The sequence below is a fragment of the Pseudomonas sp. BF-B-30 genome, from assembly GCF_019956305.1.
Taxonomy (GTDB): Bacteria; Pseudomonadota; Gammaproteobacteria; order Pseudomonadales; family Pseudomonadaceae; genus Aquipseudomonas; species Aquipseudomonas jessenii.
In genome coordinates this window covers 1-57,671 of the sequence record NZ_JAHBDG010000002.1, presented here as the reverse complement: position 1 = coordinate 57,671, position 57,671 = coordinate 1, and the positions used below count along the sequence as shown (strand labels likewise).

Here is a 57,671-nt window from a genome sequence, read left to right as displayed (position 1 = left end):
CCAGCCGGAAGGTGTAGGCCTGCTCATGCTGCGCGTGAAAGCGCTCGAGTATTGACGGCAACTGCAGCTCATCAAGGGCTACTTTTACGGTGTGTTCCTGGCCGGTATAACGCGCATCGATGTGCCACTCGAAACGGAGCTTCTCGCGCGACATACCGTCGTCGGCAAATTGTGCTTCGGCAGTGCTCTGAAGGCTGGCAAAAGCCCCGGTCAGGCCAGGCAACCCTTCGTCATTGAGCAGTTGCAAGTGCGTCTGTATGTAATCGCGACGGGAATCGAGCATCAGCATGCCCCACGCCGAAAAAACACCGGCGAATGGCGGGATGATGACTTTTGGAATTCCCAGCTCAGCGGCAAGGGCTGTGGCATGCAATGCCCCGCCACCGCCGAAGGCCATGAGCGCGAAGTCACGAGGATCATGACCACGGTTGACCGAAATCAACTTGAGCGCATTGACCATGTTGGCATTGGCGATTTGCAATACGCCATGGGCCAGCAGTTTGGCCGATACGCCAATCTGCTCTCCCAGTTTCGCAAAAGCCTTTTCCACCCCTGCGACATCCGGTTTGATTTCGCCACCGGCGAAGTCATCCGGATTGATCCGGCCCGTATAGAGGTTGGCATCGGTGGTTGTCGGTGCCATGCCGCCTCGACCATAAGCGACCGGGCCTGGCGTAGAGCCTGCACTTTGCGGTCCTACACGCAGGCTACCCGCCGCGTCGACCCATGCCAGACTGCCACCGCCATTCCCGATTTCAACGATGTCCACGACAGGCGTCATGATCGGATAACCGGCACTGATTGCGGTTTTCTCGATGACGTAATCGTTGCTGATGTCCACCTTTCCGTCATGGATCAAGGAGCACTTGGCCGTTGTGCCGCCGATATCCAACGCCAGCAACTGGTTTTCCCCGATCAACTGGCCGTAGGCCTGCGCCCCAAGGATGCCACCTACCGGCCCGGACTCCACCAGACTGATCGGATCCTGCTTGGCCGCATTAACCGGGGAAATGCCGCCATTGGACTTCATGATGAAGGGCGCCGATTGCAGCCCTTTAGCTGTCAGGTGCGTGGACAGATTATCCAGATAGTCTCGCGTAGCAGGCATCACATAAGCCGACAACACCGTGGTATTGGTGCGTTCATATTCACGCAGTGCACGACTGACCTGATGCGAAGCGATGACCGCCACTTGTGGCCACAACTCGTTCACGGCAGCCATTAATTGCTGTTCATGCGCGGGGTTGCAATAAGCATGCAGCAGGCAGATCGCGATCGCTTCAACGCCCTCCCCGCGCAAGGGGTCGAGTATGGCTGGAAGGGCTTCAAGGTTCAGAGGGGTTACTACTTCACCGCGATAATTCAAGCGTTCACAGATTTCCAGACGCAGATGACGCGGCACGAAAGGCGGCGGCTTGCGGTAGTAGGTATTGAAAATATCCGGTGTATTGCCCCGGGCAATCTCCAGCACATCGCGAAATCCACGGGTGGTCAGCAAGGCGGTTTTGACACCCTTGCGTTCGGTCAGGGTGTTGATCACCACGGTCGAGCCATGGGCGAAAAACTCGATGTCGGCATAACTGACGCCACTTTTCGCGACCGCATTGAGCAGTCCCTGTTCAAAGTTCGGCGGTGTAGTGTCGGCCTTGACCGCGTTGATCACGCCGTTTTCCAGGTAAACCAGGTCAGTAAAAGTGCCACCGATATCGGTAGCCACACGGATTGTCATAAGTCCTCCGGCAATCACGCAAAAGCCGGCCAGCCGCAGGGCCGCCGGCTGTTATTTCAAAAAGTGTGGGAAACGGTAAAGATCAAGCGTCCGTCGTTACGCAGGTACTCGCCACTGTTGTGGTAGCGACCCGACAAGTCGGTGTCGACCCAGCTCAGTTTTGTATTGACCGGGCCGAAGCTGCGTTTGAGTGCAACTTCCCAGTTCGAGTATTCATGGGCGCCTGTCAGATCCGGTTGGCGAAAGTACTCGCCAAAGGAGTGCCCGGCCAGGAACGTCAGATCTACATCCAACGGCAGATTGAAGGTGTAGTCGGCCGCCACGTACTGTGACGACTGAGACGTACTGATCATGTCGTTGGAATAGTAGAAATACGTATTGAAGTTGCCGTAACCGAGACTGAATCCAATCTCCGGATAGTTGATGTTGTAGTTGGTCCCAGGGAACGTGTAGTAATAACCGATCACGCCATAACGCAAGCCGTTTTCCAGTTGGCCGTTATAGCCACCGTAAAAGTCGATCTCGATGTTCGCGCCATCGTCATAGGGGTCGCCACTTTCGAAGCTGTCGGTGTTTGTCGCCCAGGCGCCGACAAATAACCCGCTCTCCCCGGCCCAGTCCAGGCTCATGCTCAATGCCGGATCGTTGCCGGAGTAACCGATACCACGAACCTGGTACTCAGAGGTTAATGCCAGTGTGCTGGAGACTTGGGCATGGGCTGCGCAACTGAATCCGAACGCGGCCATCACGATGAGTCGGATGATGTTCATTGAAACTGCTCCTGAACTTCTAAAGCTTTTTATGGGCGTTGCGGTTGGCAAAAAAAAGACGAGCCAGACCCGTCGAACACACGCTTGTAGTGTTCGTTTTTCTAAAAGCGGGCATGGCTTCGCCCTTCGGGTAAAAACCCGGGTCAACGCATTGGGTGGGGAGTTATCGGTTTTACGAGTGCGACGGCACTACTGTAGAAACAGGGGTCAATCGACTGAGAACCAGGTATGCGACGAGGGCGACCAATAGTGAGTCCAATGTAGGTTGCGACGTCATTGTCCAACCTTCAAAGGACGTCATCCAGGCGACTGCGCTGGCCAATGCCCAACTGACCAGCGCCGGCCAGCCAAATGCGGAGGCCTGCTTCAGTGCGTCGATGTCATAGCGTTGTTGACGTACCAAAAAGAAGTCCGTGACATAGATACTCGCCAATGGCGGGATCACGATGCTCAAGGCCATGATGAAATCAAGGAAATGCGTCATGAACCCACCCACGGCCAGGCCGGTTGCCAGTACGCTCCCCCCCACTGTCAGCTTCCAGCTCGCGGTGCGGCTGACGGTCGCCAGCGTGAGCGTCGCGGAATACAAATTCGCGGTGTTGGTGATCCAGGTGGAGAACACGAGTACGGCCAAGGCCGGCAGCAGCACGCCCAGGCTAGCCATGATCAACATGATTTCGCTCTGGCCGGTAATGATCGACAACAAGCCACCGACGATAAGTACAAACGGAAAACCGGCGGCCATTCCAAGAATGGCAATCAAGGCATCTTTTTCAGTGCGTGCATAACGGGTGAAATCAGGCATCAATACCGGTGTCAAAATCACCATGCCAATGGTGCTGGCGATGGCCAGTGCCAGGCTGTCACCCGAGCCCGCGAACCCGCCCAGTTGACCGGGCGCTGCGCGCTGGAAGCCGAGGTACAATGCAAACAGCATGAACAGCGCCATAAGCGGCACCGAATAAATCGACAGCCGATCGAGCCCGCGCAATCCATAAATGGCCATCAATGTCATCAGGATGCTCCCCCATACACAGTGAACCCATGCCGGCGTGACAAAGCCCCAGGAACTTTGCAACGCGCTGGCCACTGTGCTGCCGAAGATATCCGCCGTGGCGGCATAGAACCCCAGCAAGGTCACCGCCATGGTCAGGTTGATCAGCTTGGCCCCATGCCGGCCAAAGGAAAACTGCAGAACCATGTAGGTACTCAGTCGTGTCCGCACACCGACCATCGCGGTCAATGCACACAGCAATCCGAGCACAACACATACCCCGACGAAGATCAGCGAGGCAGTCGAGAATCCGACTTTCCAGGTCACGTCTGCACCCAGCCAGAACACCGGCAAGGTCATCCCTATCCCAAAGGTAATCAGCGCCAGCCCGGTTCCGGAAACCGTTTCGGACTGGGGTACGGGCCTGCGATCGTACCCATCGGGAATCACGTTTTCTGTACTGTTCATGCTCGCCTCTATACTGGCAACGCTTGCTCTCCCACTAAGAAGCAGGAGGCAAACCGACTATTAGAATTGTTTTGAGGCGCTCGCGAACGCTGGAAACATGTTGCCAGCCTCACTGAAATCTAACTGCGCTTTTGCAGGGGCCAGGAAAAACAATCAACTGTTATTCAGCACGAAACTGCATGTTGTTCGGTAGCGTTTGCCGTAGCAACCATGCTGCGACGTCTGGTTCCAGAGATGCCGCCAATGCCCCCCGAACAGTCCAATGATACTCATCGAGCCACTGAGTTTCGGTCGGACTCAGCAGCCCACGGTCTATCAGTTCAATCGCAAACGGCGCCAGGGTAAGGACTTGGAACTTGAGGAACCCCGGATGCGCCTCGACTTCAACCACCTCATAGAGGTTCTCGATGCGAATCCCCAGCTCACCGGACAGGTAAACGCCCGGCTCGATCGAGGTCACCATTCCCGCTTGCAGTGGCACCGCGCTGGCGTGGGGGGCAATTCTGTGGGGCCCCTCGTGCACATGCAGGTAGCTGCCAACCCCGTGCCCGGTGCCATGTGCATAGTCCAGCCCCTCTCGCCACATCACCTGCCGCGCAACGCTGTCCAGTTGCTGACCACTGGTGCCGACGGGGAACAAACAGCTGGCCAGCGCAATATGGGCACGCAGCACGGTGGTGTAGAGGTAACGCTGGCGGGCGGTAGCGGGACTGCAGGCCAGCACTCGGGTCACGTCGGTTGTGCCCTGGGGGTATTGGCCACCGGAATCGATCAGCAGCAACTCGCCGTGCTTGAGCTTTGCCGCCCGCCCTGGCTTGGGCAAGTAATGGGGTTGGGCTCCATTGGCACCGGTGGCCGCGATGGTCTCGAAACTCGCGCCTTGGTAATCGGGATGCCGCGTACGCCAGCCCTCCAGAGATTCGACGATAGACAACTCGCTTTGCCCGAGAAACCGGTCGCAGCGATCGTGGAACTCATACAGAAACCGGCAAAGAGCCAGACCATCGATACGATGTGCTTCACGGCTGCCGGACAACTCGGCGGGCTGCTTGCAGGCACGCTGCAATAGCAGAGGATTTTGCGCCTCATAAAAGGCACAACCGGCGGACTCGAACTGACGATAAACAGCCGCCGTGCACATTCGGCGATCGATCCATACTCGCTGGCCATAAAGTTCTGCGATGGCCTGGTCGAGCCACTGGGGTGAACGCACAGACACCGCTGCGGGCAGCCAGCCCTGGGGCAGTTGCAGGCGGTTGGCATCGATGAACCAGTCAAGCCGGCCGTCCGCGTACAGCAGGGCGTTGCTGAACGGCAATGGTGCGATATCGATATCCTGGCCGCGCACATTCAACAGCCACGCCACCATATCCGGCGCCGGCAGCCACAGGGCATCGCACTGCGACGCGCCCAAGCTGGCGGTGAGGTTTTCGAGTTTGTCTTGCGCAGCCATACCTGCATATTGCAACCCCCAGGCAAGCACTGGGCTGTTCGGCGCCTCTGGACGATTGCGCCAGCACTCAAGCACGGGATTGTCCAGGGACTCGTGCCAGTTGAAGCCCGACTGTGTCGCCATGACCTGCCAGCGCGCGCATTCATCGACACTATGCAGCCTTGAATCGCAGGCAATGGTCGCGCCGGGTTGCAGCTGCCCGCGCAGCCAACTGAACAGGCTGCTTTCGTCCAGCATCAAGGTATCGAACTGAGTACATTCCTGACGGGCCTGCTCGGTATAGCGACCATCGACCAACAGCGCCGCCCGCTCTTGTGTCAGCACCGCCAGCCCTACGCTGCCACTGAAACCGGTCAACCAGTGCAAGGCTTCGTCAGCGGGTGCGAGATCTTCATTGAGGTAGGCATCGCTGCGGGGAAGCAAAAATGCATCGTATCGACGCGCTGCCATCGCCACCCTTACATTCGCATAGCGCCCCATCACACACCTCGCGGCTGACGGTAGGCTCGTACGATGGCTATCTCGGCCTCAGGTAACAAATATTCTTGCGCTCCAGCACGACTCCAGATCGCCTCGACCACCTCCATGCCCGCACAGACCTGCCCGAACGCCGCAAAGCCCAGCCCATCAGGATGGCGAGCGCCACCATGATCGAAGTGCGGTTGATCACCGATACAGATGAAAAAATCACCCTCGGCACTGTTGGCCTCGTCACGTCCCAACGACACACTGCCATGTCGATGGCTCAAGCCGGTCTGCAGTGTGCTTTCGAGTTGGATCATGGGCAAATTATCGGCTGCCAGGGGGCGCGTGCCTCCGTGCACGACACTGATGCGCACCGGGTCTTCCGGTTGCTGATTGGACGGATTGACGATGCGAAAAATACTGCTGCCGTCATAGCGACCACTGTCCACGTAGGCCAGAAAGTTCGCGGTGGTCAGCGGTGCCTGTTGGCCAAACAGCTCGAGTGTAAAGGCCCCCAGTGCCGTTTCCAGGGTAACGTACGCAGATGCAGACATGGCTGTTCTCTCCCTCAGGATAAAACCACTATTGTCTGCAAAGACGACGGTGCAAAAGATTGAGATAGCCCGCGTGCATTGCACTTGCTGCGGGATGCACGCGCACTTACCGCAGATTGTGCAGATCGCGCGCCGTCACTCCCGCCAAATCAGATTCTCTAGCGGGTAGCCGGCAAACCACTTGGTTTTGTCGAGAATGATGTTGCTGCTGATTTTCAGGATGTTGGGGTTCTCATCCAGCAGCTGTTCACAGAGCGTGTTGAAATCGGTAACGGTCGAACAGGTGGCCAGGGCAATGTAGTCAAACTCGCCATCGACCTTCAGGCAGTCGACCAGCTCGCGACGCTTGGCAATGAAGCGTTCGAATTGAACACGCAGATGTCCGGCGTGATCACGCAAGCTGAACATGACATAGGCCATGACGTTGATACAGATTGCGTCGATATCGATCGATGCCATGTAGGCACGGATGTAACCGGCATCCTCCAGCGCCTTGGTTCTTTGCAGGCAGGCGCTGGGAGAGAGATTGATTTTCTCGGCCAGCTCCAGATTGCTGATCCGAGCATTGCTTTGCAGATTTTCGAGGATTGCTCGGTTGATACGATCCAACTTCACTTTTTTCATGTTGCCTCTACACGAATCAACGCTAAACCTCAGGAACTAGCGGAAAGAATGTCTGCCACGAGACTGACATGAGACTAGCGATCTGGATAGCCCATATCTTTTGTCCCCAATCGCAATCATTTCTGTTCATTCTGGCATTAACGAATAGCCAATACTGATGTCAGCTTTCGACTGAAGAAAAGAGCTTTGACGAATTGATGATCAGCTTTCCATAGCACTCAACGAAAGCTCAATTGTGGTCGGCGAATGTCTGCAATGGGTCGATTCTGTTGAAAAAGTCGGTACTTCCAGACTGCTCGCATACTGACCGCTGAAAACGCCTTTTCCGCGCGCCGCTACGCGAAATCTGAACCCGGAATCCTCTGTTCAAAGTAAAGATTTCAATCTCAAGCGCGTACTTTTCTGTCGTGGAAACCATGGTCGACTTTTTCAACAGAATCGGCCAAAAGCGGTCGCTCGGCAGGTCCTGATTTTTGGATCGGCAAGTGATACACATCTGGTATTGCCCAACGAACATCGGTAAGCGTACGAGGAATACGCCTTGTGCAGGGTATGCGTGCGGCGAAGGCCGTACTCAAATTAGTGCCGTAGGCCAGTGGCATGGACGTTAGCCCTATGAGACCAATGGCGTGCACTAGAGCTGGAGATTGGTAGATCGCGTTAGCCAGGCGGCTTGCCTTGAAGGGAATGGCGTTCAAGCAGCCACTCGGTGAAGGAATTGAGTGCTGCCGAGAATTTAGCGGCACGCGAACTCTATTTATTCAGTTACCCAATTTAGCTCATGACTTAGGCCCGCCACGGTGGAAGAGCCCCTTCGAAAAGTGAAAAGGCTCGATGCAGGAAACTGTTGAAGCGAGCGGCATCACGCCGCAGCCCTGCCTGTTGACCACCAATCAGGCACAGATGGGCCACCCGACCAATCACTTCTGCTTCGCCTGGCATAGGGACCAAGCGGCGGCACGTCCGTATCGCGAAGTCCAGTCGTCTTGTGTCAACACGCTGCTGAAACTCGCCTACCAACGGATCGTGCAGCGACCAGGCTCGGATGGAAACTTCCCGCCCAGGTTGTTTCTCAGCGGCAATACTCAAGTAGCGTTTCAAGATTTCGCCCGCGCTACGACCCTGCGCCGCATAAGCGAGCATGCGCTCCGTGTAGTCTTCTTCCCAAGCGGCCAGCAAGGTGCGGACAAAGTCTTCGCGATTGCGGAAATGGTGATAGAAGGATCCGCGGGTCACATTCAATCGGCGCGATAGACTCTCGGCCGAAACGCCACTATGTCCTATTTGGTCGAGGGCCTCAAAACCAGCTGCGATCCAATGGTTGCGAGTTAGTTTTCCCACCAGTTATTTCGCTCCATATTTAGCGCCATACAGACTGTGTATGGTGCGCAACCGATTGATACGCTGCGAACACCAGCAAAGATGGCCGTTGCGTTTTGCACGCTAGCACTTTTCATGGAGCTCGCCTTGAAGAAAATCGTTCTGGTTGCTTTTGATCAATTCACTGATATCGACCTATTCCTGATGTGGGACATTTTAGGCCGCAACACTGAGGACTGGCACGTCCGAATATTGGGTGCTAGCGCTATCGTGCGATCGGCGCACGGCCTGCCTGTTCCGGTGCACGGTCCGCTTTCCGAGGCCAATAGTGCCGACGCGGTATTGTTCGTCAGCGGCAAGGAAGGGATACCCGCCGCACTTGCCGCCCCAGATTTCCTGCCGTCGTTTGAACTTGACTCCAGACGCCAGCGAATCGGCTCCATATGCGCCGGAGCTTTCATTCTCGAACGGCTTGGGCTGCTCAGCGGCCAAGCAACTACACACCCGGATGCACGATCGAGCTTGCAAGCTCTGGGACTTGAGCCCGTGGACCAGCCTCTTGTATGCCAAGGGAACGTTGCAACCGCTGGTGGATGCCTTTCGGCGCTCTATCTGGTGGGATGGTTGGTTGAATCCTGGTTCGATGTCGGCAAGCGCCGTGCGACGTTGCTCCCTGTTCTTCCAGCTGGGCAGCAAGAGCTCTATGATGTCTTGATCGGGCTCAGTATCCGACAAGGAGCGTTATACGACAAACCATCGCAACAAGAAACGCGACATGGCATGTCATCTAATTGGTAGTTAGAACTCAGGAGAGATCCCCGATGCCCCGAGAATTTGAGCTCATTATGTCCGTGCCTGTACCCTCGAGGTCCGGCATCACCCACCTTTACAAGTCGATGAACCTAGCAGACGCTTTTGCGATTCGGCTCCCGGCGGGCACCTCCAGCAATCCAGATTTGCTAGCTCGATTCATCCTTTCCCACCAGCCATCCTGGATCGGATGGCTCATGAAAGTCCGAGACACTATCGTTGCCTGTTTTGGTCTCAAGACAGCCAAACATTTGGCAACACTTGCGAATCGGATTCAAATCTTCAAGGTCTACAGCTCGAACCAGACTGAAGTCGTGTTGGGAGAGGACGACAAGCACCTCGACTTCCGGATTTCGATCCTATGTTCTGGAGAGGCAGAGCCAGAAGGCAGTCGCCAACTCGTTTTTTCAACCGTGGTCCAGTGCCACAACCGTCTAGGCCGGGCCTACATATTCGTTATTGCCCCATTTCACCGCTTGGTTGTTAAGGCCAGTCTCCTCCGTGCAGCGCGCATCGGTTGGCCTCTGGCTACCTGCCCCGAAGGCTGAGAGCCGTTGCTGATCCATTAGGCACGAGATCGCGTCACTTTGGCGGTGCCACGCGGGTGCTGGATTTCAACGCAGATACTCGATGAAGGAGTCAGGGGATGCCCTTAAATCTGCCTTATCCTCGCTACATTTTGTCTACCTGCTAACCGCCGCGTGTGCCACAAATAGCGGCCACCGTCGAAAACAAGCAAGCCCACCGCCATCCAGATTGGGACGGACTATCTATATTGGGTCGGTTTCAGCCCGTCGCGACAGGCATAAATCGGCCAGAAGCGGACTTCCGCTACACGAGCTATGGCTCAAGCCTTTCTCTCCGAGCGCCGTCTATCAAGCTCGTCTCGAATGTCTGTCCACTGCCGGGGCCTCCGCCGAATCGAGAGTGCAATCTCGATTTCGGTTCCCCGCGAACAACATAGCCAACTCATTCGCACCCACGAGCAGGGCTGTTGTTTGCATGGCAAATCATTCCGTCCTCCAGCGAGACGTCGGCGAAAGGCTCACCCGACTCCCTTGATCGGCGTGACACACATAAACAATTTTGTGCCATTATGCTTGGCGCACAATTTGATTTTTGTGCCATAACCACCACTGGCGTCACAGAGCCCAACCCCGGGCTGAACCTTCGTCAGTAGCCTTTTCCCAATGACATCACTCCCAAGGAGGCGTCATGAGCAGTGCATTGCTTGGTCCGATCAGTCAGATCGGTTATCTGGTCGAGAGCCTGGAACAAAGCATGGAACGCTGGCGACAGCATCTCGGTGTCGGGCCCTGGACGCTCTTTCGCAACGTCAGCCTCCAAGGCAAGTATCGAGGTGAGCCGGTCACTGTCACGATCGATGTCGGGCTTGCTTATCAAGGGGATATCCAGATCGAGCTGATCCAGGTGACCAACGATGCGAAGTCGCCCTATCGAGATGCTGAAGGCCTTCCAATCCGGGGCATGCACCATGTCGCCTGGGTCGTCGATGACTTCGACCAGACCCTTGTGCAATTGACTGCGACCGGGTTGCAAATTGTTTTTGAAGCCAGCAACCCGACGACCCGCGTGGCCTATCTGGAAAACCATTCGGAGCCTGGAGTGCTTTACGAAATCATCCATGGGATCGGGATGCGCGAGTTGATCCAGCAGGGCATTGAAGCCGCCAGGCACTGGGATGGCACGGATCCGGTTCACATTATTGATGTGGGGGCGTAAGGGACAGCATGTCGAAACGACTTGAAGGTAAAGCGGCATTGGTGCTGGGTGTGGCACCTGGCAACGTCGGCGAAGCCGTGGCTCGACGTTATGTCGAACAAGGGGCGCGCGTGCTGGTTTCAGGGCGCCGCGCCGATGCAGTGGCAGCGGTTGCACAATCACTCGGGGTGCCTTGGCTGGCGTGCGATATCACCTCGCAGGCCGAGGTCGACGATCTGGTGGCGCAGAGCAAGCAGTGCCTGAACGGCCTGGACATCGGCGTCAATGCCACGGGCTGGGGGCTCTTGAAGCCGTTCCTGGAACACAGCCGCGAAGACCTGGAGAAAATGAACGCGGTGCAATTCACCGGCCCGTTCCAGTACTTTCAGGCACTGCTGCGTCATATGCCGACGGGGGGATCAATCATCCAGATCTCGTCGGTCACGGCCAGCATCATGTTCGACAACCACGCCGCGTACATGGGCACCAAGGCCGGCATCGACCACGTCATCCGTTGCATCGCTCACGAATTCGGTCAGCACGGGGTCCGGGCCAACTCCATTGCCCCCGGTGGTGTTGCCGATGCGCCGATGTCGGGTGGCGGGCTGCTGAGCCCGTCTATCGCTGCCCTCTATCACCGCGAAATCCCCCTGGGGCGCAGTGGTGTATCCGCCGACGTGGCCGATGCGGCACTCTGGCTGGCCAGCAACGAGTCCAGCTTCGTGACCGGTCAGGTCATTCATGTCAGCGGTGGACAGACGCTTCGGCGCAATCCCTCCATTTCCGAGATCTATGCGGCGGCCACTGCACCCGCAGGCCCGGCACGGCACCTCTGATAAACAGCACGGCCGGCATTGCCGGCCGTGCGACGGTTCAGGGCTTGATGATGACTTTGGCCGACCGCTGTGGGTCAGCCGCCGTTTTATAAGCCTGCGCGACGTCATCGAGCGAGAAACGGTGGCTGATCATGGATTCCGGGTCGAATGCGCCGGATGCCAGCAGCTCCAGTGCCTGCGCGAACTCCGTCGGATAACACAGGGTGCCGATCAGTTCGAGTTCCTTGACCTGCAGGATCGAGAAGTCAAAAGCCTGCGGTTGCTTGTAGACACTTGCCACGGTGATGCGTGCGGCATCCCGGGCCCTGGCGATGGCCTCGTGCAGCACGCCGCTCCCCCCTGAACACTCGAAGATCACCTGGGTCGCGGGCGCTTGCGTCCCCAGGAAAGTCGGCACGCTGCCATGGGCCCGTGCGAGTTCGCTCCACAGGTCGTCTCGTGTCGGATCGAGCGTCAGGTTCGCCCCCAGCCCGGCAGCAATCTCCAGGCGCCCGGCAGACAGGTCAGCCACAGCGATCTGGCTGATGCCCCGGGCCTTCAGGCACGCGACGATTCCCAGGCCAATGGCTCCGGCGCCAAGGACCAGCACGGACTCACCGGCCGTCACCCGTGAGCGATTGACCGCGTGCAAGGCCACCGCCAGCGGTTCGACGAGGGCGGCCACCTCCAGGGGAAGGTTCGCCGGCAGTTGATGCAGAATCTGGCCACTGTTTACGTTGCGCACCCGGACCAGGTTCGCCAGCGCCCCCTCATCGCTACCCACGCCGATCATCGCGCCGTTGGCCATGGGATTGACCACGACCCGCATGCCGGGCCGGTAGTGGACGACCGCCGTGCCCACCTCGCGGATGACCCCGGAGAACTCATGCCCCAATGGCATCGGTGCCCCATCGCGGCGAATGCCCCCGCTCTCATAGAAGCCCAGGTCACTCCCGCAAACACCGCACGCGGCGACTTCGACCAGCACATCTGTCTCACCCGGGGATGGTAAAGGGACTTCGTCCACCCGCAGGTCTCGAGGGCCGTGGAGTCGTACCTGTTTCATCACATGGTTCATTGTTGAGTCCTGTTGGTGGCTGATGCCGATTCGGCGGCGATGTGATCGGCGGCGATGAAGGCGAAGGTCATCGCCGGGCCAATGGTCGAACCGGGGCCGGGATAGGTCTTGCCCATCAGCGCAGCCGAGGTGTTGCCCACCGCATAGCAGCCGGCAATGGCCGAGCCGTCCGGGCGCAGCACGCGCGCGCAGGCGTCGGTGCGCAGTCCGCCTTTGGTACCCAGCTCGCCCGGATCGATGCGCAAGGCATAGAACGGCGCGCGATCGATCGGGCCAAGGCAGGGGTTGGGTTTGCAGGTGGTGTCACCGTAGTAGCGGTCGAACAGGTTGCCACCCTTGCCGAACTGCGGATCAACGCCAGCGGCGGCGTATTGGTTCATCTGCACGAGGGTGGCTTCGAGCCCGGCGACGTCGACGCCGATCTTGGTTGCCAGCTCGGCCGGTGTTTCGGCGCGGTAGATCACATTGTCGAGCCAGCCGGCGGGGATCTTGCTGTCCGGCTGCACACTGCCCGGCAGCAACACACCGCAGGGATAGCGCTTGCGGTACTCGGCATCGAATACCAGCCAGGCCGGTGCATTGGCCTGGGTGCGTTGATGGTCGGCATACATCGCATAGATGATGTCCGTGTAGGGCGCGGCTTCATTGACGAAGCGCTGGCCCAGTCGATTGACCATCACGCAACGGGGCGCCGCACGCTCAACGAACAGGGCGCGCTGGCTCGACTCCCCAGGCACCTTCACTGTCGGAGCGCCCCAGGTGTGTTCCATCAGCGCCACCGCACCGCCGGCCTCCAGCCCGGCGCGAATGCCGTCGCCATGGTTGATCGGCGGCGCCGCCGTCCATTGGGCCTGTGTAGGCTGGGGCAGATACAGTTCGCGCATCGCCTGGTTCGACTCGAAACCGCCGCAGGCAAGCACCACGCCGTGCCGCGCCCGCAGGCGTTGAGTGCGCCCCTCGCGCAGCACTTCGATGCCGACTACCCGGCCTTCATCCAGTTGCAATGACTGCATGGAGGTTTGCAACCACAAGGGAATGCCTCGCTCGGCCAAGGCTGCGCGCAGGCTCGCTACCAAGGCGTTACCTAGGGTCAGGCGGCGATCTCGCCGGCTGCGGCGACGCCAGCGAAAATCACTCAGGTAGCGCAGCGCCAGCCCTGCGGTCAGCAGCAACCAGCCGCGCTCCTTGGCAAGGATGGTGTGGGCCTCGGCCTGGGTCATGGCGATACGTCCGCCAATCAGGGTCGCCGGCGAAGCCGCCCGCAGCAGCTCGAAGTGTTCACCCAGGCGTGCCCCGTCGAACGGGGCCGGCTCCATGGTGCGGTAGCCGGGCTTGCCACCTTTACGGTCCGGGTAGTAGTCGGGGTAGCGCGGCACTGCGCGAAAATTCGTGCGCGCCTGACGTGCCAGGTACTCAACCATTTTCGGGCCATTTTCGAGATAGGCGTCGATGCGCTGCTGATCAAAATCTTCGCCAACCACCTCGCGCAGATAGCTGATCGCTTCGTCGTATGAATCGCTGCCCCCCAGTGCGGCAATCTGGTCGTTACACGGAATCCAGATCCCTCCCCCGGATACCGCCGTGGTACCGCCATAGACATCGCTCTTTTCAATCGCGAGTACCGACAAGCCGTTGTCGTGCGCTCGCAGTGCTGCAGTCAAGGCCCCGGCGCCCGAACCGACAATCACCACATCAAACTCGTCGTCCCGGTTCGAGTCCTGCTGACTTCTGGTCATGGCTATGCCTCCTGTTAAATGGCTAACTCTATGTCACAATTTTTATTATCTGTGCCAGAGATTGGCACGAAATGGCTTTTTGTGCCATGCCATGTGAAAATCGGGCTCAATTGCTTTTCCAAAGGGCCGGGCACGAATGCCCGCCCCGCCCCCCCCCCGAGCGTGTGAAGGTGCAAATGAGTCGACAATTACGCTGGGGTGATGCCAGCAGGATGGAAAACGCCAGTGATGGCCGGTCGCTGATCCTGCGTGCCGCCCTCGATGCGATGATTGCCGAGGGCGCCGAAGGTTTCTCGATCGATGACGTGGCCCGCGGTGCCAACATCTCGCGACGCACCCTGTACCGGTATTTTGGTTCCAAGAAGGAGCTGATTCAGGCTGTCGTCAGTGCAGAGAACGCTGCCTTTTTTGAGGAAATGCAACGCTCCCTGAATGAGTTCGAAGATGACTTCGAGGTCTATCTCATAGAGTGCGTGTGTTTCTCCGTACGCTACCTGGATCGTCATAACGGCGGCTTCCACCACAGCTATCTGACGAAGAACTCAACCCTGGAGGTGTTCACCTACATCCTCGAAAACATCGCACCGATGTGGCGTGATTTGCTGGAAGAGCCCTATCGTCGTTATGTCGAACGCAGCAACGGGTCTGTCGCGTCGCTTGAGAACATCATCGCGCTGATCAGTCGAATCGGGCTCGCGTACTGTCTTGTTCCTGCCGATGAACATGCAATTCGTGAGCAACTGGCAATGCTTCAGCCGACACTTGTTTGCAGGGCTCTTGAGTAAGCGATTAATCCGGTTTTCTGGCCGAAAATTCAGCGAGTCCTGATTGTCACGATGAAAAAATTCGTGACAGGCAACTATCAGCGGTCACTCAAACACCGTCACCCTCGCCCACCGCCCTATCGATTAACGCAGTCTAAAGAGTTCGCCGATCCGCCTTAGCCAACCCCGATACTTCTTGCGAAGGCCCACGAATTTTTCAGTAAACGGAGTCACCTACATGGACGTCATCAATCAGTTGCAGCCCGAAGAGTGTGCAGGAATGGAGGATATTCGACGTGAAATCGATGCCCTTGATCAGGTTGTTATCAAACTGTTGGGCAAGCGTTTTCACTACGTACTGGCTGCCTCGAAGTACAAGACCTCAGTGACTTCGGTGCGTGCTCCGGAGCGTTTCAAGGCCATGTTGGCGACAAGACGCGAGTGGGCCGAGGCTGAGGGACTGAGCCCGGATGCAATCGAGAGGATGTACAGTGACCTGGTGAACCACTTCATTGCAGAAGAGATGAAACACTGGGCGGCTCATCAATCCAACACCGGACTCTAGTGTCCGGACTGTCCGCCATGGGGTGACAGGACTGGGATACCTTGTTGACCCGGTTACTCACCGCTCAGGGAGAGCACCATGTCTGTAGAAATCCAACTTTCTGAAAATGCTACTGAAGCAGAGCGGCTGGGAATTTTGACTCCGTTGCTGGCCCATAACCAGGTCAACGGTGGAGACGACGCACATGAAACATTTGCTCTGTTGCTACGAGACCCAGACAGTAACGAAGTCATTGGCGGACTGTACGGCAAGGTCTCTTATCGATGGCTGCTCATCGATCTTGTCAGCGTTCCCGAGTCGATGCGTGGCCAGGGTATCGGAGAACGGCTAATGCGCATGGCTGAAGAAGTCGCGCAGAAAAAGCACTGTATTGGTATCTGGCTGGAGACTTTCAGCTTTCAGGCACCCGGGTTTTATCGAAAACTTGGTTACTCCGAATTCGGACGCCTGGCAGATTATCCACCGGGGCATACCCGGTTCTATTACCAGAAGTCGTTGTGCTGATCGCGTTTTGGATCTTGGGCCGATAGCTGCGCCTCGTAGCAGGCAGCAATTGGCCACTAACTGCCCTTCGAATCTATCGCATCCTGCCCGTCGGGCGACCTCTGATCGCGCCTTCGCCAGCTCCTGGCCGGCCGAAAGCAGCCCAAGCAGCTAACTGCAATGGTCATTTTGATGGGGACTGATGCATACCTTCTCAGGCGTTTTTCCTGATCTCAGTCAATAGCCACGGCCAGAGGCGGTGTACAAGAACTACAGAACTTGCCGTTCGATCCTTTTCCTCTCTGCCGGTTAGTGACACCGTCGGACGGAGATAGGAAGCTCTATGATTGCCGCAGTCGGAGTTATTCACCATGCATGAGCGAGCCCTTGAGATACTTGTTAGAAGCTGTTTGGAGGATATTTTCGGAACTGGCTGGGGTCTGCTTGCTCAACAACTTTCGCTGCCCTCTGGACGTTTAGATCTGCTAATTGCGGATGGTGCTGGAAATCGTCACCTCATCGAACTGAAGAAGGGGCGCGCTAAGCCGGACGCGATCACTCAAGCCATACGCTATTCCGAAGAACTGTCTGCCTTGCTGGATGGCGCCACAGTAATGCCATGGGTTGTTGCTCATGAGATACCCATCCAAGTCGCGGGGCAAGCCGAAAACGCAGGAGTCAAGACGCTTGCTATCTCATATTCGAAATGTGAGGCACTAATGTTGGCGCGCGGTCTTGGTGAGAAAGATCTTATTGGCGAACGCAGAGCTGCCGGCGTATTACATGGAGGCACTGGAAAGTCAGGCCTATGGGAAGCAATCGACAATGAGGGGGCGTTCAGTGAAATGCCGCACGCCACGGCCTCGCTATTGCGCGGACTCGAAAGGACAATGCATTTCATTGTGCAGTCGGGAAGGATGCAAACCGCTGTTTACTACCGCGGAGTAAAGCTTGGTGGTGTAAATCGCAAGCATCGTCACTGCTACATTTCGTCCGGTGTTGTCCTCCGAAGTGATTTTACTGAGTTTCTTTCGTGCCACGGGTTTAGGCGGAAATGCAAGACCCAGGCATCAAGCTCCCATGAGCATATTTGGTGGGATGTGCCGTTGCAGAATTCCATAGAGTTCGGTTTGGCATTGCAGCAGGCCAAGCTCGTCGTTGATCGCTCACTTCGCTTGATGTAAGTCTCTTTCGATTGCCACAGGAGCCTATCCAACTAGCTTCTCAAGATTTTTGAAGTACTGGTGCGGAAAGTGGATGGATTTATTTTTTCTGCCCTAGAACTGCATGGGGGCAGGCATGGCTAGGCTAAAGAAAATAAAAACGTCCCAACTTTCGGAGTACTGACCATGTCCAATGGGTATCTATACCTGCTCGTCCACAGTGGCGGCGATGTGTTCAAGGTTGGTATCAGCAAGGTGCCTACCAGCCGTCTCCAAAAGCACACCCGCCAAGACTTCATCGTCGCTGAAGGTACGCTCTACAAGCTGCCAAGTATCGAAGCCGCGCGTCACATCGAGTTGCTAATCCTGCGTTCACTACAAAACGCACGCGGTAAGGGGGCGAGTCGCATCACTGATGGCCATACGGAATGTTTTCGTATTGGCTACCTGCGCCTAGTGAGTAACCTCCTCCACGCCGCGCTGGAGTCGCCGTTGGGTAAGGGCTATGAGGTGTGCGACATCGAAGGCCACAGCAAAGTCCCGACCAGAATGAACGGCTGGGACATTCCGGAGGTGCGGGCAGCACGTCTGGACAGCCCGCAATGCAGGGTCAATGGGGTGATATACAAGAGCTTTCGAAATGCATGGATCGAGCTATTCGGAGAAGCAACTCCTGGCCGCCAAACCGCACGGATAAAGTGGAAGAAGGCAGGTCAGCTGGAGATTCGAGGTCTGTTTTTCGAGAGGATTTAAGGACAGAGGAAATGGAGACAGATTTGCTTTCTCGACTCTAAGCCTCCACTCATGCCGACTGGATCTGACAGGCAGCTTCTGGCCGTTTTCTGCCCCGGCGAAAGGCAGCTTTGGGTCGAAACCACACCTCTTTCTACCTGTAATTTTTTCGTTGGCTGTGGTTTGACCAACTCCGCATTCCTGACGGCAACGAGGAGGCTCGCTAGCTGTCGCTCGAGCCTCCAGCTGAAGCGACCGACCGACGGGTTCAACGATCGAGCTTAGTAATTTTTGAACCCTGCAGTCCCAGCCCGGCCATTAAGCCCTTTTGATCAAAGATGAACGCATAAACATCAGACTGAGCCGTTGAAGTAGTCAGCGACTTAGCCATGCCTGAATCTACGACCACAATGCTTGGGCCCACGCCGACCTCAAAGCCATTAACATTTTTCAGATCGTTCATCGCTGAATAGGTCATGAAGAACATCACGTAACCAAACTTCTGCGCGCCCGCCTGAAGACCGTATGAGGCTGCAGTGGTCGAGTAGTATCCCGTGACTTTGCCGTTCTCGATCAATTCGCCTTCGCCATGCTGTGCACCGACGATGAGACCCGCTTTCAGCACATCCGGGAAAACGAGGATACCCTTGGCTTTCTGCGCTAAGACACGCGCTTCCGGCGTACTGATATATAAACTCTTTAACGCCGCTTTTGCCTCCTGATCCATCTGAGCGTTCGCAGCCTTCGCACCAGAGGCGGAAGTCGATTGATCCGTTTGGCACCCCGCAACGATCGCGAAGATAGAAACCAATGCCATTATTTGAAGGTGTTTGATCATGAGGAATACTCTTTTTCTCCCCCCCGCCACTGATGAACCTGCGTGACGACAGCCGTTGCTGGTTAACGTCTAACAGGTCCGACCTTTATTGCGTCGTGCTCACAAACAACTGGACTTTAGCCCTGCTAAGCGTTTGGTCAAATACGATGCGATGAACGCTTCGGATCGGCCCAGCAAAACCAAAATAGATCGCAGTGGTTTTAGACAGCTTCCACCCTCTCTCCGGCGTCGTGCCAACGGAACACAATCCACCTATCGCAGTAGTGATGCGCTAGTACATCACTGGTAATCTTCGCGCCACGTTCGCCAAACATTAAGGGATGGGGGCGAAAATAGAAGCCCCGGAGCCGCGAACCTTCGGGGCTTTGCTTTTTCTGCCTGGTGCTACGCTCACCTCATAACCGAGGATCCGCGATGCCTAATTTTGACCTGCTCCCCTCCCTGCTTCTCAAAATCAACGAAAACCAACTCGCCCTCGAAGCCGCCATCCTGGAACTATCCAACTGGGTTGAGCAGCGTGGGTCAGCTGAGGTCGCCGACAACGTACGCGGCGCCTTGGAGGCGATCGACCGGTTGAATCCACAGCCAGAAGCGGACAGTGAGCCTAAGACGATTGCGCGGTTTCATGACGAAACTCGCTGAACCTCGCCGCGTTTGGCTCAAGCGGAAGAGCCAGACTATTGGCAATATACGATACCGTTCGATAGAAGCCCGCCAGCATGAGCACTTCAAGAATCTGATTGTCATCGAGGTACTTTCGGGCGGCCTGAAATTCCGCTTCGGTCAATGTAGCGCGATCGTGCAGGGCATCGATCGTAGCCAGCAGCACCGCTTCTTCTTCCTTCCAGTATTCCGCCCGGAGTGGATGGTCCAGCGTGTGGCCGATATCGTCTCTGGTCAGTCCGGCGCTCTCAGCGAAAGCCATAACGTGCACACCCCACTCATATTCGCATCCAGTACGCGCGCAGACCCTGTTGATGATCAGTTCCCGTTGACGAAGCGTCAGCAGGTTTCCATCCAGCAATGAACCGCCCCTGAACTTGCGCCACGCCCTCTCGCTGCTGGCGATGGTCGTGAACAACAACAGTGGTGGGACACCCTCCCCCATTATTTTGTCGAACGTTGCCTGGAGTTCTTCTGTGTAGGGTTTGCTGAGTGCTTGAATTCGAGCCACGGTGTACCCTCCGCTATCAAATATGTAGCACCAGTATTCGCTACACAATAAGTAGCACACAAGGGCCATAATTATGAGTGATGAGCAAAACTTGGATTCACGAATGCTAGACGGGCGTCGTCCGATCATGGCGCTCCTGGATGTGCTCGGACAAAAATGGGCCTTGCGGATTATCTGGGAGCTTCAGCACGGTTCACTGAGTTCCCGTGCATTGAGAAGCGCGTGTGGCGATATCTCGCCCACCGTTTTGCAAAGCAGAGTCAATGAGCTCCGAGAGGCGGGCTTCATCGAGTCAAACGATGGCGGTTATGGACTAACACCACTGGGTAAGGAGCTATCGGACTCGTTCTTACCTCTCTACAGGTTCGCCAATAAATGGGCCAATTCGTAGAGTAAAAATAGCGTTTGATTCTCGGCGAAATGTCCCCTTTGGGTCGGTTTCAGCCCCTCACGACAGGCAGTTATCGGCCAAAAATGGCCGGTGGTCGTTGCATTACGATTGTCGCCGACGTTTGGCTAAGCTTAATAAATCAAGGCGAGCTGAAGCCTTGAGTAATAGCGGCCATCAACGGATCTGGATTGGCATCAAGGCGACACTCCCAAGGGAGACGACTATGTATGCGGTTATAAGAACCTACCTGGGTACTGGAGCAAAGCAGCTTTTCGAGTTGTTGGAAGAGCGCAATGCCGACGTCGAAGCGACCCTGCGGACAGTGCCTGGCCTCGTCAGCTACACACTGTTGAATACGGGTGATGGTGGTACAGCGGTGACTGTTTGCACGGACAAGGCCGGCAGCGATGCGAGCCTGAAAGTCGCGCGTGACTGGATTCAGAAAAATGCATCGAATATCCGCGCGAACCCGCCGATCGTGACGGAAGGTCCGGTCATTGTGCAGATCAGCCAGTGACCGGTCCGCAGGATGGTGAGTGCTATACTTTTTTCAAATTGCACCGGGTGTGCAACGTTCCCCACAGTACAGCTGCCAAGTGCTGCCGGACAGAGGAGGTCTGCAGCAAACCCGAGATGGGAGGTGTGGCATGAACCGACACTATTACATCAGTGACAATCTCAACGATCTTGAAAACGTTGAGTATGAATTGGAAGCCAGCGGCATCAATTCCGAACAGATTCATGTACTCAGTGAAAAAGTTGCTGATGTAGAAGAACATCACCTCCACGAGATCAGCTCGCTGATGGAACAGGATGCTGTTCACTCTGGTGAGATTGGTGCGGTGATCGGCGTGCCACTCGCAGCGCTGGTCCTGGGTGGCGCCTATTGGATGGGCTGGACCGAATCCGCCGCAGGCTGGATGCCCTTTATCTTCCTTGCCATTGTTGTATTGGGCTTCTGCATCTGGGAAGGCGGTTTTTTTGGGTTCCAGGTGCCGAACACTCACTTCCGCAATTTCAAACAGGCAGTAAAAGAAGGCAAACATATCTTCTTCGTGGATGTTGAACCGAATCAGGAATCGGTACTGGACCAGGTCATCAAACAGCATCCGAAGCTGAAGATCGCCGGCACGGGAACCGCAGCCCCCCACTGGACAGTGGCCTGGCAGCACAAATGGCATCAGTTCAAGCGAGTGATATCGGGTTAGCGCCTGGGGACTCAAGGCCATCCGAAAGCTGCTTGCCTACTGGCCAAAGAAAATGCCCCTGCTGAGGAAAATATAGTCTGCCTCGGAGGCCATCAGCCCGATAAGCACCAGTAAACACAACGGTGGCACCAGTATGGCGTAGACCAATGCCAGGCGCTCCCATGCCATATGCATGAAGATGGAGACAATCAAACCTGCCTTCAACAACATGAACGTGATGATCAGGGACCACCGAAGGTAGCCATGGAAGTGGAAATAGTCGACAAGGTACGACAGCGTGCTGAGGACGAATAACAGCCCCCAGATTTTAAGGTACAAACTGATTGGATGTTGCTGACCCTGAGCATGTGCCATCACCCGTGCTCCTCTACCATAAATAGAAGAATGCAAAAATAAATACCCACACCAGATCCACGAAGTGCCAGTAAAGCCCGGCTATCTCGACGTTCTGATAGTTGCCGGAGCGCTCATAATCTCCGCGCCATACCTTCAGCGCCACAATGCTGAGGTAGAGGGCGCCGATTGATACATGCAGTCCGTGAAAACCGGTAATCATGAAAAAGCTGGCGCCAAATTGCGCCGCTCCCATGGGGTTCCCCCAGGGACGCACCCCTTCTGCGATGAGCTTGCTCCATTCAAATGCCTGCATGCTGACGAAAGTCACACCCAAGGCAGCGGTCGCCAGCATCAGGGCCGCGGTTTTCGCGCGATTACGGCGATAGGCGAAATTGACGGCCATGGCCATGGTGCCGCTGCTACTGATCAGCACAAAGGTCATGATGGCGATCAGAATAAGCGGGATTTCCTTGCCGCCGATCGTCAATGCGAACACTTCACTGGGGTTCGGCCAGGCGCTGGTGATGGTCATGCGTACCGACATGTATCCGGTCAGAAAACAGGTGAATATAAACGTGTCGCTGAGCAGGAATATCCACATCATCGCCTTGCCCCAAGGCACCTGCTTGAAGGCCTCTTTATCCGAGGACCAATCGCTGGCGATGCCCTGCCATCCCGGTGCAGGCGGCGACCCTGGTGGATTGGATGAACTGGATTCGACTTGGGCTTGTGGGTGCAATGCCATGACTGTTTACCTCAGGCCGCAGAATCTGGCGATGGCTTCATAGGTTTGCGGCGTGCTGGCCAGCAGCGCGAATAGCACGAACCAAAGGCCCAGCAAGTAATGCCAATAGATGGCACAGAGCTCTACGCTGGCGCCAAGTTGCGCCAGTGGCACATGACGCAGAAATCTGGCGACGATCCAGCACCAGGCGATCAGCCCGCCCAGCAGGTGGAGCCCATGCAGGCCGGTCAACAGGTAGAAGAAACTGTTGGCCGGATTGCTGGCGACAAAGTAGCCCCAGGCGACAAACTGCTGCCAGACCCAGAGTTGCCCCGCCAGAAAGGCAATGGCAAACACACCCCCCAATGCAAAACCAATGACCGTTGCGCCCAACCGAGCCTTTCGGGCGGCCATACGCGACCATTGCAGTGCGATGCAACTCAATACCAGAAAAGCCGAATTCAGCCAGAGCGGCCGGAGATTGTCTAACGGCGCCAAAGGCTCTGTCAGGGGTAGCCAGTCTGCCATTTGAGAGCGGGCAATAAAGGCGATCAGGAAGAGGAAGAATAACGAACTCACCACCACCAGAAACAAGCGCAGGCCTACCCTTGCGGTTTGCCTTCTATCGGCATCCTCGGCGGCCGGAATACCCTCAGGGTCGCGACTCCAGCTGCCGCCGGGATCAGCGCCGTCGGCGTTTCTCAATAGCAGCCTGTTCATGTCTTGATGTCCGCCTTGGTTCCGGCACTGAGTTGCCGCATCTGCTCCAGCTCCTCGGCGGAGACCGTTTGCGGCACGAAATCCTGCTCTATCCCCGGCACACTGTAGTCATAGGCCCAGCGATGCACGACCGGCAACTTCGCGCCCCAGTTACCGTGTTTCGGCGGGGTGTCCGGCGTTTGCCATTCCAGGCTGGCCGCACCCCAGGGATTACTGCCTGCGGGCTTGCCCTTGAATGCACTCCAGGCCAGGTTGAACAGGAACAGCAACTGGGAAACGCCGACAGTCAATGCGATCACCGTAATGAAGGCATTCAAGTCTTGCGCGGACTGCGGGATGAACGCGTAGTTTTCATAGGCGTAGTAGCGACGTGGCATGCCCTGGAAACCCAAGTAGTGCATGGGGAAGAAAATGGCGTAGGTGCCCAGAAAGGTTATCCAGAAGTGCAACTTGCCCAGGGTGTCGTTCAACAGGCGCCCGGTGACTTTCGGGTACCAGTGATAAATGCCGCCGAACACCACCAGTACCGGGGCTACCCCCATGACCATATGAAAATGGGCCACAACGAAATAGGTGTCCGAGAGCGGGATGTCCACGATCACATTGCCGAGAAACAACCCGGTCAGACCGCCGACCAGGAAGGTGACGATAAAGGCCAGGGCAAACAGCATCGGCACGGTCAGGTGGATGTCGCCGCGCCACAGGGTCAGTACCCAGTTATAGACTTTCAGCGCCGTCGGCACCGCAATGATCAAAGTAGTGACGGCGAAGAAAAAGCCAAAGTACGGGTTCATTCCGCTGACATACATATGGTGCGCCCAGACCACAAAACTGAGTACGCCAATCGCAATAATGGCCCACACCATCATTCGGTAGCCGAAGATATTTTTACGCGCATGGGTACTGATCAAGTCGGAGACCAGACCAAACGCAGGGAGAGCGACGATGTAGACCTCCGGGTGACCGAAGAACCAGAACAGGTGCTGGAACAATATCGGGCTGCCACCCTGGTGATCGAGCTGCTGCCCCAGCGAGATCATCGCTGGCATGAAGAAGCTGGTGCCCAACAGCTTGTCGAACAGCATCATGACCGCACTGACAAACAACGCCGGGAAGGCCAACAAGGCCATGATCGAGGCCATGAAGATGCCCCATACCGAGAGCGGCATGCGAAACAAGGTCATGCCGTGCGTGCGCGCCTGCAACACCGTGGTGACGTAGTTCAACCCGCCCATGGTGGCGGCGACAATAAAAATCGCCAGTGAGACGAGCATCAGGACAATGCCCCACTCGACCCCCGGTGTCCCCTGGGTAATGGACTGTGGCGGATAGAGCGTCCAGCCCGAACCTGTGGGGCCGCCAGGGACAAAAAAACTGCTGAGCAACACCAGTACCGCCACCAGGTAGAACCAGTAGCTGAGCATGTTGACATAGGGGAAGACCATGTCGCGGGCGCCCACCATCAGCGGGATCAGATAGTTGCCGAACCCCCCCAGAAACAAGGCTGTGAGCAAGTAAATGACCATGATCATGCCGTGCATGGTCATCGCCTGATAGTAAGTACTGGCGTCCATGAACGCCAAACTGCCGGGGAAACCTATCTGCATGCGCATCAAGCTGGACAACACCAGAGCGATAAGACCCACGAAGATGGCCGTCAAGGAATATTGAATGGCTATGACCTTGTGGTCCTGACTCCAGATATATTTGGTCAGGAAACTCTTGGGCTCGTGCAGTGCTTCTGTCTCGGCTTGCTCCGCATAGGCCATCACGTCATCCTCCTGCCGAAGTTTCAGTGCATTCCTGGCTGTTTTACGGCTACTTCCCTGGCTCCGCCTTGCTCGCATCAGCGTCAGCATTCGCTTTGGATTTGATAAAAGCGATCAGTGTATTGAGCTCCTCGTCACTCGGAGCCAGGGCCGGCATGACGGCTGCATAGCCCTTGACGATTTTGGCATTGGGATGCAGAACCGATTCTTTGATATAGCCCTCGTCGACCTTTACGCTCGTATCGTCGGCAAGGGTTTGCGTCTTGCCATACAGGCCCTGCCAGCTGGGGCCGACGCCCTTGTTGCCATCGACACTGTGGCAGGCCAGACAGCCGAGCGAGCCGGCCAGTCGCTGCCCCTGCGCCACCAGGTCTTCACCCGGGCTCGACGCTTCGCCGGTCGAAGGTTCATCGTCTTGCCCCGCAGCACCCAGTGATTTGATCAGGGCGATGACAGCGCCCAGTTCATCGTCTTTGAGAGTATAGGCCACCATCACCGGCGGGTAGCCCTGTACCAGCCGGGCCTTCGGATCGAGAATCGACTCTTTCAGGTAGGCCTCGTCGACCACCGCACTGGTGCCATCGGCAAACTGTTCAGTGCGGCCGTACAGCCCCTTCCATCCCGGGCCGAGACTGGCACTGCCATCCTGGCTATGGCAGGCCTTGCAGCCGAGCTGTTCGACCAACTGGCGGCCTTTTTCCAGCACGCTGTCGCGACCGGGTTTGGCAGTTGTCGTCAATGTCTGCGCAAAAGTCGGCTGGCCTTTGAGCCATTGATCGAAGACGCCCTGCTCTTCCACGATCATATGGCCGCGCATGTTGTAATGACCTACGCCACAAAATTCAGCGCAAAGGACTTCGTATTTTCCGGTTTTAGTTGGCGTAAACCAAAAGTACGACACCATTCCTGGCACCATATCCATCTTGCTGCGAATTTGCGGTACATAGAAATCGTGCAGGACATCTTTAGCCCGCAACAAGACTTTTACCGGCCGGTCGAGCGGAAGGCGAACTTCATTATTCATTACAAGCACATCGTCCTGCCCTGCAGGATCCTTGGGATCAAGGCCGAAGGGATTGGCGGAATCAATAAACCTGATATCCGATTTGCCCAGCTTTGCGTCCTGGCCGGGAAAACGAAAGGCCCACTGCCACTGCTGGGCGACCACTTCAAGTTCGTAAGCCTCTTTCGGCACCCGGATGAAATCGTTGTAGACAACAAGGCCTGGCGCCAACATCCCGGCAATACCGACCGACGTTATGATAATTAGCCACAGTTCCAGCTTTTTATTTTCTGGCTGGTAGGCCGCCCTGGCACCCTCCTTGTGACGATACCGCATCACCGCTACTGCCATGAATACCGTGATGGCAATGAAAAATATTCCGCTAATGATCAGGGTGATGAACAGGGTGGTGTCTATGGAACCCCAGTTGGAAGCTGCCGGTGTCGCGTGCCAAGGCGCCAGTATGTGGAATAGCACTGATGCAATAACGATTAGTATCAGGACAATTGCTATTGCCATTTCCTCTTCATCCTATTCCTGTTGTTCATTGGTTATGCAAAAGCATCGCCTCTGACGTCCAAGCAGGGCAGACAAATACCACCCATCCGGGCGGCAAAGTCAGTAAGAAGTATAGAGCCCATCGGGTTGTACGTGAGGTTGGCAAGCGAGGCCCGGCGACCGGCTATACTGAATGTCTGATGACGGACAGCAGGGTCGGCCAGAAGCGGCGCCAAAAATCGAACCCTGCCCTTGTGCAGTCATCCAACATAAGTGATGGCATCGAGCAGGAACGATAGCTACAGATTCCAGCAATCCACATGGGAGGTTTCGTCATGAGTGCCCTGACGATCGAAGGTTGGTGCAAAACCAGCGGCGCCCAAAAGTCCACCCCGATGGGGGAAGTTCATTTCTACGTCGACGGCCCTCTGCACCTCCGTCTGGAGCAGGCCGAAGAGCGCTTGCAGAAGACCCACGAGCCGGAAGCCATGGTCGATGTCGATATGGACTCGATGGATCTGATCATGCCCGAGGGATACGCCCCCTTGTCCGACTGTCAGATGCGTGTCTATTTGCACCACGAACGCGGACAGTTCCATCTGGTTGGACACCGGGCGAGTGACGGCAGTTTGATCTACACCAATGCGGTGTTGATAGATCAGCTGCTTGAGTAGCGGTTACGTGATTCTCGGCATCGATGTTTCTCCGCGGGTAATGTGCGGTGCCGAAAACTCACTCGTCTATTAAACAGAATTCAGTGTGTTGCTTCGACCGGTTGAAACCACAGTTAGAAGCGGCCCTTCCGCCCCGTTGAATCCACCTCGCCTCAGGGACAAGTAGCCCCTACCAAAAACGATCGGTGAAACAGGGCCGCTACTCTCTCCAAAAATGGGGTACTACACCCACCCAACCAGGCGTTTACCACCAACTTTGAGGAATATTCCCCCCTCCCCCCTTTCTCTCGCTTGAAACCCCTCGCAAACAGCTTGTTAATTAATTTGAGTTTTTTCTTCGCCCTATTGAAATGGCTCATTAGTTGCACCACCCCTGGTACCCGCAACAGCTGTCGTCCCGGACATCATGGAGACGGCGGGGCTCGCCGGATTCGGCATGACGCGAGGGGTAGGAAATGAAACGCGTGACACCACCATGCGGTTCCATCGCCTTACTACCCAAGTCAAGCCTGTGGTGCGTGTTCCACGCAAAAGTGAGGATGAGTGATGGCTTCCACTGATAGATCAATTGCTCGAATCACGAAACGGCCGATGGCCCTTTATAAGCAGCTGGCCGAGTTGGGCCTGATGTTTATCGCGTTGGTGATGACGCTGGCGTTGTCCGCTGTACTGGCGATGGAATTGACCCTTGGAGTGTTCTGACGAGTTATTGCTCATGCGACGAGCGCCCGTTTTACCAGGCACCCATGCAAAGAAAACGGTTATGGGAGGTGTGTCATGTGGAATCAGCCTCTGATGATTGTGGCGATCTACCTTGCCATCACCCTCTGCATCGGCTGGTTGTGGTCCGTTACTATCCTGTATTGGCTTTGATGCAATGCTGATTTTATGAACACACATGACCGGCAGCCATGTGTCGGTCAGGTGAATCGAAGGTCAGCCGGTCAGATGGTCCATGGGGGCGCGGGCGTAAACTTTGACTCAATCCATTGTTTGAACGCGACGACCTCGGCACCCGGAAACTTGGCTGATGGCCTGACCAGGTAGACCCCACCGGCGGTATCCAATTGCCAGTCAGGAAGGACCTGCAACAGTCCCCCGGCAGCAATATCACGGCTCATCAACCAGTCACCTGCCCCCAGTATTCCCGCATCGGCGCAGGCCGCCGCAAGTAATGATTCGCTGTCATTGGCCGTCAGGTTTCCTTTGGGAGAAACCGTCTGCAGTTCATTGCCGCGATGGAGTCTCCACTGAGGAAAAGACGCAAGGCCACTGAAGCGAAGGCAATTGTGCCTGATCAGGTCCTGTGGCGTTTCGGGCATGCCGTGCTTTGTGATGTAAGCAGGCGAGGCACACAGTATCCGGCGATGGTCACTCAGTTTTTTGGCTATCAGCCGGCTGTCGTCCAACTCTCCGATTCGGATCGCCGCGTCAAAACCTTCATCGATGATGTCGACCAGACGCTCGCTATAGTCAGCGATGATCGAAACATGCGGATGAGCCTTGAGAAACTCCGGCAGCATCGGGCCAAGCCAACGCCTGCCCATGGCTGCCGGCAATGCAAGGCGCAAAGTACCGCGGATTTCGCTGGCGCCTTCGGACGCTTGCTGCTGCGCTTCATTCATCAATTCGATGGCTGAACGAAGGCGTTGCTCCAGCCTGGCACCTGTTTCAGTAATTCGAACCTGGCGGGTGGAGCGCTCCACAAGCCGAACGCCAAGGCGCTTTTCCATTGCGGCGAGTCGTTTCGAAACGACTGTTGGGTGTCGCTGCAATAGCCGGCCTGCCCCGACAAACGAGCCTTGCGAGGCCACGGCCAGAAACGCAGCGATTTCGTCGCTGTGCTGATTGTTCAGAACATCAAGATTCATGGTTTTAGAATGATCGCCCCCGATGAACGCCCCGACTCCAGGTCCGCATGCGCCAATGCTGCGTCCGCCAGCGAGTAACTTGCCCGGACCGAAGGTTTGATAATACCTGCACCTATGGCGGCCAACACATCCTGCGCTCGTTCCTGGTACTCAGAGACACTCGCCGTATGGGCTGCCAACGAAGGACGTGTCAGGAACAGCGAGCCTTTGGTATTGAGTGTCGACAGTTCCACGGCTGACGGCGCACCTGATGAGGCTCCGAACGATACCATCAGGCCTCGTGGTCGCAAGCTATCCAGGGATGCCTGGAAAGAAACACGCCCTATCGGGTCATAGACGACGTCGACCATTTTACCCTTGGTGATACGAGCGACCTGGGAAGCCAGGCTGTGCGCATCGAATACCAGGACTTCATCGCATCCCGACGCCAGAGCTTTCTCGACACTGGCCTGCTTTGAAACCACGCCGATCACGGTGGCACCCAAGTGCTTCGCCCACGGCACCATTATTTCCCCCAGCCCTCCAGCCACACCGTAGAGAAGAATGGTTGTACCGGGCCCCACAGGATAGGTGGCTTTCAACAGGTACTGCGCAGTGATGCCCTTGAACATGACGGCTGCTGCATCGTCAAATGACAGCGAATCCGGAATTCTGACCAACCGCTCTGCCGGATAAAGCCGGGCCGAAGCATAGGAACCCAAGGGGCCGGTGGCATAGGCGACGCGATCCCCTACTCGCACGTTGCTGACACCCGCACCCACAGCGGCGACACGCCCCGCGCCTTCCAGCCCAAGCCCAGATGGCAAAGCAATGGGCACCGCCCCTTTTCGTTGGGTAACGTCGAGAAAGTTGACACCTACAGCCTCTTGCTCAAGCCATACCTCGCCCTGGCCTGGCGCTTGTTCGCTCAGTGTCTCCTGGTTCAGTACTTCAGGGTTGCCGAACTGGTTAAACCGGATCGCAGATACCATGGTCATCTCTCCTTCAGTCAGAAGCCGTTATCAAATGAGTGACCTCAGTGTGATAACTGACCTGCTGATGAACAAGACGGGTTGATTGCAGGACATTAATGCACCTGTTGCAGCAATATAATCACGGATAGCACGCTTTACTACGTGGAGCATGTTGGTTTCATTGTGATTTTGGAGATGCCAAAGATTGCCTCCGAGAGTCCTCCATGGGTCGGATATAGCCCTCGGTGACAGGCAGAAATCGGCCAATACCCGACGCGTGACAATCGGTCATGACATGTCATGACCTCCTTGAAAAACGGACTTTTGCCAACAAATACGGGGGTTAAAGGACGAACGGTCGAGAGGCGTCAAGCGTGGGGAATTGCCGGGAGTTTGCAGCCACTACAGGCTTTTCAGGCAGGCGCGTTCGTCGCGGTCAAGTGAACTTCACTTTCACCACGTGTCACATTAAGTCCTTGTCAAGCGAACTTCAGTGGAGGTACAGCCTTATGAGCATGGCCACGATTGTCAGTGCCGTGATTTCCAGTCTCGCACCCAGTGTCTTTGACCAGAGCAGCCTGCAAGAACCCGGTGCGCATGTTTCAGCCGTCGAATACCACTACGGGATGGAGATCGATGTGAAACGGGTACTGCAGCGCACCGATACATCCGACAAGACCGGCGTGGTACCGGTGACCCTGGTCTACGAAGACAGCGAGGGCGAGGTTCACAAGATCCGTTTCCTCGAATGGGGTGGAAGCCCCGCCGACCCCACCAGCATTGCCTGATTCGCTCGTCGATCGGGTTCCGGGCCTCACCGCCCCCCCAGAAGCGGAAGTTAAACCTCCCATGCACTCAGTGCGATTGAGGTTTTTGGTTACCTGAAAATGGACATGATCGAATGACTAAAAGTTCATTCGCGAAACTCACTATTATCTTGGCGGCGTAATGTCGCAAGATTAACCCATAACAATTACTGGATCTAAATGGCAGTCAGCAACGGAAAACCCCAATCAAGCCGTGCCGAGAGCCAAGTTGATTCACTATTGAAGCCAAGAGGTCACCATGGAACTTAGTATGTTTTCTTCGTCCACCGTGGAATATGTGCGTTTGGGCGTTGTATATTTTCATCTTATCGCCTGCTGTGTGGCAATCGGGCTGGTCTTGACCAGCGACATTGCAATGGTCAAGCAACTCCTGAAGGGAGATGCGTCAGGCCACCACGATGACACGCACATGGAAAGCCTTCAAAAAACCGTAGTGCTTGCACTTGTAGCGCTCTGGATTACGGGCATTGGTATTGTCGGGATCGATTATGCCGGCAAGGGGATGGAATATTTCCTCAATCCAAAACTGCAAGCCAAAATCGGCATAGTTGTGCTGTTGACCTTTAACGGCATCCTGTTGCATAGCGCGGTATTGCCGGCGCTGAAAAAAGCCGGTTCGTTACTCAAACTCTCCTTCAGCCTGCGCATGCTGGCGCTGTTTTCCGGTGCCCTCTCTGGCGTGTCATGGTTCTATGCCGCCATGCTGGGCATTGGTCGTCCGCTGGCCTGGAAGTACTCGCTGGTGGAGTTGCTGGCAGCCTATCCGGTACTCATCGTCGGCGGTTTCGGAGCGATGGTACTGCTCACTACCTATGCAAAAAGCAGAGACACCGAAGCGCGCAGGGAGCAAGGCACCAGGACCCTGGGTAACGCCGCCCTCGCTGGATGGTGAAGCCAGGTTGAACAAGGAAGTTCAGCTTTAGCCAATAAAAATTAGCTGTTCGCAAAATTTGAGTTGAGCGCCTGACCGGCAAAGTTTCCCTGCCGGGCGACGATAGTGAAATTTCAATTACCCGCAGTAGTCATGGAGACAGGCATCTATCGCTTCCCCTTCATGCAGACTACGGACAGATATGCACCCCAAAGAACACCACATAGGGCAAGTATCAGCTCCGGATTGAAAACACTCTGATCGACCGGCGCCACCAGGATTTCGCTATAAAGGCACATGGCGCCCGCGATCAACGCAATAAAGTAGCCTGTCCGGTTTCTAGTCCGGCGCAGCAACAGAACCTTTTTCAGGCCCTCGTCTTTCCATTCCTGTCGGGGTATGAGTTGGATCTCCTCCAGCAGCACCACTCCCCACAGCAATGCGCATAACCAATAACCTATCATCATGATGCCCTCCAGTTTGAACATTGATTCAACATGAATGCAGCGTGCACTCCGCGCTCAACTTGCGAGTATCAATTCCGGAGTCTTTTCTGACTCGCGAAACTTGCTCTCATGCATATCCTGAAGGCCATGGCGGTACAAGACTTTGACGAAGACAACTCCATTGAGCGGACGAAAATTTGCCGAGGGGTAAATATGCTTGATTGGAACGGCTCGCGCTATCGACGTTAGCAGGACTTCTTTGTAGAGCTATCGACCAAGAGCTTGTAGTGATTCCACTACAAACAGTCTGGTGCCCGGCTGCGTCGGATGGCAGGGCGATCTAAGTCAACAGGCCGTTTTCGAGTGCATAGCGGGCCAGTTTCGCGTTGCTGTCCATCCCTGTTTTTTCCAGGATGCGTGCCCGGTACGTCGTGACGGTACTCGGGCTCAAGTGCAATATCTGAGCGATGCGGACAATTCTCTCGCCTGCAGCAAGGAGCTTGAGTACTTCAAGCTCCCGGTCGGATAGCGCTTCGTGGGGCGCCGCGTCGCCTTTGCCGATAGCGTTGACCAGTTTTTCCGCCAGCTCAGGGCTGACGTGCTTGCCACCTGAGGCCACCTTGCGAACTGCCGTAACCAGGGTGGCTGCGGAAATATCTTTAGTGAGGTAGCCCGCAGCGCCGAGCTTGATTGCGCGTAATGCATAGGCCTCGACCGAATGCATGCTCAGCATCAGAACGGCGAGCTTGGGCTTGTGCGCACGCATGAGTTTGAGGAGTTGGAGGCCGGTCTTGTCGGGAAGCTGAATATCCACCAGCGCCACGTCGAAATCCTGCTCCCGGACCAGGAGCATTGCGTCTTGTGCCGTCTCGGCTTCACCCGTTACGTCGATCTCGCCGGCAGTCTCCAGCATGCGTCGCACGCCACTACGCACGATGCTGTGATCATCCACCAGCAAGACTCTGATTTTGTGGTCAATCATCTGTATTTTCCATTCGCCCCCGCAAGGCCCCGGCCGCATCGTGTCTCGACGTACGGATGATGTTGAACCCGCCGACACAGTGGCGTGCGCTCATGCATTCCCACACCAGCCCTGCGGCCAGTGGCCAGCAAGCCATGGAATCTACTGCAGAGTTTGACGTTAGCAGGCACAGAGCACACTTGCACTTTTGCCTCAGCCGTTAGCGGCGCCTAAGCTCTTAGGATTGTCTGCACGCCCATGGGTAATGCCTTGCCCGTGGCATCAATTATGACTGGACAGAGGCATGGCCACAGTGACGACACCGATCGAAGTTTTCGACATGAAGACGTTGCTGGCAGCGCTGAAGTCGTTGCGCAAAGGTGACTTCACTACACGTATGCCGGAAGACTGGACCGGCATGCCGGGCAAGATCGCCGACACGCTCAACGAGATCATCGACATGGCAGCCGACACCACCACCGAATTCGAACGCGTGGCGCGTCTGATCGGCAAGCAGGGCAAGGTCGATGAGCGTATCGAATTGCCGATGATGAAAGGCTCATGGCAAAAGATCGTCAACTCGAGCAATGCGCTCACCAGCGACCTCATCAGCCCGATGAACGAGATCATTCGCGTTGTCGGTTCGGTTGCCGAGGGTAATCTGAACCAGCAGGTACCGCCGGTACTCAACGGCCTGAGACTGCGGGGTCAGTTCCTCAAATCCGCCGAGATCGTGAACACCATGGTGACGCGACTGGGCTCCTTCGCTTCCGAGGTGACCCGCGTGGCGCGCGAAGTCGGCACTGAAGGGATTCTCGGTGGGCAGGCCAATGTCAAAGGGGTGTCCGGCACCTGGAAAGACCTGACCGACTCCGTCAACGACATGGCCGCCAATCTGACCACCCAGATGCGCAACATCGCTTACGTGACGACTGCGGTGGCCAAAGGCGATCTGGGCAAGACGATTACCGTCGAAGCCAAGGGTGAGATTCTCGAGCTGAAAAACACCATCAATACGATGGTCGGCCAGCTCTCGAGTTTCGCTGCGGAGGTGACCCGCGTGGCGCTGGAAGTCGGTACCGAAGGCAAGTTGGGCGGTCAGGCGGAAGTGCGCGACGTATCAGGCACCTGGCGCGACCTGACCGAATCGGTCAACGGCATGGCGGCCAACCTGACCACCCAGGTGCGCAACCTCGCACAGGTGACGACGGCGGTGGCGCGTGGCGACCTCGGCAAGAAAATTACGGTTGAAGCCAAGGGCGAGATTCTCGAACTGAAAAACACCATCAACACGATGGTCGACCAGCTCTCCAGCTTCGCCGCGGAGGTGACACGCGTCGCACTGGAAGTCGGTACCGAAGGCAAACTGGGCGGACAGGCCGAAGTGACTGGCGTGTCCGGTACCTGGAAGGACTTGACCAATTCGGTCAACGGCATGGCGGCCAACCTGACCACCCAGGTGCGCAACATTGCCGACGTGACGACGGCGGTGGCCAACGGCGACCTGTCACGCAAGATCACAGCCGAAGCGAAAGGAGAAATTCTCCAACTCAAGGAAACCATCAACACGATGGTGGACCAGCTCTCGACCTTTGCCGACGAAGTGACGCGCATGGCTCGCGAAGTGGGGACTGACGGCAAGCTCGGTGGCCAGGCCAAGGTGACAGGCGTCGGTGGAACCTGGAAAGATTTGACCGACTCGGTCAACAGCATGGCGGCCAACCTGACCAATCAGGTGCGCAACATCGCCGACGTGACGACGGCGGTGGCCAAAGGCGACCTAGGGCGCAAGATTACCGTGGAAGCCAAGGGCGAAATCATGGAGCTGAAGAACACCATCAACACCATGGTGGACCAGCTCAATAGCTTTGCCGCCGAAGTGACGCGGGTGGCGCGCGAAGTCGGCACCGAAGGCAAGCTCGGGGGACAGGCACAGGTGCAAGGCGTGTCCGGCACCTGGAGGGATCTGACCGAAAACGTGAACTTCATGGCCGCCAACCTGACCAGCCAGGTGCGAGGCATCGCGAAAGTGGTGACCGCGGTAGCCAACGGCGACATGAAGAAGAAACTGACACTGGAAGCCAAGGGTGAGATCGCCGAACTGGCCGACACCATCAACGGTATGACCGATACGCTGGCGCTGTTCTCCGATCAGGTGACCTCGGTGGCGCGTGAAGTGGGCGTCGAGGGCAAGCTGGGAGGCCAGGCCAACGTGCCGGGTGCTGCCGGCACCTGGCGCGATCTGACCGACAACGTGAACGGTCTGGCGGCCAACCTGACCAATCAGGTACGCGCAATTGCCGATGTGGCGACCGCCGTGACCAAGGGCGATCTGACGCGTTACGTGGAGGTGGAAGCTAAGGGTGAAGTGGCGGAGCTCAAGGACAACGTCAACGAGATGATCCGCAACCTGCGGGAAACCACGCGGCAAAACGCGGAGCAGGATTGGCTCAAGAGCAATCTGGCGAAATTCAACCGTCTGCTGCAGGGCCAGCGCGATCTGGCGGCAGTCTCCAAGATGGTGCTGTCTGAACTGGCTCCGCTGATCAACGCCCAGCACGGTGTGTTCTACATGATGAACGAGAGCCCGCCCGATCCTGCGAAACTCAAGCTACTGTCCGCTTATGCGTACAAGGGAAACATCAATGTGAACGATGAGTGGCGGCTCGGCGAGGGCCTGGTCGGGCAATGCGCCTACGAGAAGCGGCGCATCCTGCTGACCGATGTACCCGCAGATTACGTCGCGATTTCATCCGGACTGGGTGCGGCCGCCCCGCTGAATATCATCGTGTTGCCGATCCTGTTCGAGAACAAGGTCAAGGCCGTCGTCGAAATGGCTTCGTTCACGCGCTACAGCATCATTCATCAAACCTTCCTTGATCAGCTGGCGGAATCGATTGGTATCGTGCTCAACACGATCGAAGCCAATATGCGTACCGAGGAACTGCTCAAACAGTCGCAATCGCTGGCGCAGGAGCTGCAAAAGCAACAAGAAGAATTGAGACAGACCAACGAGGAACTGGGGGACAAGGCTGGACTGCTGGCGGAGCAGAAAGCCGAAGTCGAGCGCAAGAACCGCGAAGTCGAAATCACCAAGCTGTCGCTGGAGGAGAAGGCGGAGCAACTGACGCTGACCTCGAAGTACAAGTCCGAATTCCTCTCCAGTATGTCCCATGAGCTCAGAACACCATTGAACAGCTTGCTGATCCTGGCCCGCCAGCTCAGCGACAACGCGGAACACAATCTCACTCCCAGGCAGGTCGAATATGCCAAGACCATCCGTAGCGCGGGCAAGGATCTGCTGGAGCTGATCGACGAGATTCTCTATCTGTCCAAGATCGAGTCGGGTACGGTCACACTGGATCTGAATGAAGCGCAGTTCGCCGATCTGCACGACCAGATCGAACGCACCTTCCGGCCGGTCGCCGAAAGCCGGGGCCTCTCCTTCACGATTGAACTGGCGACTACCCTGCCCCCCGTCATCCGGACCGACGAAAAGCGCCTGCTGCAGGTGGTCAAGAACCTGCTGTCCAACGCCTTCAAGTTCACTGAGCAAGGCAGCGTCAAGATCAGCATCGCGCCCGCTGTGTCCGGGTGGAGCGTGGATAACAGCGAATTGAATCGTGCCGATGCGGTGGTCGCCTTCGTGGTCACCGACACCGGCATTGGCGTCTCTGCCGGCAAGCAAAAGCTGATCTTCGAAGCGTTCCAGCAGGGCGATACCGGAACCTCACGAAAATACGGCGGCACCGGCCTCGGCCTGTCGATCAGCCGCGAGCTCGCACACCGGCTGGGCGGTGAGCTGCGGCTGATCCCCGGTGAGATCGGCAAGGGCAGTACTTTCGCGCTGTACGTGCCCTTGCGTACACAGGATGCCCAGGGTCAGACGCTAGACGAATCAGCGACAGAGGCAGTACCTGGCCAGGTCAAGCGCGACCTCATGTCAAACCCGACCGCACAGGTACTGGACGACCGCGAGTCTGTCCAACCCGGGGATCAAGTGCTGCTGATGCTCGAGGGCGACGCCCGATTCGCCAGCATTCTGCTCGAGGCCGCGCACCAGAAGGGGTTCAAGGCTATCGTCACGACCCGTGGCGCGGATGCACTGGAGCTTGTCGAGCGCTTCAAACCCACCGCGATCACGCTGGACCCGGGCCTGACGGACATCGATGGCTGGTCGCTGCTCGAGCAGTTGAAGCGCAATTTCGCCACGCGTCACATCCCGGTCCAGATCATCTCGATCGCTGACGACCACACCCGCGGGCTGCGCTATGGCGCTTTCGACTATCTGCTCAAGCCGGTCACAGCCGACGAGATTCAAAATGCGCTGGTCGCCATCGTGGCATTCGCTCGGCGCAAGACCCGGAACCTGCTGCTCATCGACGGCGACGAAGGGAGCCGTGCCCGCATCCTCGATCTGCTCGGTAACACCGACGTGAAGATCACAACGACCGACAGCGGCGCTGACGCCATGAAGAAACTGGCAAAGAAACGCTACGACTGCATGGCAATCAATCTCAAACTGCCCGACGCATCCGGCATCAGGTTTCTCGAGGCGTTGCAGGAAGACCCCGCCATGCGTGAATTGCCGATCGTCGTCTATGGTGTAGAGACGCTGACCAAACCGGAGCACGAGCGTTTCAGGACACTGCTCGGCAAAGGCGTCATCAAGGCCGTTCAGTCCCCCGAGCGCATACTCGACGAAACCGCACTGTTTCTACACCGTGTCGTCGCCAGGCTGCCGCAGACCCAGCGCAGAATGCTGGAAAAACTCTATGAGGGTTCGGACAGTCTCGAGGGTAAAAAGGCCCTGGTGGTCGACGATGACGTGCGCAATATTTTTGCCCTGACCAGCGTGCTTGAGAGCAACAAAATGTTGGTGGCCACGGCCGAAAACGGCCGAACCGCCATTGAACTGCTGCAGCAGCAGCCCGATACCGACATCGTGCTGATGGACATCATGATGCCCGAGATGGATGGCTTTGAAACCATGCGCCAGATCCGTACATTCAAAAGATTTGAAGCCCTGCCCATGATTGCGCTGACGGCCAAGGCGATGATGGGTGACCGTGAAAAGTGCATCGAGGCAGGAGCCTCGGACTATGTCAGCAAGCCGGTGGATACCGACCAGCTACTGTCACTGATGCGCAAATGGCTCTATCGATGATTCTGTGCCGCGCCCATTGCGCGACAGCAAAGGTGGCAAAGTGCGCAAGGCCGGCTCGACTTTACCGGTGTTGCCGTAATGGCAAGAGGCGCTAGCGCAAACCGAAGTGGCATAAATATGCAGCAGGAACCCCCGGTATTCAATGAGAGAGCCCAGGTGCGGCACCCGCTCCCGCCTGATGGCGTGCCAGCATCCGTGTTGCTGGTGGATGACAATCCCGCCAAGCTCACGGCGCTCGCCGCGGTGATTGCCGACATGGGCCTCGATATTGCCACCGCGACTTCCGGACGCGAGGCGCTGCGCCTGCTATTGCAGCGCGACTTCGCCGTCATTCTGCTCGACGTGAAAATGCCAGTGATGGACGGTTTTGAAACCGCTGCACTCATTCACGGCCGCCCGAAGTCGGCCCACACGCCCATTATCTTCGTCACGGCGGAGGCCGACACCGATTCCGAGCGTTTCCGCGGTTATACGGCCGGCGCAGTCGATTACATCTTCTCGCCGATTGTGGCCGAGGTTCTTCGCGCCAAGATCCAGGTGTTTGTCGACCTGTTCTACTTGCAGCGCAAACTGACGATGCAGGCCGAAGAATTGCTGCAATCGAAGCTGCAGCTGCGTGAACTGGCCTCCTATCAGGAGCACATCAAGGAAGAAGAGCGAAAGCGGATCGCACGGGACATCCATGACGAGCTGGGACAGAGTCTGCTGGCGTTGCGAATCGATGTCTCCATGTTGCAGACGCGCACCAGTACCATGCACCCCAAGCTCAACGAAAAGGCCAGCGATGCTCTGAATCACCTCGATACAGCCATCCGCAGTGTCCGCAGTATCATCAATGATCTTCGGCCACCCGTACTCGATCTTGGATTGCAGGCAGCGATCGAGTGGCAACTTGAAGAGTTCCGCCAGCGCAGCGCGATCGATTGCACGATGTCGGCGAAAGACGAAAACTTCCGTTGCGATCTGAATGAAAAATCCGCCACCACTCTGTTCCGCATCGTGCAGGAATCGCTGTCGAATATTGCCCGGCACGCGCAAGCGACACAGGTGCATATCGAACTCTCCAGGGAGGGTCGCCGGCTTTACCTGCAGATCAAAGACAACGGCGTAGGCATGACCGATCGCAAAAAACTGAACTCGTTCGGGTTGGTGGGGATGAAGGAACGCATCAGCATGCTGGGCGGGGAGTTCACGATCGACAGCGCACCGGACAAAGGAACGAGATTAACGATATCGCTGCCTCTCGACTGACCAGGCCGGCATCTTGATATCACCCGAGGCCAGTGCGTCTTTCAACGAGGTCTCTTTCAACACGATCTTGTTCAGCGTGTCGCGGGTCAGGGTCACCTTCGCATCGGCATCTTTTGCTTCAACACCTTCGGTGTGGTTGAGCACGCCATTCTCCATTTCCACCGAATATTTCTGTTCAAGGTCGGTAAAATCGAAGTTGAGCGATAGCCGCTTGCCTTCGGCTTTCGGACCGAAATCCGGGTCTGGAAGCCTCTGCCAAAAGTAAAGATTTCAATCTCGGACGCGTACTTTTTTGAAGCGCAAACCATGGCCGACTTTTTCAACAGAATCGGCCATAAGCAGCCACTGGACAGACTAGTGGCTAATAGGTAGCTTCGACCTTCTGCACTGAGTCTTTACCGCAGCTGAGCCTGGCGTCATCAATGTCGCGCTTCTCCCTGGGCTATGTCGCGTTTGCTGCAATTCCTCCAGACTAGACAAGGGCTTGCAGGACGACAAGGAACGTTATACGACATCACTGTCGCGTTTAAACGCGACAGTGATGTCGCCAAATAGTAGTTAGGCGTATTAGTTGGAGGAGTTGCAATGACAACAATCGATGTGAAATCCCGATTCGAAGCAAAGCTTCTTCGTCCGGCAAAGTCTGGTAATGATACGTCGTGGGCGTTCGTAGTACTGCCAAGAGACGCAAGTGAACAGCTTCCGAGGCGAGGAAGGACGACAGTTGAAGGCACAATCAATGGACACCATTTCCAGGCAACCCTTGAGCCGGATGGTCAGCGGAGCCATTGGCTGCAGGTAAGTAGAGAGTTACTCGAAGCTGCAGGCGCGGCCGTTGGGGATATCGTTACACTAGAGCTAACCCCTGTGAAGAAGGAACCCGAGCCTGACATCCCAACAGACTTTCAGGAGGCACTGGCAGCCACTCCTGAGGCTCGTAAAGTTTGGAACAGTACGACGACCATCGCACGAGTAGACTGGATACACTGGATTACTTCAGCCAAGCAACTTAAGACGCGCGTAAAACGAATTGGTGATGCCTGCGATATGCTTGCATCCGGCAAGAAGCAGGTTTGCTGTTTCGACCAGTCCGGCTACTACAGTAAGGCCTTCCGTGCGCCCGAGGCAGAAGATTTTTAAATGGAACATTCCGTTGAACACACCTGACAATGCATTCAAATCGTTCGCTTCGTTCACCGGGACCGGCTGAAGCCGGCCTTTTAGCTTAGTTGTTAAGAATGTCTGCAAAGGTTCGTTCACTGCCGTTCATGGCCACGATGCATGGTGTTTAAATCTGGCATAAATGGCTGATCAGTTCGATTGCAAGCCCTGCAGCCCTGCCATACTGTTCAACATGACCAGTGCAACTTTCCGCTTCTACGAGGAGCTCAACGATTTCCTGCCGGCCGAACGGCGGCGGCAACCCTTCACCTGTGAGTGCGCGCAAGGGGCGACGGTCAAGCACATGATCGAGGCGCTCGGGATACCGCACACCGAGGTCGAACTGGTGCTGCTCAACGGCGAGTCGGTGGGCCTGGAGCGGGTGATCCTCGACAATGACCGGCTGGCGGTGTATCCCAAGTTCGAAGCGCTGGACATCAGCCCGCTGCTCAAGGTTCGTGCGCAACCTTTACGGGTGCTGCGTTTCGTCGCGGATGCGCACCTTGGCGGGCTGGCCAGCCTGCTGCGCATGAGCGGCTTCGACACCCTCTACGACAATGGCTTCGAGGATAGCGAAATCGCCGAGATTGCTGCGCAGCAAGGACGCATCGTGCTGACCCGCGACCGCGAACTACTCAAGCGGCGAATCATCAGCCACGGCTGTTATGTGCATGCCCTGAAACCGTCGCTGCAGCTGCGCGAATTGTACGAGCGCCTCGATTTGGCGCGTAGTGCGCGGCCATTCAGCCTGTGCCTGCATTGCAACCTGCCGCTGCACGAGATCAGCCTGGAACTGGCCCGGACGCAGGTGCCGCCACGCATTGGCGTCCTCTATTCGCACTTCCTGCGCTGCGACGCCTGCCAACGGGTTTACTGGGAGGGTTCGCACTGGCGCGGTATGTGCGCATTGCTGGCACCGCTGCTGAATCGATAGCCGCCAGTCCTTGGCGGGCAAAATAACAAAATTGCCATGTGCTCCCTTCGTTCCTTCTTGCGTCGCACTGTTCATTGCCCGTTCCCGTACGTCTGGAGTTTTCCCAATGCCCTCGCCTCATTCCTTGCCCGCTGCGCTGCTGGGCCTGGCCCTTGTTTATCCGGCCATGACCGAGGCTCAGGGCCTGGAGTTGGGACAAGTGCTGATTGGCGCTGAGGACCAGAGCGACGAAGACCAGGGGATCGAGGACGCCAGGGCCCGGCTGGCCCAGGTGCCCGGCGGCACCAACGTGGTCGACATGCGCCGTCCGTTGCAGGGCCGCGTGGCCAGCAATCAGGATGTGCTGGCTTACCAGCCGGGGATCTATGCCCAGTCGGCGGGCAACGAAGGGGTGAAGATCTCTATCCGCGGATCGGGGATCAATCGTGCACCGGGTGCCCATGCCTCGGGGCTGTACGCCATGCTCGACGGTCTGCCGCTGACCGGCCCCGGCGGCACGCCCTATGAATTGCTGGAACCGCTGTGGCTCGACCACGTGCAAGTGCTGCGCGGCGCCAACGGATTCGACCGGGGCGCCCTGGCTCTTGGCGGGGCCATCGATTACGTCAGCCATACCGGCTACAACGCGCCGAAGTTGCAGGTACGCTACGCAACGGGCAGTCACGGCTATCAGCAGCGCCAGGTCAGCTCCGGACAGGTGCTCGGCGCCTTCGATTACTACGTGGCCATGACCGACGCCAACGCCGACGGCTATCAGGACCACACGGCCAGCAAGAGCCAGGGTGTCATCGCCAACTTCGGCTATCGCTTCAACCCCAACCTGGAAACACGCTTCTACCTGCGCCACCGCCAGACCGACAACGATCTCGCGGGACGGGTGACCAAACACTCCATCGAGCACAACCCACGGGCGGCCAACCCTGCCTACGTGGCGCGGGACGACCACCGCGACGAGCCGGGCAGCACCTTTATCGGCAACAAGACCACCTGGTACATCGATGACGATTCGAGCATCCAGACCGGCCTTGTCTACCACGACTATCCCATGGACCTGAGCGAGGGCCCCAACCGCCTGAAGGTGGCGTACACGGATGTCAGCGGCACGTTCGACTACAAGCGGCGCGACACGCTCTGGGGGCTGGAAAGCCAAAGCACCCTGGGCCTGCGAGTGACCAAACACCTGCCCAACGCCGGTGCCAGCGAGTTCGTGCGCATCCCCACCGGCAACACCGCCGGTTACGCACCGGGCACGCTGATCCGCAACTTCACCTACCAGGGCTCGGACACGGTCCTGCATGTCGGCAATGACCTGGAGATCGCCGACGACCTGTGGCTGACCACCGGCCTCGCCGCGATCTACACCCGCCGTGAAAGCGCTGTCACCTACCCGCAGGAAGGTGGCAAGACCAGCCTGCACGACTGGGACTACGCCCCGCGCGTGGGCCTGCGCTACCAACTGACACCGGACCTGCAACTGTTCGGCAATCTCAGCCGCTCGGTCGAGGCACCACACCCGTGGTCGCTGATCTATAGCTCGAACATCCGATTCCCAAAAGGCAGCGGCCCCGCGACAGGCGCCCAGCGCCAACCGGTCACGCTGCAAAACCAGACCGCCACCACCCTGGAAATCGGCGGCCGTGGGGACAGCACGCTGGGGCAGTGGAGCCTGGCCTGGTACTACGCCCAGGTGCGCCACGAATTGCTTTCGGTGCTGCCGGACGCCAACGCCACCACGCCCTACGAGCTCAACGCCAGCCCGACCGTGCACCAGGGTGTGGAAGCCAGCCTGCTGAGCCCCCTCTGGTCGCCGGGCGATGGCGGCCAATTGAGCCTGCGCCAGAGCTATACCTTCAGTGACTTCCACTACCGCGACGATGAGCGCTTCGGCGACAACCGCCTGCCGGGTCTGCCGATGCACTATTACCAGGGCGAACTGCGCTACGACTGGCCACAAGGCTTCTTCGCCGCGGTCAACACGCAATGGGTGTCGAAGGTGGCCGTCGATTACGCCAACAGCTTCTACGCCGATCCCTATGCCATATTCGGCGCGACCTTGGGCTACAACGCGCCCAAGGGCGACTGGCAGACCTGGCTGGACCTGCGCAACCTGACCGACAAGCACTATGCCGCCACGGTCACGCCGGGCTACGACGACAAAGGGCTGGACGCGGCACGATCCACGCCCGGCGAGGGCATGGCGATGTACGTCGGGGTGTCGTGGAGCCTGCTCTGAGGCCGTCTACCTCACTTCGTAAACGCACACAACCGCGCGCGACGACTAAGCTTTTGTAACGCCACTTCGTCCCTCAAGGAGCTATCCATGAGCGCCGCCGCCCTGTCCGAACTCGATGCCGCCCTGCCCGGCCTGACCCGCAAGATCCGCGTGCTGGATGCCCTGTCCTGGCCGGACGGCGTCGAGGAAGACTTCCTGACGAAATGGCGCGGCGGGCGGGCCGAGTTACCCAAGGTCCAGTTGCAAACCCGCGACCACAGCGCCGACATCGCCGCCCTGGAAACCTTTATCCGCCGTTGCGATGTGGGGCATCCGGCCGGCAATTACCTGGCCATGACCGCCCGTAGCTATGCCACGGCCGGGCACATGCTGGGAGCCATCGGTACTCCCGCCTTTACGCAGTATTCATCCGCGCTGTACCGGCGCCCGGATTTCTATTACACACGCCTGCAACTGAGCATGCTTGACGCGGCCCGGTTCTTCCTCAAGACCACCGACGCCCTGCTGGGCAGTGCGCGGATTCCACCCTGCCCGGCCGAGATCCCGGCCAAGGCGTTCGCCGCCTGGATTCAACCGGAACTGGACCGATTCTTCGGCGTCGGACAAATCACGGTCGTGCTCGATCCGAACCTGGCCGCCAAGGCCATCGCCGGATCGAGCCGCATTCGCCTGCGGGCCAGCGCGCTGTTCTCGGAACTGGACAAGCATCAGCTGTTGCAACACGAGGCGTTCGTGCATGTCGCCACGGCACAGAACGGCGCGCGCCAGCCCAACCTCACGAGCCTGGGCCTGGGGGCGCCCCGCACCACCCAGACCCAGGAAGGCATTGCCACCCTGGCCGAACTGTTCACCGGCAGCATGGACATCAACCGCCTGCGGCGCCTGGCCCTGCGCGTGCTCGCCGTCCAGCAGGCACTGGAGGGTGCGGATTTCATCCAGGTGTTCGAAGGTTTTCTGGCGGCCGGACAGACAGAAGAGGAATCCTTCCGCTCAACCCAACGGGTGTTCCGCGGCGCCGACCTGCGGGGCGGTTCGGCGTTCACCAAGGACGCCGCCTACCTGACCGGGTTGCTCGGCGTCCACACCCTGCTGCGCATTGCTATCCGCGACAACCGGCCGGAACTGGTCGGGCATCTGTTTGCAGGGCGCCTCAGCCTGGCTGACACCGTGCGCCTGGCGCCCCTGTTCGAGTCTGGCTGGCTCAAGGGGCCGGTCTATCTTCCGGCCTGGGCCAGCGACCTGCGCCTGCTGGCCGCCAACCTGGCCTTCTCGGCGTTCATCGCCCAGATCAAGCTGGAGGTGCTGGACCTGGATGTGTTCATGGCATTCGCCGAAGAACACGAAAGCGATGCCAGTGCACATTGACCAGGACCAGGATCACACCGTTTGAAAGTCAACCTGGCTTTTTAAAATCAACTGCTACCATTAGAAAGCGGTGTCGAGGTCAGGCTCTGTGGCTTGCAAAGTCGGCTTCACCTGCCAGGGATTGATCCACTCATTTCAAGCCTGCCTGACCCCATGGGGGGTGCAATGCACAATCCATTACTTTACGCGTTGTCGGCCGTACTGTTCTTGAGCGGATCGTCCTGCCTGGCACTGGGTACGGAGGGGACCGCTGCCGCACCGGCCCCGGTTCCGGCACCCGCCGCAGCCCCCGCACCGGCAAGCACAGCCAATGCAGCGCCCGTCGCCCCGGTGGCCAAGGACCCGGTATTCACCCAGGAACAACTGGATCAGATGCTGGCGCCCATTGCGCTTTACCCGGACCCACTGTTTGCACAGGTGCTGATGGCCACCACCTACCCCGGGGAAGTCGGCGAGGCGGTCAACTGGTCCAAAGCCCACCCGGACGCCAAGGGTGACGATGCGGTCAAACAGGTGGCGAACCAGCCATGGGATCCAAGCGTGCAGGCACTGGTCGCCTTCCCGCAGGTGCTGGCATTGCTCGGACAGGATCCCGTCTGGGTCCAGCGCCTGGGCGATGCCTTCCTGGCGCAGCCCGACGATGTCATGGAAAGCGCGCAACGCTTGCGGCGCCAGGCACAGGCAGCCGGCAATCTGCAGAGCAACCAATATCAGAACGTGACGATCCAGAATGTCGCGGCACCGGCACCGGCGACCACGACTGCGGCACCGGCTCCAGCCCCTGAATCGGCCCCCGCCAGCAACTCCACCATCATCATTCAGCCTGCCGATCCGCAGGTGGTGTACGTCCCCACCTATAACCCGACCACCACCTACGGCACCTGGCCCTATCCGGCGTCGCCGCCCGCGTACTATCCACCGCCACCGGCCTATTACCCTGGTCAGGCCCTGATGGCCGGACTCGCGTTTGGTGCCGGTGTGGCGATCATTGGATCGTTGTGGGGTGAATGTGACTGGGGCAATAACGACATCGACATCGACGTCAATCGCTACAACAACATCAATGCCAACAACCGGATCACCAACAACAAATGGCAACACAACCCGGTGCACCGTAATGGCGTGCCCTATCGAGACAACGCGAGCCGCGCACAGTACGGCCGCCAACTCAACGGTGCCAACCAGCGTGAAGCCTATCGGGGGGACAATGCCCAACGCGCCCAGGCCCGTGAAAATGCCCGCACCTCAATGGACAGGCACGGTATCGAACGACCTGCCACCAGCAACCGCGAAGCCCGTGATCAAACACGCAAACTCCAGTCCGGGGCCTCGGGCGGCGACCGGTTACAGGCCGGTGCAGACAGGCCGAAAGCGGCGGACAGAAGCCAGGGCACGGCCAGGAACACCCGGGAGAATCAGCAGCCCCGGCGAGAGACCCAGCAACCCAGGAACCAGAGCGCCCAGTTGAATCAGCGCAGAGAAGGCTCCGCGCAGACGCGGCAAGCGACGAATAAACGGCCTGCCGCCAGTGCCGGCAGTGCCCGCAACAATGCGTTCGCCGGCGCACGCTCACCGTCCCAGGCCAACGTCCAGGCCAATCGTGGCCGGGCCAGCCAGGTTTCCGCCCAACGCCCCAGTGCTTCGCGATCAGCCGGCCACCAGGTCAGCCGGCCGTCCAATCCACCAGCGCGTCAAAGAGGGGGCCGTCGTTGAAAAACCATCCTCGATTGAAGGGACTCACGGGCTTGCTCCCTCATGTCCTGGTTATAGCCGCCGGCTTGTTGTGGTCGTGCATGGTGACGGCACAGCAGGCCTTTCCAACGCCAGAAAAGGCTGCGGAAGCCTTTGTCGAAGCACTGGGCACGGAACACGCCGACCAGGCACGCCTGACCGAACTGCTGGGCAATGACTGGCACAATTACATCCCCCGCGAAGGCGTGCAGCGCAAAGATGTGGATGCGTTCTTGCAGCAGTACCGCGAGCAACACCACTTTGAAAACACCAGTGACCGCAAGGCTGTCCTGGCGGTCGGCAGTGAGAACTGGACACTGCCTATCCCCCTTACAAAGAACGAGAACGGTTGGCGGTTCGACATGAAGGCCGGCAGTGCAGAGATCCGTGCACGTCAAATCGGCCGCAATGAACTTGCCGCGGTGCAATCGGTGCTGGCCTATCACGACGCCCAGATGGACTATGCGTCAGTGGATCGGGACGATGATGGCGCACTCGAGTATGCGCAGAAAATCTTCAGCACCCCCGGCATGCACGACGGACTCTATTGGGCCGAAGACGACAGTGGCCAGATCAGCCCGCTGGGGCCTTCGTTCGGCAAAGCCATTGCCGACGAAGAGTGGCATGGCTACCGCTTCCGCATCCTTCATGGCCAGGGTCCTTCGGCACCGGGTGGAGCCTACAGCTACCTCATCGGTGACAAGATGAGCCGCGGCTTTGCGCTGATCGCCTGGCCGGCAAAGTACAACGACACCGGTGTGATGAGTTTCATGATCAGTCATGAAGGCCAGGTATTCGAAAAAGACCTGGGGCCCGAAGGTGAAAAACTGGCGCTGGCGATGAAACGCTTTGATCCGGATGACAGCTGGAAAGAGGTGGCTGAAGATCAGGCCCCAATTGTCACGATGTATTGACACGTTGTCACGATGACCTGACATGAGAACTGTGGATTGCTGAAACGAGGCGTCCTTGCCCCGTTTTCAATGATTCATGCAAGCTTTTGTATCCTGAACCGAATATTCAATGCTTCGACCGCCAGCGAAAAAGCCATGGCAAAGTAAACATAGCCTTTTGGTACGTGCTGCCCCATGGCGTCTGCGATGAGCACGACGCCCACGACAATCAAAAATGCCAGGGCAAGCATTTTCAAACTCGGGTGCTTATCGATAAATGCGCTGATCGCTCCGGCAGCCAGCATCATGATCAGCACAGCGACCACAATGGCAGCGATCATCACCGGTACGTGAGAGACCATACCAACCGCCGTGATGACCGAATCCAGGGAAAAGACAATATCGATGATTGCGATCTGAATGATCGTGCTCAGAAAGCCCGCGCCTTTCTTGGCAAACGCTGACTCGCCCTCCTCGGCACCTTCCAACTCCTGGAAAATTTCGCTGCTGCTTTTCCACAACAGAAACAATCCACCGAAAAACAGAATCAAATCACGGCCTGATATCCCTTGATCAAAGACATGAAAGAGATCAGCCGTCAGGCGCATGATCCAGGTGATGGACAGCAGTAAAAGAATGCGAGTGACCATGGCCAGGGCCAAGCCAAAAAAACGTGTTTTCGGCTGCATTGCTTTCGGCATGCGGCTGACCAGAATCGAAATCATGATGATGTTGTCGATACCCAAAACAATTTCCAACACTGTCAGGGTAAAAAACGCGATCCAGATTTCCGGATTGAGAAACCATTCCATAACTTCAAAACTCTCGATTGCCCAGAAAAAAAGGCACTACCAAAATTGGCAATGCCCGCATGCTCAAATGAGCGAGTCGTGTTAAGCCACATCGCCTCGACGGGGGCGACCAAACCAATCGTCGGTGCGGCGATGCACTGATGGCACCTGTAAGCCAATCAGACGGTAAGAAGTGAGTTGCCATCCATCTCAGACGGAATCGGCAAGCTCAGCATCTGCAACAAGGTAGGTGCGATATCGCACAACCGGCCATTCTTCAGTCCCTCTCGGCCAGGTTGCTCACTGACCAGAATCAGCGGAACGGGATTCAAGGTATGAGCCGTGTGTGCCTGGCCAGACTCGGTGTCGAGCATTTGTTCGACATTGCCGTGGTCGGCTGTAATCAGGCATTCACCGCCGGCGGCAAGGGTTGCTTCCACCACCCGACGCAGACATTCATCGAGCACCTCAACCGCCTTGACGGCAGCGTCAAAGGAGCCGGTATGACCCACCATATCGCCGTTGGCATAGTTGCAAACGATCAGATCGAATGCGCCGCCAGCGATGGCGTTGACCAACTTGTCCGTCAACAGGGGGGCGCTCATCTCAGGCTGAAGATCGTAGGAAGTAACGTCAGGAGAAGGAATCAAGATTCGCTCCTCCCCCTCAAAAGGCTGCTCTCTACCGCCGTTGAAAAAGAACGTCACATGGGCGTACTTCTCGGTTTCAGCAATGCGCAATTGCGTCTTCCCAAGAATGGCCAAGTGTTCCCCCAAGCTGTTGCTGATCGCCTCCGGAGCGAATGCGCATGGGCAGTCCAACTCTTCGGAATACCGGGTCAATGTCAGCAGCCGATCCTTTGGCAAAACAAAAGGTCGTTCAAACCCTTCGAATTCGGGCTTGATCAATGCTTGGGTCAATTCGCGTGCACGATCAGGTCGAAAGTTCATGAAGATCATCGCGTCATCGGGGCCGACACTGACAGGTTGCCCAATCGTAGTCGGCTTGACGAACTCATCCGATTCACCACGTTCGTAAGCCGCTGACAAAGCTTCAGTAGCGGTTGCCACTTGATGTTCAGCATTCGCCGAAACAATCAGGCGGTAAGCGGTTTCGATCCGCGGCCAGCGGTTATCGCGATCCATTGCATAGTAACGACCGACCAACGAGACAATCCGCCCCGCGCCCAAGCGAGCGAATTCACTCTCCAAGGCATCCAGCGATGCCTGCGCGCTCTTGGGCGGAGTGTCTCGGCCATCTAGAAATCCGTGCACATAGATTTTTTCGACACCCTGCTCAACGAGGCAACCGCATGCCGCGACAATCTGATCGATGTGGCCATGAACACCGCCGGGGGAAAGCAGCCCCAAGACGTGTACAGCACCATCGCGCGTTTTTACTCCCTGGAGTAATTCCAACAACGCTGGGTTGCTAGAGAACTCTCCATCCGCGAGAGCTTTATCAATCCGGGTCAGGCTCTGGTACACCACACGACCTGCTCCCAGGTTCATGTGGCCTACTTCGGAATTCCCCATCTGACCTTGAGGAAGGCCTACCGCCAGACCTGATGTTTCGATTTGGCTGTTCGCATAGCGCTCAAGCAGCGCATCAAACGTTGGCTTTTTGGCTGCTGCAAAAGCGTTCGAGTCAGTTGCCTGACGAATGCCAACACCGTCGAGGATAATCAAAGAGCGCGTAGTCATCACTCCCCCTAGAAGATGTAATCAGTGGTCAAGAAACTCGACTCACGATTTCGGATGATGTCGCTGACCAGCTCTTTGTTGCTCTCCTGGAACTTGGTGGCGACTAGCGTTCGGATGGAGAACACCCGCAAGGCGTCGTCGACGGACAGTGTCCCTTCAGCTGAGTTTTTACGCCCGTTGAATGGAAAGCTGTCCGGCCCACGCTGGCATTGAGCGTTGATGTTGATGCGCCCCACCTGGTTTGCAAATGCATCGACCAGACGACCAACTTGCGCTGAATTGTTGCCGAAGATACTCAACTGCTGGCCGAAATCTGAATCGAGGACATAGTTGATAACTGTCTCCAGATCGCGATAAACCACCACCGGCACTACGGGCCCGAACTGCTCCTCGTGGTACACGCGCATGTCAGATGTCACTGGGTACAACAAGGCCGGGTAGAAGAATGTTTCGCAGACTTCACCGCCACCAGCATTGACTACTTTGGCACCTTTGCTCACCGCGTCGTTTACTAGACCAGTGAGAAAATCAGTCTTGCCTGGCTCCGGCAGTGGAGTTAATGCCACTCCTGCCTCCCAAGGCATGCCCGGTTTCAGCTGGGCAAGCTTCGACTGAAATTTATCCAGGAAAGCGTCCACGATGGTTTCATGGACGAACAGGATTTTTAGTGCGGTACAGCGCTGACCATTGAACGAGAGCGACCCGGTAACAGACTCCGCAACTGCGTTATCCAAATCGACATCAGGCAGGACGATGCCTGGATTTTTCGCATCCAGGCCAAGCGCGGCACGCAAGCGGTGCGGCTTCGGGTGCAGTTTTTTGAGATCACTGGCAGCCTTGTTGGTACCGATGAAGGCAAAGACATCGATCTTGCCGCTGGCCATCAAAGCGCTGACGGTTTCTCGGCCGCTACCGTAGATGATGTTGATGACCCCTGCCGGAAAGCTGTCACGGAACGCTTCTAGCAAAGGCCGAATCAGCAAAACACCAAACTTGGCGGGTTTGAACACGACGGTGTTGCCCATGATCAAAGCCGGGATCAACGTAGTGAACGTCTCGTTCAGGGGATAGTTGTACGGCCCCATGCACAGAGTCACACCCAAGGGAACGCGGCGAATCTGCCCCAAGGTGTCTTGCTCAAGCTCGAAACGGCTGGAACGACGATCCAGTTCCTTCAGAGCATTGATGGTGTCGACGATGTAATCGCAGGTGCGATCGAACTCTTTCTCCGAGTCCTTCAGGTTTTTGCCGATCTCCCACATCAACAACTTCACCACGGCTTCGCGCTGTTCACGCATACGCTTGAGGAAAGCCTCGACGTGGCAAATACGCTCGACCACACGCATGGTCGGCCAAGGGCCTTGACCACGATCATATGCCTGCACCGCAGCATCCAGTGCGGTCATGGCAGTCTGTGCATCCAGTAGCGGTGTACTACCCAAAATGACGGACTCGTGTCCCGACTCTTTCTTCAGGCACACAGGGCTACGGACCGGAGCCAATGGACCGTCCCACAACAGCAACTCACCATTGACGAGATAGTCGCGCTGTTCGATGGCCGGCCCTGGACGGAAAGCAGTGGGGATTTCGTCAGCGCTAGGAAACAGTGCTTCAAGTCGATTGTTCAAAGTCATTTTTATACCTCTGTGCCTGCACCAGGCGCTGCCCGAAAAAAATGAACGGACACGCAGCGCCTACACATTGAAAAGAATTCAGATCGCGATAGATTCGGTAGTTGGATTGGTCTGAGCTGCCCAGCAAATGGCAGCGAAAGACATCGCGTCCAGAGAAGCTCCGCCTATCAAGCCGCCATCGATATCGGGTTGCTTGAACAGTTGCTCTGCGTTGTCGGCCTTCACACTTCCCCCGTACAAAATCCGGCAATCAGCGGCGGCTGCGCGGTCCTCGTTAGCCAACCACTGTCGGATGTGTCGATGCACTGCTTGCGCCTGCTCTGGTGTAGCAGTTTCGCCAGTACCAATGGCCCAGACAGGCTCGTAGGCAATTACGCCTTTAGCCAGATCCTGAATGCCAACAGCCTTCAATACCGCACTCAGCTGAGTAGTGACGACCCCTTCCGTTTCGCCGCACTGACGCTGAGCAAGTGTTTCGCCGACACACAAAACCGGAATGAGCCCAGCTCGAAGCGCCGTAGCAAATTTCTTTGCCACAAGGTCATCGTCCTCTGAGTAAAGCGCCCGGCGCTCCGAATGCCCGACCAACACGAAGCGGCAGCCGATGTCATGGAGCATCGAAGCACTGACTTCACCGGTATGAGCGCCTGATAGCTGGGAGCTAAGATTCTGAGCACCCAACAAAACGTCTGAATCATCAAGTAGATCAGCCACGGTCGTCAGGTAAGGAAACGGCGGGCAAATTGCAATTTCAACACCTTCAAAGCGTGAAATCACCGGAAGTACGCTACGCAGCAATGACGCATTGGCAGCGCTACTACCGTTCATTTTCCAATTGCCGATCACCAATTTTTGTTTGTTCGAAGAGGTCTGCATGATTCAGGCTTTCCTGTTCAGAAGCGCGGCCGTGTTGTAAGGTGCTCGCTCCTGCAAGGCCTCTTCAATACGCAACAAACGGTTGTATTTACCCACACGATCCGAGCGGCTCAGAGATCCTGTTTTGATCTGTCCCGCGCAAGTGGCGACGGCGAGGTCGGCAATTGTGGTGTCCTCGGTCTCACCCGAGCGATGGGAAATGACTGCGGTATAACCGGCATCCTGCGCCATGCGGATGGCGTCCAGCGTTTCGCTGAGTGTTCCGATCTGATTGAACTTGATCAGGATCGAGTTACCGATCCCTTTCTGAATTCCTTCTCGCAGTATTTTGGTGTTGGTCACGAAGAGGTCGTCACCCACCAATTGCACGTGACCAAGCTTTTTAGTCAGGCCTGCCCAGCCGTCCCAATCGCTTTCGTCCATCCCATCTTCAATAGAAATAATCGGGTATTTGTCACAGAGCATCGCGAGGTAATCGGCGAAGCCTGCCGAGTTGAATGCCTGATCTTCACCGGCGAGCACATATTGACCGCCCTCGTAAAATTCCGAGGCAGCACAATCGAGTGCCAGGGTAATGTCTTTGCCCAGCTCGTAACCCGCTCTACTCACTGCCTCCTTGATAACAACCAATGCTTCTTCGTTGGAGGCCAGTGAAGGAGCAAAACCACCCTCATCCCCCACCGCGGTGCTCAGGCCACGCTCCGACAAAACTTTCTTCAAGGAATGGAACACCTCGGCGCCCATGCGAAGCCCTTCCCGGAACGACGATGCTCCGACTGGCTGAATCATGAACTCCTGGATGTCGATGTTGTTATCGGCGTGCTCACCACCGTTGATGATGTTCATCATCGGAACCGGCATGCTGAATTTGCCCGGCGAGCCGTATAGCGCAGCCAAGTGTTCGTACAAGGGAATGTTCTGAACCTTGGCAGCCGCTTTGGCTGTCGCCAGCGAAACGGCAAGAATCGCGTTGGCTCCCAGGATGCTCTTACTCTCTGTGCCATCCAGGGCGATCATGACATTGTCAATTTCGCGCTGATTCAATGCATCCAGTCCGATCAGGCACTCGCGGATCGGGTTGTTTACATTCTCGACCGCCCGCATGACACCTTTGCCCATGTAGCGCGATGCACTGTCTCGCAACTCAAGCGCTTCACGTGAACCAGTCGAGGCTCCGGAGGGGACGCTGGCGGTAGCAGTAACTCCATTCGCGAGAGTTACCACCGCTTCAACAGTCGGGTTCCCACGCGAGTCCAGGATTTCCCGAGCACTGATTTGTTGAATTTGGCTGTTCTTGTTAAGCATGGTTCTCCCCCTTCGGATGGTTCGGAGCTAACGTGTCGTCGCTCTGCAACTTCAGTAATTCCTGCTGCTCCGCGTACTGCTCACGAAAATCGAAATCTCTTGGCCACGATTCACTTTCAGTCGCGTCCTGGTCTGCTGAATTGATCTCACTCATCAGTGCTTCCTCACTCAGCGAATGGCTTCACCGACACACACGACTCGAAGGGAGTTAGTACCGCCTTGGGCGTTGGCGTAATCGCCTTTGGTAATCAGAATGTGATCGCCAGCCTTCACGACGCCACGCTGGGTCAGTTCCGCAACGGCCTTCTCGTTCACCAACTCTGGGGCGAAATCATCGCTGTCGAAAGGAATGGTGGTGACACCACGAAAAAGCGTGACCCGATTCTGAGTAGCCAGGTTGCGAGAGAATGCAAAAATGGGCAGGTGTGAACGTATGCGCGACATCAAACGAGGGGTATCGCCGCTTTCCGTCATGCAGATAATGGCTTTGACGCCATGCAGGTGGTTCGCTGCATACATTGCCGACATGGCGATGGATTCATCGATCTTGTGGAACACTTGATCGACGCGATGCTTGGAGCGATGGGACTGAGGGTGCTTTTCGGCGCCGATGATAATCCGGTGCATGGCCTCAACCGTCTCGATCGGATAGGCACCCGCTGCGGTTTCAGCTGAAAGCATCACCGCATCGGTGCCATCGAGCACCGCATTGGCGACGTCGAACACTTCAGCGCGCGTCGGCATCGATTGAGTGATCATCGACTCCATCATCTGCGTCGCAGTGATTACCACGCGATTCAGTGTACGAGCACGGTCGATTATCAGCTTTTGCACGGCAACCAATTCTGCGTCGCCAATCTCAACACCGAGGTCGCCACGAGCGACCATTACACCTTCCGACGCTTCAATGATCGCATCCAGAATGCGTAGGTCATTGACGGTTTCTGCACGCTCAATCTTGGCGATCAGACCTGCCTGCCCTCCTGCTTCATGCAGCAGCCGACGAGCCAACTCCATATCAGAGGCATCTCGCGGGAACGACACAGCCAAATAATCCACCTGCATTTCTGCGGCAGTCTTGATATCGGCGAAGTCCTTTTCGGTCAGCGCCGATGCAGACAACCCTCCGCCCTTTCGGTTGATCCCTTTGTTGTTCGAAAGCGGCCCGCTGACCAGAACTTCGCAGATCAATTGCGTGGCCTCGACCTTCAAGACCTTTAGCTCAATTCGTCCATCATCGAGCAGCAGTATGTCATCTGGGCGGCTATCGGTAATCAGCGCTTCGTAGTCGATACCGACTCGTTGCTTGTCCCCCGCATTCTTGTCCAGGGAAGCGTCGAGAACGAACTGTTGCCCCTTTTCGAGGATCACTTTTCCTTCCGCAAAACGCGCAATTCGAATTTTCGGACCTTGCAAATCCGCCAGTACCGCCACGAAGCGACCGTGCTTGGCAGCCAACTCACGGACCAATCTGGCACGAGCAATGTGATCCTCAGCCTTGCCGTGGGAAAAATTCAGACGCACGACATCGACGCCCGCTTTCACCAATCCCTCGATGGCTTCGAATGATTCTGTTGCTGGCCCTAATGTGGCCACGATCTTGGTTCTGCGCTGCATGACAGATGCTTCCTCGAACAGGGTTTTGTTATTGAATGCAAAGGAAATCTGGATTCTGCTTATGGCTATTAGCGTGTAAATAACCAATCAGCGCAAAGCAATCTGAATGGCACCCCTAACAACCACGGCTCGATTAAATCCTTTAAATCTCAGCTTTTATGCCTTGATCACAAATCATTGAGGTGAGCCGTCTCGAAAAATCGTCCAAAAAATATTGGCACATTTACACACCAAAATGCAATGCTATTTTAGTCAGCACAAATACACGCATCCGGCCAAGACCCGGATCGCACTACTCTGCCGAAGGGACAATGCTCATGCTGCCAAGACACCTCTCAATCGCCAGTCGAATGGTTCTCGGGTTCTTCATCATTGCTGCGCTGAGCGTTGCTTTGGGGGTATTTGCGCTGCGGCAGATTGACGAGGTTCAAGATCAATCGATCCAAATCAAGGACAACTGGCTCCAGCGAGTCCGTGCGTTGGGTGCCGCTAATGCCGCGCTGAATCGCTATCGGATGGGATCGATGCAGCACATTCTTTCGGTCAGCGAAAAAGACATGCAGTCCTACGAGGACAAAACTGCCGGGCGGTTGCAGCAAGTCCGGGAGCAAATGCAGACCTATGCTCAGTTGCTGACCAGCGATGAAGACAAGGGCCGTTTGAGCGCGTTCAACGCGAGCCTAGAGGTGTATGCAAAGAATCACCTCGAATTACTCAAGCTATCTCGGCAAGGCGATAAACCTGGTGCAAGGGAGTTTTTGATGACCATCCGGGACTCGTACGACCAGATGACCAAAAACTTTGATGACCTGATTAATCGCTCGAACCAAGGGGCAGAAGCCGCGGGTAATCAATCAATCGATGCCTATCAACGTGCCGTTAGAGGCGTGGTGCTGGTCATCATTTTGGTTGGTATCGGCACAATCCTGGTGGCGTGGTTACTGACCCGCAGCATCACTGCACCGCTGAATGAAGCCGTAAGAGCAGCGAGAACAATTGCCGAAGGTGATTTGAGTAAGCCCATCCAACCGACCGGTAATGATGAAGCCACTCGTCTGCTCGAATCCCTGGCGACAATGCAGAACAATCTGATCAAAACCCTGAGCCAAATCTCCGGATCTTCGAAGCAACTGACCTCCGCTACCGCCCAACTGAACACCGTTACAGAGGCGTCAGGCCAGGACACTCATCAGCAACATGCAGAGATCGAACAGGCAGCCACGGCGGTCAATGAGATGACAGCTGCCATTGAGGAGGTGGCCCGTAATGCGCTGTCTACTTCAGAGTTGTCGTTGGCTTCCCGGGACATTGCTCTTCGTGGCCAACAGCGCATGGTAGAAACCCTCGGTGCAATTGAAACACTCACCCGAGACGTGCAACTTAGCTCAAAACAAGTGGAAGGTCTGGCGGATCAGGCACAAGGCATCGGCAAGGTTCTGGACGTGATTCGCACGATAGCCGAACAAACCAATCTCTTGGCGCTGAACGCTGCCATTGAAGC

52 protein-coding genes and 1 pseudogene (1 of these 53 running past the window's edge) are annotated in these 57,671 nt (G+C 56.8%); 25 read left to right on the top strand and 28 right to left on the bottom strand.

Features of this window, described 5'->3' with window-relative positions:
• The 7 genes from KGB29_RS01065 to KGB29_RS01035 form a co-directional block, all read right to left on the bottom strand.
• Positions 1-1,729, bottom strand: partial view of a hydantoinase/oxoprolinase family protein gene (locus tag KGB29_RS01065; protein ID WP_150813678.1) — the 5' portion only. The gene continues 323 nt to the left of window position 1, outside the view; 1,729 of the gene's 2,052 nt are visible here — the first part of the coding sequence; the start codon lies at positions 1,727-1,729; the stop codon falls past the left edge of the window.
• A gap of 56 nt (positions 1,730-1,785) precedes the next feature.
• On the bottom strand, positions 1,786-2,499 hold the full coding sequence (locus KGB29_RS01060) for a TorF family putative porin (RefSeq protein WP_150813679.1): 714 nt from the start codon (positions 2,497-2,499) through the stop codon (positions 1,786-1,788).
• A gap of 172 nt (positions 2,500-2,671) precedes the next feature.
• A complete protein-coding gene (locus KGB29_RS01055; protein WP_223616187.1) occupies positions 2,672-3,961 on the bottom strand; it encodes a purine-cytosine permease family protein in 1,290 nt (429 codons plus the stop codon).
• 160 nt (positions 3,962-4,121) lie between these two features.
• On the bottom strand, positions 4,122-5,894 hold the full coding sequence (locus KGB29_RS01050; protein ID WP_150813681.1) for an aminopeptidase P family protein: 1,773 nt from the start codon (positions 5,892-5,894) through the stop codon (positions 4,122-4,124).
• A complete protein-coding gene (locus tag KGB29_RS01045; protein WP_150813682.1) occupies positions 5,894-6,433 on the bottom strand; it encodes a peptidylprolyl isomerase in 540 nt (179 codons plus the stop codon). Before KGB29_RS01045 ends, KGB29_RS01050 begins: the two co-directional genes overlap by 1 nt.
• A 135-nt stretch (positions 6,434-6,568) precedes the next feature.
• A complete protein-coding gene (locus KGB29_RS01040; protein ID WP_102675000.1) occupies positions 6,569-7,057 on the bottom strand; it encodes an Lrp/AsnC family transcriptional regulator in 489 nt (162 codons plus the stop codon).
• 786 nt (positions 7,058-7,843) lie between these two features.
• On the bottom strand, positions 7,844-8,398 hold the full coding sequence (locus tag KGB29_RS01035; RefSeq protein ID WP_150813683.1) for a TetR/AcrR family transcriptional regulator: 555 nt from the start codon (positions 8,396-8,398) through the stop codon (positions 7,844-7,846).
• A 126-nt stretch (positions 8,399-8,524) separates the two neighbouring features.
• On the opposite strand from KGB29_RS01035, the gene KGB29_RS01030 reads away from it, so the two are divergent.
• From KGB29_RS01030 to KGB29_RS01015, 4 genes are all read left to right on the top strand, one after another.
• Positions 8,525-9,175: a DJ-1/PfpI family protein gene (locus KGB29_RS01030; protein ID WP_150813684.1), complete on the top strand. Its 651-nt coding sequence runs from the start codon at positions 8,525-8,527 to the stop codon at positions 9,173-9,175.
• 23 nt (positions 9,176-9,198) lie between these two features.
• Positions 9,199-9,735, top strand: a complete 537-nt coding sequence (locus tag KGB29_RS01025) for a DUF2867 domain-containing protein (RefSeq protein ID WP_150813685.1) — start codon at positions 9,199-9,201, stop codon at positions 9,733-9,735.
• Positions 9,736-10,402: 667 nt separating this feature from the next.
• The gene (locus tag KGB29_RS01020) at positions 10,403-10,930 is read left to right on the top strand and encodes a VOC family protein (RefSeq protein WP_150813686.1); all 528 of its coding nucleotides are present in this window, start codon (positions 10,403-10,405) and stop codon (positions 10,928-10,930) included.
• Between the two features lie 8 nt (positions 10,931-10,938).
• Positions 10,939-11,745 (top strand): SDR family oxidoreductase, encoded by an 807-nt coding sequence (locus KGB29_RS01015; RefSeq protein WP_150813687.1) that lies wholly within the window; start codon positions 10,939-10,941, stop codon positions 11,743-11,745.
• 37 nt (positions 11,746-11,782) lie between these two features.
• Here KGB29_RS01015 and KGB29_RS01010 read toward each other — a convergent pair whose 3' ends face one another.
• Together KGB29_RS01010 and KGB29_RS01005 are read right to left on the bottom strand one after the other, a co-directional pair.
• The gene (locus KGB29_RS01010; protein ID WP_150813688.1) at positions 11,783-12,802 is read right to left on the bottom strand and encodes a zinc-dependent alcohol dehydrogenase; all 1,020 of its coding nucleotides are present in this window, start codon (positions 12,800-12,802) and stop codon (positions 11,783-11,785) included.
• The gene (locus tag KGB29_RS01005; RefSeq protein WP_223616186.1) at positions 12,799-14,538 is read right to left on the bottom strand and encodes an FAD-binding protein; all 1,740 of its coding nucleotides are present in this window, start codon (positions 14,536-14,538) and stop codon (positions 12,799-12,801) included. Before KGB29_RS01005 ends, KGB29_RS01010 begins: the two co-directional genes overlap by 4 nt.
• A gap of 176 nt (positions 14,539-14,714) precedes the next feature.
• On the opposite strand from KGB29_RS01005, the gene KGB29_RS01000 reads away from it, so the two are divergent.
• The 5 genes from KGB29_RS01000 to KGB29_RS00980 all read left to right on the top strand — a co-directional run bounded on the left by KGB29_RS01000 (position 14,715) and on the right by KGB29_RS00980 (position 18,266).
• Positions 14,715-15,323 (top strand): TetR/AcrR family transcriptional regulator, encoded by a 609-nt coding sequence (locus tag KGB29_RS01000; protein ID WP_191626104.1) that lies wholly within the window; start codon positions 14,715-14,717, stop codon positions 15,321-15,323.
• 217 nt (positions 15,324-15,540) lie between these two features.
• Positions 15,541-15,867 (top strand): isochorismate lyase, encoded by a 327-nt coding sequence (locus tag KGB29_RS00995; RefSeq protein ID WP_090454865.1) that lies wholly within the window; start codon positions 15,541-15,543, stop codon positions 15,865-15,867.
• Positions 15,868-15,945: 78 nt separating this feature from the next.
• On the top strand, positions 15,946-16,371 hold the full coding sequence (locus KGB29_RS00990; RefSeq protein ID WP_057715321.1) for a GNAT family N-acetyltransferase: 426 nt from the start codon (positions 15,946-15,948) through the stop codon (positions 16,369-16,371).
• 350 nt (positions 16,372-16,721) lie between these two features.
• Positions 16,722-17,534, top strand: a complete 813-nt coding sequence (locus KGB29_RS00985) for an endonuclease NucS domain-containing protein (protein ID WP_150813691.1) — start codon at positions 16,722-16,724, stop codon at positions 17,532-17,534.
• Between the two features lie 165 nt (positions 17,535-17,699).
• Positions 17,700-18,266 carry a GIY-YIG nuclease family protein gene (locus KGB29_RS00980; protein ID WP_150813692.1) on the top strand — a complete coding sequence of 189 codons (567 nt, stop codon included), beginning with the start codon at positions 17,700-17,702 and terminating at the stop codon, positions 18,264-18,266.
• Positions 18,267-18,513: 247 nt separating this feature from the next.
• On the opposite strand, the gene KGB29_RS00975 is transcribed toward KGB29_RS00980, so the two are convergent.
• Positions 18,514-19,083, bottom strand: a complete 570-nt coding sequence (locus KGB29_RS00975) for a YSC84-related protein (protein WP_057715323.1) — start codon at positions 19,081-19,083, stop codon at positions 18,514-18,516.
• Between the two features lie 414 nt (positions 19,084-19,497).
• Between KGB29_RS00975 and KGB29_RS00970 the strand changes: the two genes are divergently transcribed.
• A complete protein-coding gene (locus KGB29_RS00970) occupies positions 19,498-19,725 on the top strand; it encodes a hypothetical protein (RefSeq protein ID WP_150813693.1) in 228 nt (75 codons plus the stop codon).
• On the opposite strand, the gene KGB29_RS00965 is transcribed toward KGB29_RS00970, so the two are convergent.
• A complete protein-coding gene (locus tag KGB29_RS00965; protein WP_057716630.1) occupies positions 19,688-20,257 on the bottom strand; it encodes a carboxymuconolactone decarboxylase family protein in 570 nt (189 codons plus the stop codon). The genes KGB29_RS00970 and KGB29_RS00965 overlap by 38 nt on opposite strands.
• A gap of 73 nt (positions 20,258-20,330) precedes the next feature.
• Here KGB29_RS00965 and KGB29_RS00960 point away from each other — a divergent pair, with 73 nt between their 5' ends.
• The 3 genes from KGB29_RS00960 (at position 20,331) to KGB29_RS00950 (ending at position 21,856) form a co-directional block, all read left to right on the top strand.
• A complete protein-coding gene (locus KGB29_RS00960; RefSeq protein WP_057715325.1) occupies positions 20,331-20,648 on the top strand; it encodes a winged helix-turn-helix transcriptional regulator in 318 nt (105 codons plus the stop codon).
• Between the two features lie 223 nt (positions 20,649-20,871).
• On the top strand, positions 20,872-21,165 hold the full coding sequence (locus KGB29_RS00955; protein WP_057715330.1) for a hypothetical protein: 294 nt from the start codon (positions 20,872-20,874) through the stop codon (positions 21,163-21,165).
• 130 nt (positions 21,166-21,295) lie between these two features.
• Positions 21,296-21,856 carry a hypothetical protein gene (locus tag KGB29_RS00950; protein WP_057715331.1) on the top strand — a complete coding sequence of 187 codons (561 nt, stop codon included), beginning with the start codon at positions 21,296-21,298 and terminating at the stop codon, positions 21,854-21,856.
• Between the two features lie 36 nt (positions 21,857-21,892).
• Here the strand turns inward: KGB29_RS00950 and KGB29_RS00945 are convergent, their stop codons facing one another.
• Genes KGB29_RS00945 through KGB29_RS00925 form a run of 5 tightly spaced genes read right to left on the bottom strand, consistent with a single transcriptional unit; the run spans position 21,893 to position 26,927 of the window.
• Complete coding sequence (locus KGB29_RS00945; protein ID WP_057715332.1) at positions 21,893-22,210, bottom strand: cytochrome C oxidase subunit IV family protein; 318 nt, start codon at positions 22,208-22,210, stop codon at positions 21,893-21,895.
• A gap of 13 nt (positions 22,211-22,223) precedes the next feature.
• On the bottom strand, positions 22,224-22,937 hold the full coding sequence (locus KGB29_RS00940; protein WP_057715333.1) for a heme-copper oxidase subunit III family protein: 714 nt from the start codon (positions 22,935-22,937) through the stop codon (positions 22,224-22,226).
• Between the two features lie 6 nt (positions 22,938-22,943).
• Entirely contained in the window at positions 22,944-23,636 is a 693-nt protein-coding gene (locus KGB29_RS00935; RefSeq protein WP_150813694.1) for a cytochrome c oxidase subunit 3, read from the bottom strand.
• A complete protein-coding gene (ctaD, locus tag KGB29_RS00930; protein WP_150813721.1) occupies positions 23,633-25,405 on the bottom strand; it encodes a cytochrome c oxidase subunit I in 1,773 nt (590 codons plus the stop codon). The genes KGB29_RS00935 and ctaD overlap by 4 nt, the downstream gene beginning before the upstream one ends.
• Positions 25,406-25,454: 49 nt before the next feature.
• Positions 25,455-26,927, bottom strand: a complete 1,473-nt coding sequence (locus tag KGB29_RS00925) for a c-type cytochrome (protein ID WP_150813695.1) — start codon at positions 26,925-26,927, stop codon at positions 25,455-25,457.
• 314 nt (positions 26,928-27,241) lie between these two features.
• Between KGB29_RS00925 and KGB29_RS00920 the strand changes: the two genes are divergently transcribed.
• A complete protein-coding gene (locus tag KGB29_RS00920) occupies positions 27,242-27,580 on the top strand; it encodes a hypothetical protein (protein ID WP_150813696.1) in 339 nt (112 codons plus the stop codon).
• A gap of 944 nt (positions 27,581-28,524) precedes the next feature.
• Here KGB29_RS00920 and KGB29_RS00915 read toward each other — a convergent pair.
• A complete protein-coding gene (locus KGB29_RS00915; protein ID WP_223616184.1) occupies positions 28,525-29,451 on the bottom strand; it encodes a LysR family transcriptional regulator in 927 nt (308 codons plus the stop codon).
• The gene (locus tag KGB29_RS00910) at positions 29,448-30,422 is read right to left on the bottom strand and encodes a quinone oxidoreductase family protein (protein WP_150813697.1); all 975 of its coding nucleotides are present in this window, start codon (positions 30,420-30,422) and stop codon (positions 29,448-29,450) included. Before KGB29_RS00910 ends, KGB29_RS00915 begins: the two co-directional genes overlap by 4 nt.
• Positions 30,423-30,913: 491 nt before the next feature.
• On the opposite strand from KGB29_RS00910, the gene KGB29_RS00905 reads away from it, so the two are divergent.
• Positions 30,914-31,192, top strand: a complete 279-nt coding sequence (locus tag KGB29_RS00905; protein WP_090454856.1) for a DUF2790 domain-containing protein — start codon at positions 30,914-30,916, stop codon at positions 31,190-31,192.
• Positions 31,193-31,469: 277 nt separating this feature from the next.
• Complete coding sequence (locus tag KGB29_RS00900; RefSeq protein ID WP_150813698.1) at positions 31,470-32,123, top strand: hypothetical protein; 654 nt, start codon at positions 31,470-31,472, stop codon at positions 32,121-32,123.
• 146 nt (positions 32,124-32,269) lie between these two features.
• Here the strand turns inward: KGB29_RS00900 and KGB29_RS00895 are convergent, their stop codons facing one another.
• Positions 32,270-32,590: a hypothetical protein gene (locus KGB29_RS00895; protein ID WP_223473749.1), complete on the bottom strand. Its 321-nt coding sequence runs from the start codon at positions 32,588-32,590 to the stop codon at positions 32,270-32,272.
• A gap of 298 nt (positions 32,591-32,888) precedes the next feature.
• On the bottom strand, positions 32,889-33,530 hold the full coding sequence (locus tag KGB29_RS00890) for a response regulator transcription factor (protein WP_057715341.1): 642 nt from the start codon (positions 33,528-33,530) through the stop codon (positions 32,889-32,891).
• 283 nt (positions 33,531-33,813) lie between these two features.
• Between KGB29_RS00890 and KGB29_RS00885 the strand changes: the two genes are divergently transcribed.
• The gene (locus tag KGB29_RS00885; RefSeq protein ID WP_150813699.1) at positions 33,814-38,676 is read left to right on the top strand and encodes a HAMP domain-containing protein; all 4,863 of its coding nucleotides are present in this window, start codon (positions 33,814-33,816) and stop codon (positions 38,674-38,676) included.
• 117 nt (positions 38,677-38,793) lie between these two features.
• The gene (locus tag KGB29_RS00880; RefSeq protein ID WP_150813700.1) at positions 38,794-39,927 is read left to right on the top strand and encodes a response regulator; all 1,134 of its coding nucleotides are present in this window, start codon (positions 38,794-38,796) and stop codon (positions 39,925-39,927) included.
• On the opposite strand, the pseudogene KGB29_RS00875 reads toward KGB29_RS00880, so the two are convergent.
• Positions 39,901-40,098: pseudogene (locus tag KGB29_RS00875) on the bottom strand (alkyl sulfatase C-terminal domain-containing protein); the annotation flags it as partial. The gene KGB29_RS00880 and the pseudogene KGB29_RS00875 sit on opposite strands and share 27 nt — an antisense overlap.
• A 414-nt stretch (positions 40,099-40,512) precedes the next feature.
• Between KGB29_RS00875 and KGB29_RS00870 the strand changes: the two are divergent.
• The 6 genes from KGB29_RS00870 to KGB29_RS00845 all read left to right on the top strand — a co-directional run bounded on the left by KGB29_RS00870 (position 40,513) and on the right by KGB29_RS00845 (position 48,265).
• The gene (locus KGB29_RS00870) at positions 40,513-41,067 is read left to right on the top strand and encodes a YdeI/OmpD-associated family protein (RefSeq protein WP_150813702.1); all 555 of its coding nucleotides are present in this window, start codon (positions 40,513-40,515) and stop codon (positions 41,065-41,067) included.
• A 214-nt stretch (positions 41,068-41,281) separates the two neighbouring features.
• Complete coding sequence (locus tag KGB29_RS00865) at positions 41,282-42,022, top strand: Mut7-C RNAse domain-containing protein (RefSeq protein WP_057715344.1); 741 nt, start codon at positions 41,282-41,284, stop codon at positions 42,020-42,022.
• 106 nt (positions 42,023-42,128) lie between these two features.
• Positions 42,129-44,255 carry a TonB-dependent receptor family protein gene (locus KGB29_RS00860; protein WP_150813703.1) on the top strand — a complete coding sequence of 709 codons (2,127 nt, stop codon included), beginning with the start codon at positions 42,129-42,131 and terminating at the stop codon, positions 44,253-44,255.
• Between the two features lie 87 nt (positions 44,256-44,342).
• Positions 44,343-45,620, top strand: coding sequence for a flavohemoglobin expression-modulating QEGLA motif protein (locus KGB29_RS00855; protein WP_218544093.1), 1,278 nt, complete (start codon positions 44,343-44,345; stop codon positions 45,618-45,620).
• A 165-nt stretch (positions 45,621-45,785) separates the two neighbouring features.
• Positions 45,786-47,333 carry a DUF3300 domain-containing protein gene (locus KGB29_RS00850; protein ID WP_150813705.1) on the top strand — a complete coding sequence of 516 codons (1,548 nt, stop codon included), beginning with the start codon at positions 45,786-45,788 and terminating at the stop codon, positions 47,331-47,333.
• An 80-nt stretch (positions 47,334-47,413) separates the two neighbouring features.
• Positions 47,414-48,265: a DUF2950 domain-containing protein gene (locus tag KGB29_RS00845; protein ID WP_150813706.1), complete on the top strand. Its 852-nt coding sequence runs from the start codon at positions 47,414-47,416 to the stop codon at positions 48,263-48,265.
• A 74-nt stretch (positions 48,266-48,339) separates the two neighbouring features.
• On the opposite strand, the gene KGB29_RS00840 is transcribed toward KGB29_RS00845, so the two are convergent.
• The 7 genes from KGB29_RS00840 to pyk form a co-directional block, all read right to left on the bottom strand.
• Complete coding sequence (locus KGB29_RS00840; protein WP_150813707.1) at positions 48,340-49,056, bottom strand: TerC family protein; 717 nt, start codon at positions 49,054-49,056, stop codon at positions 48,340-48,342.
• 158 nt (positions 49,057-49,214) lie between these two features.
• A complete protein-coding gene (gene gpmI, locus KGB29_RS00835; RefSeq protein ID WP_150813708.1) occupies positions 49,215-50,738 on the bottom strand; it encodes a 2,3-bisphosphoglycerate-independent phosphoglycerate mutase in 1,524 nt (507 codons plus the stop codon).
• Positions 50,739-50,746: 8 nt separating this feature from the next.
• A complete protein-coding gene (locus KGB29_RS00830; RefSeq protein ID WP_150813709.1) occupies positions 50,747-52,372 on the bottom strand; it encodes an NADP-dependent glyceraldehyde-3-phosphate dehydrogenase in 1,626 nt (541 codons plus the stop codon).
• Positions 52,373-52,450: 78 nt separating this feature from the next.
• The gene (gene tpiA, locus KGB29_RS00825) at positions 52,451-53,248 is read right to left on the bottom strand and encodes a triose-phosphate isomerase (protein ID WP_150813710.1); all 798 of its coding nucleotides are present in this window, start codon (positions 53,246-53,248) and stop codon (positions 52,451-52,453) included.
• 3 nt (positions 53,249-53,251) lie between these two features.
• Positions 53,252-54,553, bottom strand: a complete 1,302-nt coding sequence (eno, locus tag KGB29_RS00820) for a phosphopyruvate hydratase (protein WP_150813711.1) — start codon at positions 54,551-54,553, stop codon at positions 53,252-53,254.
• On the bottom strand, positions 54,546-54,707 hold the full coding sequence (locus tag KGB29_RS00815) for a hypothetical protein (RefSeq protein ID WP_191626105.1): 162 nt from the start codon (positions 54,705-54,707) through the stop codon (positions 54,546-54,548). The genes eno and KGB29_RS00815 overlap by 8 nt, the downstream gene beginning before the upstream one ends.
• Before the next feature lie 14 nt (positions 54,708-54,721).
• On the bottom strand, positions 54,722-56,170 hold the full coding sequence (gene pyk / locus KGB29_RS00810; RefSeq protein ID WP_150813712.1) for a pyruvate kinase: 1,449 nt from the start codon (positions 56,168-56,170) through the stop codon (positions 54,722-54,724).
• 317 nt (positions 56,171-56,487) lie between these two features.
• Here pyk and KGB29_RS00805 point away from each other — a divergent pair.
• Positions 56,488-57,671 (top strand): methyl-accepting chemotaxis protein (locus KGB29_RS00805; protein WP_223616182.1); only part of this gene is annotated, 1,184 nt, incomplete at its 3' end.

Bases quoted from the DNA above. Each gene is read 5' to 3' on its own strand.
- KGB29_RS01060 (WP_150813679.1), bottom strand. From the start codon at position 2,499: ATGAACATCATCCGACTCATCGTGATGGCCGCGTTCGGATTCAGTTGC.
- KGB29_RS01055 (WP_223616187.1), bottom strand. From the start codon at position 3,961: ATGAACAGTACAGAAAACGTGATTCCCGATGGGTACGATCGCAGGCCC.
- KGB29_RS01050 (WP_150813681.1), bottom strand. From the start codon at position 5,894: ATGGGGCGCTATGCGAATGTAAGGGTGGCGATGGCAGCGCGTCGATAC.
- KGB29_RS01045 (WP_150813682.1), bottom strand. From the start codon at position 6,433: ATGTCTGCATCTGCGTACGTTACCCTGGAAACGGCACTGGGGGCCTTT.
- KGB29_RS01040 (WP_102675000.1), bottom strand. From the start codon at position 7,057: ATGAAAAAAGTGAAGTTGGATCGTATCAACCGAGCAATCCTCGAAAAT.
- KGB29_RS01025 (WP_150813685.1), top strand. From the start codon at position 9,199: ATGCCCCGAGAATTTGAGCTCATTATGTCCGTGCCTGTACCCTCGAGG.
- KGB29_RS01020 (WP_150813686.1), top strand. From the start codon at position 10,403: ATGAGCAGTGCATTGCTTGGTCCGATCAGTCAGATCGGTTATCTGGTC.
- KGB29_RS01015 (WP_150813687.1), top strand. From the start codon at position 10,939: ATGTCGAAACGACTTGAAGGTAAAGCGGCATTGGTGCTGGGTGTGGCA.
- KGB29_RS01010 (WP_150813688.1), bottom strand. From the start codon at position 12,802: ATGAACCATGTGATGAAACAGGTACGACTCCACGGCCCTCGAGACCTG.
- KGB29_RS01005 (WP_223616186.1), bottom strand. From the start codon at position 14,538: ATGACCAGAAGTCAGCAGGACTCGAACCGGGACGACGAGTTTGATGTG.
- KGB29_RS01000 (WP_191626104.1), top strand. From the start codon at position 14,715: ATGAGTCGACAATTACGCTGGGGTGATGCCAGCAGGATGGAAAACGCC.
- KGB29_RS00995 (WP_090454865.1), top strand. From the start codon at position 15,541: ATGGACGTCATCAATCAGTTGCAGCCCGAAGAGTGTGCAGGAATGGAG.
- KGB29_RS00990 (WP_057715321.1), top strand. From the start codon at position 15,946: ATGTCTGTAGAAATCCAACTTTCTGAAAATGCTACTGAAGCAGAGCGG.
- KGB29_RS00985 (WP_150813691.1), top strand. From the start codon at position 16,722: ATGCATGAGCGAGCCCTTGAGATACTTGTTAGAAGCTGTTTGGAGGAT.
- KGB29_RS00980 (WP_150813692.1), top strand. From the start codon at position 17,700: ATGTCCAATGGGTATCTATACCTGCTCGTCCACAGTGGCGGCGATGTG.
- KGB29_RS00975 (WP_057715323.1), bottom strand. From the start codon at position 19,083: ATGATCAAACACCTTCAAATAATGGCATTGGTTTCTATCTTCGCGATC.
- KGB29_RS00970 (WP_150813693.1), top strand. From the start codon at position 19,498: ATGCCTAATTTTGACCTGCTCCCCTCCCTGCTTCTCAAAATCAACGAA.
- KGB29_RS00960 (WP_057715325.1), top strand. From the start codon at position 20,331: ATGAGTGATGAGCAAAACTTGGATTCACGAATGCTAGACGGGCGTCGT.
- KGB29_RS00955 (WP_057715330.1), top strand. From the start codon at position 20,872: ATGTATGCGGTTATAAGAACCTACCTGGGTACTGGAGCAAAGCAGCTT.
- KGB29_RS00950 (WP_057715331.1), top strand. From the start codon at position 21,296: ATGAACCGACACTATTACATCAGTGACAATCTCAACGATCTTGAAAAC.
- KGB29_RS00945 (WP_057715332.1), bottom strand. From the start codon at position 22,210: ATGGCACATGCTCAGGGTCAGCAACATCCAATCAGTTTGTACCTTAAA.
- KGB29_RS00940 (WP_057715333.1), bottom strand. From the start codon at position 22,937: ATGGCATTGCACCCACAAGCCCAAGTCGAATCCAGTTCATCCAATCCA.
- KGB29_RS00935 (WP_150813694.1), bottom strand. From the start codon at position 23,636: ATGAACAGGCTGCTATTGAGAAACGCCGACGGCGCTGATCCCGGCGGC.
- ctaD (WP_150813721.1), bottom strand. From the start codon at position 25,405: ATGGCCTATGCGGAGCAAGCCGAGACAGAAGCACTGCACGAGCCCAAG.
- KGB29_RS00925 (WP_150813695.1), bottom strand. From the start codon at position 26,927: ATGGCAATAGCAATTGTCCTGATACTAATCGTTATTGCATCAGTGCTA.
- KGB29_RS00920 (WP_150813696.1), top strand. From the start codon at position 27,242: ATGAGTGCCCTGACGATCGAAGGTTGGTGCAAAACCAGCGGCGCCCAA.
- KGB29_RS00915 (WP_223616184.1), bottom strand. From the start codon at position 29,451: ATGAATCTTGATGTTCTGAACAATCAGCACAGCGACGAAATCGCTGCG.
- KGB29_RS00910 (WP_150813697.1), bottom strand. From the start codon at position 30,422: ATGGTATCTGCGATCCGGTTTAACCAGTTCGGCAACCCTGAAGTACTG.
- KGB29_RS00905 (WP_090454856.1), top strand. From the start codon at position 30,914: ATGAGCATGGCCACGATTGTCAGTGCCGTGATTTCCAGTCTCGCACCC.
- KGB29_RS00900 (WP_150813698.1), top strand. From the start codon at position 31,470: ATGGAACTTAGTATGTTTTCTTCGTCCACCGTGGAATATGTGCGTTTG.
- KGB29_RS00895 (WP_223473749.1), bottom strand. From the start codon at position 32,590: ATGTTCAAACTGGAGGGCATCATGATGATAGGTTATTGGTTATGCGCA.
- KGB29_RS00890 (WP_057715341.1), bottom strand. From the start codon at position 33,530: ATGATTGACCACAAAATCAGAGTCTTGCTGGTGGATGATCACAGCATC.
- KGB29_RS00885 (WP_150813699.1), top strand. From the start codon at position 33,814: ATGGCCACAGTGACGACACCGATCGAAGTTTTCGACATGAAGACGTTG.
- KGB29_RS00880 (WP_150813700.1), top strand. From the start codon at position 38,794: ATGCAGCAGGAACCCCCGGTATTCAATGAGAGAGCCCAGGTGCGGCAC.
- KGB29_RS00870 (WP_150813702.1), top strand. From the start codon at position 40,513: ATGACAACAATCGATGTGAAATCCCGATTCGAAGCAAAGCTTCTTCGT.
- KGB29_RS00865 (WP_057715344.1), top strand. From the start codon at position 41,282: ATGACCAGTGCAACTTTCCGCTTCTACGAGGAGCTCAACGATTTCCTG.
- KGB29_RS00860 (WP_150813703.1), top strand. From the start codon at position 42,129: ATGCCCTCGCCTCATTCCTTGCCCGCTGCGCTGCTGGGCCTGGCCCTT.
- KGB29_RS00855 (WP_218544093.1), top strand. From the start codon at position 44,343: ATGAGCGCCGCCGCCCTGTCCGAACTCGATGCCGCCCTGCCCGGCCTG.
- KGB29_RS00850 (WP_150813705.1), top strand. From the start codon at position 45,786: ATGCACAATCCATTACTTTACGCGTTGTCGGCCGTACTGTTCTTGAGC.
- KGB29_RS00845 (WP_150813706.1), top strand. From the start codon at position 47,414: ATGGTGACGGCACAGCAGGCCTTTCCAACGCCAGAAAAGGCTGCGGAA.
- KGB29_RS00840 (WP_150813707.1), bottom strand. From the start codon at position 49,056: ATGGAATGGTTTCTCAATCCGGAAATCTGGATCGCGTTTTTTACCCTG.
- gpmI (WP_150813708.1), bottom strand. From the start codon at position 50,738: ATGACTACGCGCTCTTTGATTATCCTCGACGGTGTTGGCATTCGTCAG.
- KGB29_RS00830 (WP_150813709.1), bottom strand. From the start codon at position 52,372: ATGACTTTGAACAATCGACTTGAAGCACTGTTTCCTAGCGCTGACGAA.
- tpiA (WP_150813710.1), bottom strand. From the start codon at position 53,248: ATGCAGACCTCTTCGAACAAACAAAAATTGGTGATCGGCAATTGGAAA.
- eno (WP_150813711.1), bottom strand. From the start codon at position 54,553: ATGCTTAACAAGAACAGCCAAATTCAACAAATCAGTGCTCGGGAAATC.
- KGB29_RS00815 (WP_191626105.1), bottom strand. From the start codon at position 54,707: ATGAGTGAGATCAATTCAGCAGACCAGGACGCGACTGAAAGTGAATCG.
- pyk (WP_150813712.1), bottom strand. From the start codon at position 56,170: ATGCAGCGCAGAACCAAGATCGTGGCCACATTAGGGCCAGCAACAGAA.